The sequence below is a fragment of the Streptosporangium sp. NBC_01810 genome, assembly GCF_035917355.1.
Classification (GTDB): domain Bacteria; phylum Actinomycetota; class Actinomycetes; order Streptosporangiales; family Streptosporangiaceae; genus Streptosporangium.
Map to the genome: position 1 here is coordinate 4,232,145 of NZ_CP109070.1, position 56,458 is coordinate 4,288,602.

Genomic DNA, 56,458 nt, shown 5'->3' on the forward strand with positions numbered 1-56,458 from the left:
TTTGACTACAAATAGCTATTGGCGGGGTGGAGCTTGGGAACGCGGAGCCGCACCGTCGTGCCCGCGTTCGGGGCACTCTCCACGACCAGACCGTAGTCCTCACCGTAGATCCGGCGGAACCGCACGTCGACGCCCGCCAGCCCGATCCCGCCCTCCTCTCCCGACCGCGGCGCGGAGCCGTCGAGGAGCCCTCGGACCCGCTCGGGGGGCATGCCCGGGCCGTCGTCCTCAACGCTGATGTGGGCCTCGGACCCGGCGTCACCGACCACCACCCGCACCTCTCCATGACGTCCGGCGGCGGCCACGCCGTGCTTGACCGCGTTCTCCACCAGCGGCTGCAGGCAGAGGAACGGGACGGAGACCGACAGCACCTCCGGTGCGACCCTGAGGGTGAAACGGAGCCGGTCGCCGAACCTGGCACGTTCCAGCAGCAGGTAGCGGTCCACACAGTGCAGTTCCTCGGCGAGGGTGGTGAAGTCGCGCTCCCGGCGCAGCGCGTACCGGTTGAAGTCGGCGAACTCCACCAGCAGCTCCCGCGCCCGCTCGGGGTCGGTGCGAACGAACGAGGCGATGGTGGTCAGCGCGTTGTAGACGAAGTGAGGAGACATCTGGGCGCGCAGCACCCGCATCTCCTCCTCCATCGTCCGCCGCCGTGAGGAGTCGACCTCTGCCAGTTCCAGCTGCCCCGAGACCCACCTGGCGACCTCGGTGACGGTCCGCACCAGCGCCGGGCTCACCACGGGGTCGTACGCGGCGAGCGCCCCGACCACCCGGCCGTCGACGGTGAGCGGTACGACGATCCCGCCCCTGGTGGCACAGCCCGGCGTGTCACAGATCGGCTCGTCCCCGGTCAGCACGTGCGGGCGCGCCGAGGCGAGGACGGTCCTGGCGTGTTCGTGTGCGTGTTCGGGCGCGTGGTCGCGGTGGCAGCCCGCCGCGCCGTCCCAGGCGAGCAGGCCGCCGGTGTCGGCGACCGCGACGGCGCCGGTGCCCAGCAGGGCACGCAGGTGGCGGACCGCCTTGCGGGCGGACTCGTGGGTGAGCCCGGCCCGCAGCGAGGGGGCCGCCATCGCCGCGATGTGAAGTGTCAGAAAGGTGGCCTCGTCCGTCGGGCCGCCCTGCCGGTCCGGGTGTCGCCGGCGCGGGCGGGGAAGGACGAGTCCGAGAAGGGCGCTGAAGGCGCAGAGCAGCACCCAGCCGGTGGTCGACATGTGGAAAACCGTAGTCAACCCGCCCCGGTGATCAGGGGTGAACGCCGATCACGAGCCGATCAGGGCGGGCCTTCGCCCGCTTCCTCCTGATAGGAGTAGCGCTGCTCGCGCCAGGGGTCGGCGATGTTGTGGTAGCCACGTTCCTCCCAGAAGCCGCGCCTGTCCTCCAGCAGGTACTCCACGGCGCGCACCCACTTGACGCTCTTCCACGCGTACAGGTGCGGGACGATCATCCGCACCGGGAACCCGCGCTCCATGGCGATGGGCTTCTCGTCGAATTCCAGCGCGAACATCGTCTGGGAGCGGTCGAAGTCGCCGATGCGCACGTTGGCGCTGTAGCCGTACTCGCCCCAGATCATCACGTGCTTCACACCGGGCGCGGGCGGAGCGACCGCCATCAGCGTCGCCGCGGACACCCCGCCCCACTCGTTACCCATGATCGAGAACTTGGTGACGCAGTGGAAGTCGGCCACGATCGTGGTACGTGGCAGCGCGGAGAACTCGGGCCAGGTGAAACGGTGCTGCTCGCCCGAGGCCGTCGCCCCCATGACGTGCAGCTGCCACGTCTCCGGACGGAACCTGGGCACCCGACCGTAGTGGATCACCGGTCGGCCCCGGGGGACGTACTGGCCCGGAGGCAGGCGAGGCTCCTCCCCCGAAGGTTCGGACTGTTCCATCATCACTCCCTCCGCCGTTTCCCCTATGGCACGTGGTAATCCTGCCATCGCGGGCTTCCCGACGCCTCGGCGGCCACCGAATAGCGTTCTCCCGGCCTGCGGGACGGAGGTGTTCTCGCCGTGCGCTATCATTTCCGACTATGCGTACTGCGTTCTGGTTTTTTTATGGCGACGGACCCGTGAGTCGGACCGTTCGCCACCAGATGCTGCGCTGACAGCCTGGCGAACAGAAGGCCCCGGGTCCGGTTTCGGACTCGGGGCCTTCTGCTTTTCCCGGCCTTTCATCGAAAACACCCAGGACCCCGGAGCCGGTCGGAACCGGCCGGAGCCATCGGAGAGGGAGAGACATGGTCATCGTCATGGGACCCGGTGCCACGGAGAACGACGTCGAGGCGATCGTGGAGGTCATCGGCACGGCGGGCGGCGAGGCGTTCGTCAGCCGGGGCGTGAGCCGCACGATCATCGGCCTGGTCGGCGATGTCGCCCAGTTCACCGCTCTCGACCTGCGGGGCATGGCCGGGGTGGCCGACGTGATGCGGGTGAGCGCGCCGTACAAGCTGGTGAGCCGCGACAACCACCCCGAGCGGTCCACGGTCCGCGTCGGCGGCGTGCCGATCGGTCCCGGCACGGTCACCCTGATCGCCGGCCCGTGCGCGGTGGAGACCCCCGAGCAGACCCTTCAGGCCGCCCGGATGGCCGCGGCCGCCGGGGCCACCCTGCTGCGCGGCGGCGCCTACAAGCCCCGCACCTCCCCGTACGCCTTCCAGGGGCTCGGCGAGGCGGGCCTGCGCATCCTCGCCGAGGTGCGCGAGCAGACCGGGCTTCCCGTCGTCACCGAGGTCGTCGACGCCGCCGACGTGGAGCTGGTGGCCTCCTACGCCGACATGCTCCAGGTCGGCACCCGCAACGCGCAGAACTTCGCGCTGCTGCAGGCCGTCGGCGCCGCGGGCAAGCCGGTGATGCTCAAGCGCGGGATGAGCGCCACCATCGAGGAGTGGCTGATGGCCTCCGAGTACATCGCCCAGCGCGGCAACCTCGACATCGTGCTGTGCGAGCGCGGCATCCGCACCTTCGAGACCGCCACCCGCAACACCCTGGACGTCTCCGCGGTGCCGCTCGCCCAGCGGCTGTCGCACCTGCCGGTCATCGTCGACCCGTCCCACTCCGGCGGCCACCGCGACCTGGTCCTGCCGCTCACCCGCGCCGCCATCGCGGCCGGCGCCGACGGCGTGATCATCGATGTCCACCCGCGCCCGGAGCAGGCCCTCTGCGACGGCCCCCAGGCGCTGGTCGACAGCGATCTGGACGAGCTGGCCCGGGTGCTGGAGCGGTTCCCGCCGCTGCTGGGCAAGGTCGCGGCCGTCGACGCCCTGGCCCCGGCCTGACCCACCCGCTCGCCACGGATACCCGGCCCCGGTACGTCCCCGGGACCGGGTGATCCGATCTCAGGCGTCGAGCCGGTACTCCTGCAGGGACCCGGCGAGCTGGACGGCGAGCTCCTCGGCGTCCAGGCGACGCTCGATCTTCTTCAGGTCGGCGACCTTCGCGGCGATCTCGGCGCGGCGGGGGGCCAGCAGCGAGCAGCAGTCCTCGTCGGGGAGTTCGGAGATCGCCAGGGTGCCGATGCGGCGGGCCTCGGCCATGATCTCGGTCTTGTCCAGGCCGATGAGGGGACGCAGGATCGGCATGTCGACCGCGTCGTCCTGGGCGGTGATGTTCTGCAGAGTCTGCGAGGAGACCTGGCCCAGGGAGTCGCCGGTGACCAGGGCGCCGGCGCGCAGGCGGCGGGCGACCTCCTCGCCGGTCTTCAGCATCAGCCGGCGCTGGGTGATCACCGCCAGACGGTCCTGGCCGGAGGCCTTGATGGACTGCTGGGCCTTGCCGAAGGGGACGACCCACATCCGGGACCCGCCCTGGAACCTGTCGAGTGCCCTGACCAGCGCGTACGCCTTGTAGATGGACTCGGAGGTGGTGAAGGGGATGCCGGAGAAGTGCAGGAAGTCGACACGCAGGCCGCGGCGCATCATCCGGTAGGCGGCCACCGGGGAGTCGATGCCGCCGGACATCAGGACCAGGCCCCGGCCGCTGCTGCCGACCGGCAGCCCGCCCTGGCCGGACAGCCCGCCGGTGAAGACGAAAGCCTCGTCGCGGTCGACCTCGATGGAGACCACCAGCTCGGGACGCTTCAGGTCGACCGGCAGGCCGTAGACGTCGTTGAGCTCGCCGCCGACCGAGCGGTCCAGCTGCATCGAGGTGAGCGGGAAGCGCTTGTCGCGGCGGCGGGAGCGGACCGCGAAGGAGACACCGCGTTTGACGTCGTCGCGGTCGGCCAGCAGCTCGACGGCGGCCTTGGTGATCGCCGAGGGGTCCTTGGCCACCCGCCAGGCGCGGTGGATCCAGACCAGCCCCGGGACGTACGAGACGCGCTCGGCGACCGCGTCCGCGACCTCGACCCCGGTGCCCTCCGGCAGGAAGAGCGCGATGACGCCGTGGCGCTGCCGCACGTCGACCTTGACGACGACGTCCTTCAGAGCGGCCTTGATGTTGGCCTGCAACCTCCGCTCGAAGAGCTCACGGTTGTTGCCCTTGAGGACGACCTCGCCCAGTTTGAGCAGAACGCAGGGCTCGCCCAAGGCGGACATGGTCATGGCGCAACCTCCGGTGGAGCTTCGAGGGGGTATGAGAGCTTCGTCGTGGAGTTTCGTCAAGTCTCTCGCGCGTTCGCACAAAGACAACGTCTCGACCTTGCTACTTTAGTCGGGACTACGACTCGTCGAGGCCCTGCTCGATCACGTAGCGGACCAGTTCCACCCGATTGTGGAGCTGGAGCTTGTTCAGCGTGTTCTGGACGTGGTTCTGCACGGTCCGGTGGGAGAGCACGAGACGCTCGGCGATCTGCTTGTAGGACAACCCTTTGGCGACCAGGCGGAGCACCTCGGTCTCCCGCTCGGTCAGGCGGGGCGTCGCCTCGGGCGCGGGCCGGGCCGCCAGCCTCCGATACTCCCCCAGCACGAGCCCGGCCAGCCCCGGGGTGAACACCGCGTCGCCCCCGGCGGTGCGCCGGACCGCGTCGAGGAACTCCTCTTTGCTCGCGGATTTCAGGAGATATCCGGAGGCTCCCGCCTTGATGGCCTCCAGCACGTCCTCCTGCTCACCGCTGGCCGACAGCACCAGCACCCTGGGCGGCGGCTCCGAGGTGGCCAGCCTCCTGGCCACCTCCACCCCCGGCAGGTCGGGCAGCTGCAGATCCAGCACGACCAGCTCGGGCCGGACCGCCGCGGCCACTCGGACCGCCTGCCGCCCCTCCCCGACCGCGGCCACCACCTCGTATCCGGCCTCGGCCAGGTCCCTGGCCACCCCGTCCCTCCACATCGGGTGGTCGTCCACCACCATCACGCGCATTGGCCTACCTTAGGCCCGCACCTCCGGGCCGGTAGGCCCACCTCCGGGCCGGTAGGCCCGCACCGCCCACCACGGCGGCCGCGAAACGCCCTCTAGCCGATCGGCACCGACATCTCGATCTCGGTGCCCCGGCCGGGATGGGAGATCACCGTGACCGTGCCGCCAAGCTCCGCGACACGGCCCCGGATGGACTGCGCGACGCCGAGCCGCCCGGCGGCGGCGGCCTCCTCCAGGCGTCCGGGTGCCATACCCGGCCCCTCGTCCCTGACGGTCACGGTGATCAGTCCGTCGTCGCTCTCGGCGAAAACCCACGCGGGTGCCCGCGCCCCACAGTGGCGGGCGACGTTGTCCAGGGCGGCCCCGACCGCGGCGGCCATCTCCGCCGCGGTGGCCGCGGGCAGGATCAGCGGGGTCGCCGGGGCCGAGACGGTGACCGTGGCCGAGCCGTACCTGTGCAGCAGGGCACACAGGTCCGCGGCGCCGGCGGCGGGTGCCTCGGGTGAGATCCTGACCAGCTCGCGCAGGGCGGCCTCCTGCTCGCCCGCGAGCCTGCCCAGTTCGGCCGCCTCACCGCCGATCTCCTGCCCGCGCCGCTGAACCAGCGCGAGCACCTGGAGCACCGAGTCGTGGATTCCCCGGGCGAGCCGCTCTCGCTCCCGACCGGCGGCCTCCAGCTCGATCGCCTGCTGCATGCGCTCCTCGGCCTTCCTGGCCAGCCGGGCCACGTGCCCGACGACGGTCCCGGCGAGGAAGAGCAGGACGGTGCCGTTGATCGGCAGCGTCTCGAAGTCGCCCCCGGGAACACCGTGCAGCCGCAGGTCGGCCAGCGAGACGATCAGCGCGGCCACGGCCCCCAGCCGCCGCCCGCCGTACACGCCCCAGGCGAGCACCGCGCCGCCCATCCAGGTGCCGGTGATCGGCAGGCTGCCCTCCTGGTAGGCGCCCTGCACCGCCGGGGTGGCGAGCAGGCAGCCCACGGTCACGAGCATGTCGGCGGCGAGCAGCGGCCGGCCGCGGAGCTCCTCGACGGAGTAGGCGAAGATCGTCCCCGCGGTCCACAGCGCCATGACGCCGATCACCAGCCAGCCGATCGCCGGGTGGGCGTACCCCCCGGCACGGATGAGCAGAACCGCCGCGTACGCGAGGGATGCGACGCGAAACACCGCGACCGCCCGCCAGAACGGACCCTCGATTCCCGTCACGCGCCGACCCTACCGCCCGGTAAGAGAGGGGCTATCTGCAATAATCCACCGATTTCTCTCTAACGAAAAACGGGAACATGTCCCACGTAGATCACTTTTCCTATGGCCTTCTCACTCCCGTGCTGGCCTACGTCATGTCGAGCATCGGATGCATGCTCGGTCTCCTGCTCACCGCCAAAGCCCAGGCGACGGTGGGCGCGGCACGGGCCCGCTGGCTGGCGGGCGGGGCACTGTCCATCGGTGGCACCGGCATCTGGGTCATGCACTTCGTCGCCATGATGGGCTTCTCCATCGGCGGCGGCCAGATCCGCTATGACGTACCGCTGACGGTCGGCTCGGCGATCCTGGCGGTCGTCGTCGTGGGCGCGGGACTGCTCCTGGTCTCCTACCGGGGCGAAAGATTCCTGCCGCTCGTGTTCGGCGGCGTGCTCACCGGTCTCGGCGTGGCGGGCATGCACTACATCGGCATGTTCGCGATGAACATGCCGGCCCACCTCTCCTACGATCCGGCGCTGGTCGGGCTCTCGGTCCTGATCGCCATCGCCGCCTCCATCGTGGCGCTCTGGTTCAGCCTGCGGGTCAGTGGCGTGCTCGCCACCGGCGGCGCCGCGATGATCATGGCCCTGGCGGTCTGCGGCATGCACTACGTCGGCATGTTCGCGCTCGAGGTACGGCCTCGGCTCTCGCCGGCGCCGCTCGGAGGGGCCAGGGGCGTCGACTTCATGCTGCCCACGCTGGCCGTGCTGGGCCTGCTGACCCTCACCCTGCTGCTGACCGTCATCCTGTCTCCGTCGCAGCCGGAGCTGGACAACGACGCCGCCATGCTGGCCAGGCTGGAGAAGCGCCGCACCGAGGCCCGGCTCCACGAGCCGCCCACTCCGCCCAGCGGTCCGGCGCCGAGGGGCCCGTCCCTGTTCGACTCCCACGAGCGATGATGTACGGCCTGCGCCCGCTGGGCCGCTCGTTCAGGGCGCAGGCCGTACATGGAGGGGAATCGCGGGCGGCCGGCCGCCCGATCGGGAGGCTAGGGCCGGCCGCTTGCAGAACGCTTGCAGAAGGTGACTCCCCGCAGGCGCCCGCGGGGACATCTCAGCCGAAGAAGACCTCGGCCTCCTCGTAGCGGCCGGCCGGCACGGTCTTCAGCTCCTCGGTGGCCTCGTCAAGGCCCACCCTCACGATGTCGGTGCCCCGGAGTGCGACCATCTTGCCGAAGTCGCCGTCCTGCACCGCGTCGATGGCCTGCAGGCCGAACCGGGTGGCCAGCACCCGGTCGAAGGCCGTGGGAGTGCCGCCGCGCTGGATGTGGCCGAGCACCGTGGTGCGGGCCTCCTTGCCGGTGCGCTTCTCGATCTCGCTGGCGAGGTTCTCGCCGATGCCGCCGAGCCTCACGTGGCCGAAGGCGTCGAGTTCGCCCGCCTGCAGCGCCATCTGGCCCTCGATCGGGTGCGCGCCCTCCGCGACCACGATTATCGGCGCGTACTTCGTCTTGAAGCGGGACTCGACATAGGCGCAGACCCGGTCGATGTCGAAGGGCTTCTCCGGGATGAGGATGACGTTGGCGCCGCCCGCCATGCCGGCGTGCAGGGCGATCCAGCCCGCGTGGCGGCCCATGACCTCGCAGATCAGCGCGCGGTGGTGGGACTCGGCGGTGGTGTGCAGGCGGTCGATCGCCTCGACGGCGATGTTGACCGCCGTGTCGAAGCCGAAGGTGTAGTCGGTGGCGTTGAGGTCGTTGTCGATCGTCTTGGGCACGCCGACGACCTTCACCCCCTTGTCGAAGAGCTGCTTGGCCACGCCAAGGGTGTCCTCGCCGCCGATCGCGATCAGCGCGTCGATCCCGCCCTTCGCCAGGTTCTCCTTGATCTTCTCAACGCCACCGTCGATCTTGATCGGGTTGGTCCGCGACGAGCCCAGGATCGTCCCGCCGCGCGGCAGGATGCCGCGCACGGCCTCGATGTCCAACGGCATGGTGTCGCCCTCAAGAGGACCCCGCCAGCCGTCGCGGAACCCGACGAACTCATGCCCGTGGACGCCCACTCCCTTACGCACGACAGCGCGGATAACGGCGTTCAGGCCGGGGCAGTCGCCGCCCCCGGTGAGCACTCCGATACGCATGGCATCCTCCGATTTGAGTCTGAGACAAGATGATCAGACTAAATGGCACGGTCGGTCGGCGACGGAATTTCCACCACCTATGGAACGCATTCTGCCGTCAGTTGCCCCAGTGGTCTAGACCAAATGGAATTAGTCCTCACATGCCGCTTCCCGCGATCAACGGAGAGGTGGCATGTGAGCGCCCCCACCGGGCCCGAAGCCTGGCCCGGGGTCCGCACCCGAGCGGGTCGCGCACGTCGCGGGCACCTCGGGTGCGCCTCGGGGATCCCGGAGGGGAGACCACGGTCCGGCATCTCATGAGTCATACCCAGCCGGAAGCGCCGGCCCCACCTCCGGCGGGCACCTCAGGGCACCGGCGGGCACCTCAGCGCACCGGCGGACGCCTCAGGGCAGAGGCGGACGCCTCAGGGCAGAGGCGGACGCCTCAGGGCAGAGGCAGCACGCAGGACGGGGTACCGACGGCGAAGACCTCCCCCGCGGGCCGCGGGACGCCGTCCTTCAGCGGGAGCACGGCGACGGTGCCCGAGTGCTGGTTGGCCACGTACATGCGGCCGTCGGCGATGGCGAAGTGCCTCGGCCAGACGCCGCCGCAGGCGACCTCCGCGACCGGCTTCAGCTGGGGACCGGCGAAGACCGAGATCGTGTCGGGGCCTCGGTTGGCGACGTAGACGAGCCCGCCGCTGACCTCCAGGTGTGAGGGCTGGTTCCGCCCCCCGCCCCCGCCGGCCGGGGCGACCTGGATCTCGCGCCATTCGTCGTCGTAGGCGCGCACGGTGCCGTCCAGCTCTCCCGCCACGTACCAGTGGCCGCCCGCCCTGGCCATGTGCCGGGGGCCCATGCCGGGCGCGAGCCGTACCGGCCCCTCCGGGTGTGGGACCACCTCGTCCCCGACCAGGTAGCGACGGACCTCGTCGGCGCCCAGGTCGCTCACGTACAGCACGCCGTCGGGGCCGAAGACCGCCTGGTGGGCGTGGGCCCCCGCACGGTAGGGGAAGATCCACACGTCGGTCAGCAGGCCGGATCCGTCGATGCCGTGCACGCTGAGGGTGCCGTCGCCGTAGTTGGCCACCGCCAGGCGCGTACCGGTGGGATCCACCGCCAGGTGGCAGGGGGCCGATCCCTCGCTGGGCCGCTGCGCGAGCGGGCTCAGCGTGCCGTCGCCGGCACGGGCGAAGACGCCTACCGTGCCGCGCTCGGCCTCCCCCACCGCGTACAGGACCGGGAGGGCGGGGTGGACGGCGAGGAACGACGGCCCGGAGGCGGGCGTCTCCCCGAGCCGTGCGAGACTCCCCAGCTCCACCAGGGTGATTCCCGGCCCGGACCCTTCGGTGTCCGGGGTGTATCCACCGATGTACGCGACCTCAGCCATCATGCTCCCGCCACGGGCGCGGCACGCGCCGCCCCAGCCCATTGTCCGTTCCAAGGCAAAATGCGAAGTTAGCGCAGTTAACCGGTGATCTCACAGCCGCCCGCCTCGAAAAACCTCTCTCCACTTCGTTGACTCAGTCTGGGCGGAGCGCGCACTGGGAGGCCAGGCTCACCGGCGACGTCATCCGGATGCCCACGGCCGACCTGATCAACCAGGTGGTGGACGAGATCGTGGCCTACAAGGCCTCCCGCCCCGCCTACTGGGCCCTGCTGCACGGCTCCGCCACCGGCGACCGGCCGGCGGAGGGGGCCGAGCGGCTCCACCGGGGCCTCTCCCGGCGCGTCGCCGAGGTCCTCGCCGTACGCGCCCCCCCACCTCGACGAGAACCGGCGCCTGCTGATCGCCACCATGATGCTGGCCGTCATCAAGGCGGTGCTCCCGCTGGTCGCGGCGGGACCCCCGGAACGCGCGGCAGAACTGACCGCCGAGCTCAAGTCCCTGCTCACGGACTACCTGTCGACCGCCACGGAGCCGGCCCACTCCCCCGGCGACTCGCCGAGTTACACGAGGAGTCGACCGAGGTGGTCAAACAGGTCGCGTCGCTCAGCGGCGGAAGGGGCCGGTGACCTCGTAGGTGACGCCGTCGGTGCCGGCGGCGTCGCCGCGGGCGCCGCGCTGTGAGGAGAAGTAGAGGCGGTCGCCGCCCGGTGAGAAGGCGGGTCCGGTGATCTCCGACCTGGGGTGGCCCGCGATCCGCAGGACAGGGGTGACGACCCGCCCGGGGGTGATCAGGTTGATCTCCATGTCACCGCCGTCCTCGGCGACGTAGAGGTCGCCGGACGAGGTGCCGGTGATGTTGTCGACACCGGCCGACGGGGCGTCGGTGTCGTAGACGACGCCCAGGTGCTCGTTCTCCGTGTCGTACGCCCACACCCGGTTGTCGCCCTTGGTGGTGAAGAAGCACACGCCGTCCGCGTAGTGGCAGCCCTCCCCGCCCGAGAAGCGCCGGGCGCCGGCGACCTGCTCCCGGGTGGCCTTCAGCAGCGCGCCGGGGTCGGGCACCCGCCGCCAGGTCACCGCACCCGAGCCGGACTCGGTGCAGAGCACCTCCAGGGTGCCTGTCGTCAGGTCGCCCCAGTAGGTCGGCCGGAACCGGTAGAAGCAGCCGTCGGGCTCGTCCTCGGTCAGGTAGACCACCCGCCGATCCGGGTCACAGGCCGCGGCCTCGTGTTTGAAGCGGCCCATGGCAAGGCGCGGCATCGCGGCCCGCGCGCCGTAGGGGTCGCACTCGAAGACCCGGCCGCGGAAGATCTCCTCGCACGACAGCCAGGAGTTCCACGGGGTGCGGCCACCCGCGCAGTTGAGGTCGGTGCCCGACAGGATGCGGTAGGCGCCGACGACGGCTCCCTGCGGCCCGAACCTGATGGCCGACGCCCCGCCGAGCAGCGGGATCTCCGAGTTGGACACGTAGATCCAGCCGTCACGGTCGGGAAAGCACGCGCCGCCGTCCGGTGCCGGGTGCCAGAGCGTCCCGCCGACCCTGCGGCCGGTGCGGGCGACGATCCGGCTGGTGAACCCCTCGGGCAACGCCACCCCGTTGGAGTCGGGCTCGCCGAGCGGTCCGTAGGGGCCCGCGAAACGCGACGTGACGGCGCCGGCGGCCCCCTGCCAGAGCGAGCCCGCGAGAACCGCGCCGGCGGCCAGACCTCCGGTGCGTACGAACGTACGGCGAAGCATGTCCCCTCCTCCTCGTCCCTCACGGTATGCCGCAAGCCGATCAAGCTCACATGAACGCCGAGACTCCACGGACGCAAACATTGCGCAAATCCGAGAACAAACATCCGTCAAACCAGGTCGGCCTATCACCAAGATCGCCATCTGTCCCACCGGACGCGTTCACAGTGGAATCCTCACCGCCGTCGGATCAGGAGGACCGTTGAGCGAGGGACTCGCGTTCGCGAATCCAGTCTTCGAGACCGCGCCCCGGGTGGGCACCCGCCGAGCTCTCGTCTTCCTTGACTCCCCCGCGACCGCGACCGCGCCCCCGCCGCTGCCCTCCGGCCCGCTTCAGGTCCCCGTCCGGCACCCCTATCCGCCGCACGACCGGGGTCGGGCCGGGCCGCCGCCTCGGCAGGCCCCCTCTTCGGGCCCCCCTGCCGCCGGGCCGCACACCGAGCGGCCGGACGCGCGCCTGGCGAGCGCGCTGCGCGCCGAGGGGTTCACGGTCGACGCCGAGACCAGCGGCGGAGCGGGCGCGGACGGCGAGCGCGTGTGGCACCTGCTGAGCTCGGCGCGGGAGGGCGACCTGCTGCTGATCCGGCTGCCCGCCGACGGCGGCTGGACCTCGGGACAGCTGGGATCGATGATCGGCACGTTCGGACGGCAGGTCGGCGAGTCGCTGGCGGCCGCCGTCCTGCTGATCGTGGACTTCGGCTGGAGCACACTGGACGGCTCCGCCGAACCGGTCAGGCAGCTCGCGGTGGCCGGGGAGCCGAGGGTGGCGGCGGCGGCCCTGACCCTCACGCTGAGGCTCGACGAGACGGTACCGGGCCCGGTGCGCACGCTGACCGACGTCATCGCGGAGGGCCTGATGACGCGAGCCGCCGATCTCGACGGGGACGGGACGATCAGCGTCGGGGACCTGCATGCCTACGCGCTCGCCAGCTACACGGCGGCCTCGGCCGCCCGCACCCCCATCCTGATCGCCTACGGAGCCGTCGCCGGTGTCGCCCTGACCCCGGCCAGGGACGCCGCCGCCGGGCCGCACGCCGCCTTCACCCGCGTCCTGGCGCGGCTCGGCGATCACGCCCCGCCCAGCTGCGGGATCGAGATCGTACGGCGGGTCTACGAACTCCATCTGAGCGCCCCGGCCAGGGAGCTGCTGCGCAGGGCCGCCCTGCTCGACGAGGGCGAGCCGATCGACGAGATCCTCGGCGACGCCGCCGAGCTGCGGCAGTGGGGCCTGCTGGGCGAGACGACCACGTTCGTCCATCCGGACGTGCGGAGCTTCGGCCACTCGCGGCTCTCCGCGGCCGAGAGGGCGCAGACCTCGGCGCTGCTCCGCCGCCGCCGGGCCGGGCTCCGTACGGTACGGCCCCGGGCCAGGCTCACCGCCGACCGGTGGACCACGGAGGACCAGCTCGGGCACCGGGTCTACGCCGAGGCCATCGCCGCGTTCGTCCGCCACCCCGAGACCCGGCCCCCGCTGACGATCGGTGTCAAGGGGCCGTGGGGCACCGGCAAGACCTCCCTGATGCGGATGATCCAGGATCTGCTGGATCCCGGGGCCGCCGGGGACACCCCCGTCCCGATCCACCTGCCGGGCTCCCGCGCGGAGCGGGCGCTGACCAACGCCGAGGTACTGGCCAGGACGGGCCGGCGCCCCAGGGAGAGCGCCGGGCGGGCGGAGCCGGATCCGCTTCCGCTGCGGCAGGCGGACTGGCGGCCCACGGTCTGGTTCAACCCGTGGATGTACCAGAACGGCGAGCAGGTCTGGGCCGGGCTGGCCCACGAGATCATCAGTCAGGTCACCGGGCGGCTGCCCCGCACCGAACGGGAGCGGTTCTGGCTGGAGTTGAACCTGTCCAGGGTCGACCGGGAGGCGGTCCGCAGCCGCGCCTACCACCTGGCGATGACCCGCCTGGCACCGGTGGCCCTCGGCCTGGTCGCCACCCTCGTTCTCACCGGGGCGCTACTGGCCGCGGCCATGCTGCTGCCCGCCTTCGGCGCCCTCCTGGGGAACACCGCGGCGGCCGTCGGCACGGCCGGCTCGGCGGCGGTGGTGGGGGCGGGCGCGCTGCGGCTGGCACGGTTCTTCGGAGAGTCGGCGGCCAACGCGTTCCGCGGCCTGGTCACCCAGCCCGACCTGCTCGGCCCCGGCGCGGCCGGCGGGGCGGGCGGCGAGGGCGCGGCCACCCCCGGGTACCGGTCCAAGACCGGCTTCCTGCACCTGGTGCAGACCGACATGCGGCAGGTCCTCGACCTGGTCGCCACCGGGGAGCGCCCGCTGGTGGTGTTCGTGGACGACCTGGACCGCTGCTCGTCGGGAACGGTGGCGCAGGTCATCGAGGCGATCAACCTGTTCCTCGCCGGCGAGTTCCCCAACTGCGTGTTCGTGCTGGCCATGGAACCCGAGGTGGTCGTCGCGCACGTCGAGGCCGCCTACCCGGAGCTGGCCGGGACGCTGCCCGCGGGCGGGCGGTCCGGCCTGGGCTGGCGGTTCCTGGAGAAGATCGTGCAGCTACCGCTGAGCGTGCCGCTGCTTGACGACGCCGACCGGCTGCCCGCCTTCGTACGGGCGCTGCTCGGCGTCTCCGACACCACCCGGCCCGCAGACGTTCTCCCCGGCACGGAGACCGTACGACCGCGGGACCCCGACACCGCATGGACACCGAATCCGGCCGGACCGCGTCCGGCGGGTCCCCCAGCCGCCCTGGAACGGCTCGACCCGCCCCCGGATCCGGCCGGACCGCGTTCGCGCGGTCCCCTGCCTCCCGCACGGCCCTTCCCGTACGACGCGGCCACGCCGGGCCCGCCCGGCACCGCCACGCGGTCGGGAGCGGCCGTGCAGGGGCGGCGTACATCCGTGCCGCCGGTGGGCGCGCGGAGACTGGAACTGTGGGCGCCGGTGGAGGCGCTGGGACCGCACCCGCTGACGGACGTGCCGGGATCGCACGCACCACCGGGCGGCTCGCACGCCTCGGGCGCGTGGGCGGCCGAGCCGCCGGACCCGGTCCAGGTGAGCCGGTTGCAGGACGCCATCTGGGCGCTGCGCCCGACCACGACGACCCTCGACGAGGCGGCGCGGCTGGCCCAGGACGCCCTGGGCATCGAGTGCTCCGACGCCGTCGGCGGCCTCTGCGCGGCGACCCGCGAGGCCGCCGACCGGGTCTTCGACGACCTCTACAGCGACGAGAACGCCTACCTGGCGATCGAGTTCGTGCTTCCGGCCCTGACGTTCTTCAACCCGCGTGAGATCAAGCGGTACGTGAACGTCTTCCGCTTCTACTCGTTCCTGACCTACCGCCGCGCCCTCGCCGGGGCGCCCCCCGCCTCGGACAGCGAGGTCGCCAAGCTCGCCGCGCTGGCCGTCCAGTGGCCGCACCTGCTGTCACCACTGGCCAGGGAGTACGACGGGGTGAGCGCGCTGCGGCGCCTGGAGCAGGCCGCGAGCGACGATCCGAGCTGGGAGCGTGCCGTCCACGAGACCGGCCTGACCGACCCCGACACCCCCGACGGCACCCACCTGGACTCCCTGCGCGACCTGCTCACCCGCCCCCACCCCATCGCCGACCTCGCCCGCTACCTCCTGTGAGCCGGCTGGCCCCGTTTTCCGACGGTGGCGGCGCGCCGCCCGCGCGCCCGGGCCCCGGCGACCTTCCGAGCGAGCGAGCGGCCGTGCGGCCGTGCGGCCGTGCGGCCGATGAGTCTCACGTGTCGTTTGAGTCTCACGTCTGTGGTCTCATTTACGAACTCGACAGGAAGGACGAGTTCGTGCATCGGCGCGCTGCGCGATCCATGCCTGAGTGGCGTCTTCCAGTGGCTGTGCCAACCGTGTACCACGTCCAGCGTTCGCCCGGTGGCCGGGCGTTTTCGCTGACCTTCAAGTGAGGCACAAGTACGTTCTGCGACTTTGGTCACCGATGTCGAGATCGCAGGAGATTTTCTATGGGGGTTCGCAACTTCTTCCCGGCCGGCCGGATGCGCAGGTGGACGACGCCGTTCCTGCCGTACGCGTCCGGACCGGGAGGGGGCCCGGAGACCGCGTGGCTCGATTCGCAGGCCATCGGGGACACGAAGGAGATCTCGCTGGGAGAAAGGGTGCGACCGCGCTACCCCACCTACTGGTGTTGACATCCTCCCTCGCCTGAAGGCGTGGGATTCCAACAGCGACTACCCCACGAGGAGAAGGTCGCGTTGAGGTTCACGGTTCGCAGGCTCCGGCAACCCGGCGCCTCTCCGCGCAGCCACCGTCTGCCCAACGGCGGTATCTCGGATGTTCTTCGCGGCGTTGACGTCGGCGTTGTCCCGCCACCCGCAGGCCACGCACAGGAAGAGAGCTTGACTCTCGCGGCTCTCCCTGGCGATGTGCTTGCAGACGTTGCAGGTCTGCGACGTGTACCGCGGGTTGATCTTCCGCACCCGGCCAGGAGCCTTCTGCTCCAAGCGGGTCACGAGTCGGCCCCACCCGGCTGCGAGGATGCCCCGGTTCAGGCCCGCTTTCTGACAGACATTCCTGCCGGGCGCCTCGATGGTGCCGCGAACCGACCGGGTCATGTTGCCGATCTTCAGGTCTTCGACCGCGATGACGTCGAACCGCAGGGCCAGATCGGTCGAGGTCTTCTCCACCCAGTCTTTGCGGCGGTCGCTCTCACGCGCCTTCAGGCGGGCGATCGCGGCCTTGACCGTGCCGCGCCGGTTCGACCCCCGCTTGGCGCGGGCGAGTTTGCGCTGAAGCCGCAGCAGACGCCTCTTCTCCCCATCGTGCAGGGCAGGGGTGTTCAGCAGATCGCCCGTCGACAGGGCGGCCGACACGCTCACGCCCCGGTCCACTCCGACGACCTCTCCCCTCCCCGGTGCGGGGAGCGGTTCGGGAATCGTCGCGAACGCGATATGCCAGCGTCCGGCCGCATCGCGGGTCACCCGGTAGGACTTCGCCTCGGCGACGGTACGAGACCAGCGCAACCGCACCCAGCCGACCTTGGGGATCCTCACCTCGCCGACGTTGCGCGACAGGCGGCGCACATCACCGGGCTTGACCGCGACGATCCGAAACCCTTCGCCCTGCCCACGCTTGCGGAAGGTCGGCCTGCGGTGGGTTTTGCCGAAGAAGTTGCTCATGGCGTGAGCGAAGTCCTTGAGCGCCTGCTGCTGAACGATGATCGACCCGGCGCGCAGCCAGTCGAACGCGGCGCGGGCTTCGGTGAGCTGTCGGCACTGCTCGGCGAAACCGGGCGCGGACTTGATGCCGGGCCGCCAGTGGGCGTGCTGCTCCACCGCGAGGTTCCACACGTATCGGGCGTGCCCGCAGTGCTCAGCCAGTACCTGCTCTTGGGCAGGCGAAGGCTGAAGCCGGAAGCGGGACATGCCGATCAATCTACCGAACCCCACCGACAAAACCGGGAGACCACCGTGCCCGACCGTTCCGCGTTTCCTCCCCGCGCTGAAGGACGGGGCATCCACACTGGAGATGGTTGGTGACGACCACCGGCTCCGCCGTTTCGCCCAGGAGGCCACGGTGACCGGTTGCCATGCCCGGCTCGCATTCACTCCGTCGGTACGCGACAGACAGCAGCATGCGCCTCTCGGACCACCTACCTCACCAATGAAGGGCGGAACTATTCCAGGTCGTGGTCAGCCGCGAGTTCGCGCCCAGGAGCGAGGAAATCCACGGCGTACTCGGTCACGTCACCGTACTGATCCCAATAGAAGTTGGTCATGGTGAGCACCGGCAGGCCGTTCTGCACGCCGAACACCGAGGCGATGTCCTCTGGGACCGGTTTGATGGCGACGATGTCACGGCGCCGGACGGCCCTTCGGCCGGTCCGGTCCTCGACCAGCCCGAAGGTCATCTGAGGGAGCGGCTCCGCGACCAGTAGTTCGGATGCCGCCTCGCCCAGCTCGCCGGGAAGCCACGAGGTGGACACCACGACGGCACCCCTGTCGTCATGGTACGCACGGCGCCGCCGAACGACGGAGGTCCCTGTCTCGACTCCCAGCGCATCCGCGATCTCCTCGGATGCCGGGACAATTCCGGCGCTCAGGATCTCGGCCCGCTCGCCTGAGCGATATCCGTTCCCGGTCGCCCTCAGCATTCGCAGGCGACCGGCACAGATCACGGCGTCCAGGCCGGATCCCGGCCGATGACGCCGAGCAGGCGGTCGAACCGCGGGGCGTCGTCCGGCACTGCCACCGGCGGCCCGAAGGCACCGCGCTGCCTGCCCATCTCCGCCATCTGGTCGGTGAAGTGCAGCGCCCGCGAGACGGCCTCGGGGTCCGGCTCGTACTCCTGGCCGGTGGCCCTGGCCAGGTCCCAGCCGTGCACGACCATGTCGACGAGGTACATGTGGGCCAGCATGGTCATCGGCAGGCCCATGGCGGGGCTGGTCCCCTCCCAGGCCTCGGGCCGCGACCAGGCGGCCAGCATGCGCTCCGCCCGCTCGGGGAAGTCGCCCGCGTAAGGCCCCTGCTCGACGTTCGGCCCCTTGCGACCCAGCGACTCGAACATCTCCGCCACCCACTCGAGGTGGTTGATCAGGTCCTTGACGTCGAACTTCGCGCATGGCGTCGAGGACCCGAGCTGCTCCTGCCGTACCGCGCGCACCAATCCCGCGGTCCGTTCGGTGGCGTGCGTCATCAGCGGCATCATGTCGTCCATGGCAGCCATCTTGCCCCGCCTACCTGAGGCGCGGCTTGTAGAAACGCGACAGCGCGGCTGGGTCGACCCGTACGCAGGGCTCAACGCCTTCAATTTCGCCCGTCAGGCGCCATCGCCCGAAATTTCGGCGTATGTGGATCACTTCTGGGTCGTCACCTGGACCGACCTCGCCGAGCCGTACGAACAGCGCATCGTCTCGCACCCCACCGTGAACATGACGATCACCCCGAACTTCCACCGGATCGCGGGAGTGATCAAGGGCGGGTTCTCCTACACGATGCGGGGCAGCGGCCGCGTGCTCGGCACACGCTTCCGCCCCGGCGGCTTCCGGCCGTTCCTCGGCGGCCCGGTGTCCCAGCTGACCGGCCGCTTCGTGGAGATCGACGAGATGTACGGCGCGGCGGGCGCGACCCTGGTCGAGCAGGTCCTGGCCGAGCCCGACACCCGGGCCGCCATCGCACTCACCGAGACGTTCCTGCTGAGTCTGAGGCCGGATCAGGATCCGCCGGCGGAAGAGGTCGCGGCGCTGGTGGCGATGGCGGAGAGCGACGTGTCCGTGACCAGGGTCGACGAGCTGGCCGCCAGGTCGGGGCGGTCGGTGCGCTCGCTGCAGCGGCTGTTCCGGGACCACGTCGGCATCGGCCCCAAGTGGGTGATCCGCCGCTTCCGGCTGCACGAGGCCGCGGAGCGGGTCTACCGGGGCCTCGACCTCGCCACGCTGGCCGCCGAGCTCGGCTACACCGACCAGGCCCACCTGACCCGCGACTTCACCGCCGCGGTCGGCATGCCACCCGCCGCCTACGCCCGGCTCAGAAGCCAGGCCTGATCCTCCCGCACCGGCAAACGCCCCCCTTCAGCGGGGCCACCTCATCGCCAAGGAACCCGAAGCACACCAAAGGCGCCCCGGCCGGTGAGCCGGAGCGCCCCGGCGAGACGATCTAGCGCTGGGCCTCGATCATCCAGTGATGCTTCTCCAGGTCCTGAGTGATCTCGATCAGGAGATCCTGGGTCACCAGGTCGGGCTTCTCGGTGGCGACGATCCGCTCGCGCATCCGGCGGATGATGGATCCGAGGATGTCCGTCATGGCGGCGACGACCTTGCCGTCGTTGATGTAGCCCGCCTCCAGCTGCGGCACCTCGGTGTGGCTCGCGATCGTGGAGGACCGGCCGTCGGGGTTGCACCCCATGGCGACCGCGCGCTCGGCGACGGTGTCCGAGTGCTTCCTGGCCGACGAGACGATCTTGTCGAGCTGCAGGTGCAGTGTGCGGAAGTTATGACCGATCACATTCCAGTGGGCCTGCTTGGTCAGGAGCGACAGGTCGAGCAGGTCGACGAGCGCACCCTGGAGCGCCTGGCCGACGACCTTCTTGTCTTCTGGCTTGAGTGGACTGGTGATCGAGGACATGGAATTTTCCCCCTGTTTCGAGCTCGATTTCCTATTTGCTACGGAATGTCCGTACCCATCTATCCGCATCCCTATCCAGGCTTTTATGTTGACAGTGTCATGATGACAGTGTCACTATCGACATATGGAATGGACCATCGGTGAACTGGCCGAGCGGGCGTCCGCGGCGCTGGCCCCCACCGCCCGGCTCAACGGGCGGGTCAGGGACGTGCCCAACGAGCGGCTCATCCGGTGGTACGCCACGATCGGCCTACTCGATCCCCCCTTGGCCCGACGCGGCCGGGTGGCCCTGTACGGCAGGCGCCACCTGCTCCAGCTCATCGCGGTCAAGCGGCGCCAGGCCGACGGCCGGACCATCGCCGAGATCCAGGCCGAGCTGACCGGAGCCACCGACCAGACCCTGGAGTCGATCGCCCGCATCCCCGAGCGGTCGCCCGAGCACACAGCCGAGACGGTCTCCCCCAGGACGGCACGCCCGCGCTTCTGGGCCGAGCCGTCCTCGGCCCCGGTGGAGACCGGCCTCACACCACCGCAGAAACCCGCGCCACCACCGAAACCGGCCCCCCATCCGGCCGCGCGGTTCCCGCCTCCCGCGCCGGCCACGGAAACCCGGCCACCCGCCCCACCCGCCCCGCCTGCCGTGCTTGCCGTGATCGTGCACGGCGTACGCCTGGCGGACGGCGTGACGCTGCTGCTCGACGGCGGCGCCGACGGCGGACGCGCCCCCTCACCCGACGACCTCGCCGAGATCACCGCCGCGGCACAGGGGCTCCTGTCGCTCCTGCGCGAACGCGGCCTCACACCTCCGGAAGGAACGCACTCATGACCATCTCGATCACAACACTGCCGCCGGAGGAGTGCTCGCCCGTCCCGGACGCCGGACTGGGGGCGCTCAGCACCGAGCGCGGCAACCTGCCGCTGGAGAGCGTGGACGTGACCGCCTCCGTGTCCGGCCTGATGGCCGGGGTCGAGGTGGTCCAGGGCTTCCGCAACCCGCACGACGTGGCGCTGGAGGCGACGTACGTCTTCCCGCTGCCCGACCGCGCCGCCGTGACCGCCTTCAGGATGGAGGCCGGCGGGCGGGTCATCGAGGGCGTGCTCAAGGAGCGCGGCCAGGCCAGGGCCGACTACGACCAGGCGATCGCCCAGGGCAGGCGGGCCGCGATCGCCGAGGAGGACCGCCCCGACGTCTTCACCATCAGGGTCGGCAACATCGTGCCCGGCGAGCGGGTCACCGTCCGTCTCACGCTGAACCAGCCGCTCCCGTACGAGGACGGCGCGGCCACCTTCCGCTTCCCGCTGGTCGTCGCCCCCCGCTACGTCCCCGGCGCCCCGCTGGACGGCGAGCGGGCGGGCGACGGGTGGGCCCCGGACACCGACGCGGTCCCCGACGCCTCCAGGATCACCCCTCCGGTGCTGCTGCCCGGCTTCCCCAACCCGGTCCGGCTCTCGCTGGCCGTCACCGTCGACCCGGCCGGCCTGGAGCTGCGCGAGATCCGCTCCAGCCTGCACGTGGTCCTCCAGGAGGAGGACACCACGATCCGCCTCCAGCCGGGCGAGCGGCTTGACCGCGACTTCATCCTGCGCCTGGCCACGGGCGCCTCCACCTCTCTGGCGCTGGCCCCCGACGACGAGAACGGCGAGGGCACGTTCACGCTGACCGTCGTCCCCGACCCGGCGCCCGCCGGAGCGAGGGCCAAGGACGTGGTGCTGGTGCTCGACCGTTCGGGCAGCATGACCGGCTGGAAGATGGTGGCCGCCCGGCGCGCCGCCGCCCGCATCGTCGACACGCTCACCTCCCGCGACCGATTCGCGGTGCTCTCCTTCGACACCGTCGTGGAGCAGCCGGACGGGCTCGACGAAGGACTGTCGGAGGCGTCCGACCGCAACCGCTACCGGGCCGTGGAGCATCTGGCCAGGCTGGAGGCGCGCGGCGGCACCGAGATGCTGGCCCCGCTTGAGCAGGCCGCCGCGCTGCTCGCCGACTCCGGCAGGGACCGGGTGCTGGTGCTCGTCACCGACGGGCAGGTGGGCAACGAGGACCAGATCCTGAAACGGACCGGATCCCGGCTGGCCGGAGTCCGGGTGCACACGGTCGGCATCGACCGAGCGGTCAACGCCGGTTTCCTGGGCAGGCTCGCCGGGCTGGGCGGGGGCCGGTGCGAGCTGGTCGAGTCCGAGGACCGGCTGGACGAGGCGATGGAGCACATCCACCGCAGGATCGGCGCCCCCCTGGTCACCGACCTGGCCCTGCACGCCGAAGGGCTCGACCTGGTCACCGAGACGATCGGCCACGTCGGCTCGATCTACCCGGGCGTCCCGCTCACCGTCCTCGGCCGCTACCGAGGCACGGCCTCGGGGGCGCTGACCGTCCGGGGCCTGGACGCCGCCGGCCTGCCGTGGGAGCGCCGGGTCACCTCCGCGACGGTGGACAACCCGGCGGTACGGGCGATCTGGGCGCGGGGGCGGCTGCGGACCCTGGAGGACCGCTACGCGACCGGCGACCGGTCACTGGAGGCCGAGATCGTGGAGACCTCGCTCAGGTACGGGGTGCTCTGCCGGTTCACCGCCTTCGTCGCGGTCGACACGGAGGTGGTCGCCGAGGGCGGTCCCGGGCACCGGGTGATCCAGCCGGTGGAGCTGCCCAGCGGCTGGGAGAGCCCCGTCGCCGCCGCACCGATGATGCTGACCTCGCCGGCAAGCGCGAGCGCGGCCCCGAGCCCGCCGATGGGACCGCCCGGGATGGCCGCACCCGGTTCCGCGCCGAAGTTCGCGGCGAGCGCGATCGGCGGCGGCCTGCCGCAGGAGGCGGCGGCCGGCGGCTTCGACGACCGCGCCCGGATGCTGCCACGCCCGATGCCGGCCCCCAGGTCGCAGAGCAGGCCGCAGGAGCCGCCGAGGGAGCAGCTCGCCGAGGAGCTGAGGCGGCTGCGCGCCGCCGCGTCCCTGCCCGCCACCGAACGGCTGCTCATCCTGGAGGACCTGGGCAGCCGCCTCGCGGCCCTGGCCGTCTACCTCGGCGGCCACGCCGAGCTGGCGGCCCTGGCCGAGGAACTGCAGGCCGGCGGGGACGTGGACGCCCTGTGGCAGCGGGCCGTGGAGGGGCTGGAAGCCCTGGTGGGCTCCGGCGGGCGCCGACCGTTCTGGAAGCGGTGACCTCCTCCGGGCCCGACCGGAGCGGATCGGCGGCCGGGCTCGGAGGTGGGACGGGTGGCCGGTGCAAGGCGGCGAGACCGGTGCCGGACAAGAGTGCCGCCCAGCCTCGCGACTCCACATAAAGTAGCGGGATGGTGATTCTGGACGGCGGCCTGGCCACCCATTTGGAGGAGCTGGGCGCGGACCTGCGAGACGACCTGTGGTCGGCGAAGCTCCTGCTGGAGAACCCCTCCGTGATCCGGCAGGCGCATCTCGACTACTTCACCGCCGGTGCCGAGGTGGCGATAACGGCGAGTTATCAGGCGAGCATCCCGGCGTTCCTGAGGCGGGGTCTGAGCGCCGCCGAGGCCGAGGACCTGATCCTGCTCTCCGTGCACCTCGCCGCCCAGGCCAGGGACGCCCACGGCTCGGGGACCGTGGCCGCCAGCGTCGGACCCTACGGCGCCTACCTGGCCAACGGCGCCGAGTACACCGGAAAGTACGACCTCGACGAGGACGGTCTGACCGACTGGCACCGCGACCGCTGGCACATCCTGGCCGACAGCGAGGCCGACCTGCTGGCCTGCGAGACCATCCCCTCCTACCTTGAGGCGAGGGCGCTCCGGCGGCTGCTGGCCGAGACGCCGGGGATGCGGGCCTGGGTGAGCTTCTCCTGCCGCGACGGCCTGCACATCAACGACGGCACCCCGCTGCGGACCGCAGCCGGCCTGTTCGCCGGCAACCCCCAGGTGATCGCGATCGGCGTCAACTGCACGGCACCGCGCCACGTGCTCAACCTGATCTCCCAGATCAAGGGCAAGCCCACCATGGTCTACCCCAACTCCGGCGAGGTCTGGGACTCGGCGAACCGCCGCTGGCTCGGGCTGGCCGACCCGGTGGAGTTCGGCGAGGCCGCGGCCGGGTGGACCGCGGCGGGTTCCGCCTTCGTCGGCGGCTGCTGCCGCACCACCCCGGAGCACATCCGCCAGATCCGCGCCCACCTGACCTGAACGGTCACCTCACCGGCCGGCCGAACGTCCCCGCCGACGGGACCTCGGCGGCCGGGTCGGGGTTGTAGCGCTCCAGGTGCTGGGTGCGCCGGATCAGGCCGCGCAGGTCGGCCAGGGGGCCGGAGACGACGCCGTCGGCCCTGGCCTGAACCAGGACGTTGCCGATCGAGGTGGCCTCGACCGGGCCCGCGACCACGGGAAGACCGCAGGCGTCGGCGGTGAGCCGGCAGAGCAGGGCGTTGCGCGAGCCTCCGCCGACGATGTGGATCGTGTCCACCGCCCGCCCGGTGAGCCGCACGGCGTCCTGGAGCGCGGCCCGGTGTGCCGGCGCGAGGGAGTCGATCACGCAGCGGACGGTCCTCGCGCGGGTCTCCGGGACGGGCCGGCCGCTGCGGCGGCAGAAGTCGGCGATGCGTCCGGGCATGTCGCCGGGCGCGTGGAAGATCGGGTTGTCGGCGTCCACCACCGACCGGAACGGCGCCTCCCGCGCGGCCTGCTCAAGCAGCGCCTCCAGGTCGACACGTCCGCCCGGCGCCGCGGCGGGCGACGCCACACCCGGCGGAACCGCACCGGGTAAGGGCTCCGTGGACGGAACCGCAGCGGACGGAACCGCGGTGGACGGCCCTCCGTCCGGAGCGACACCCGACTCCCAGGTGCGGATGCACTCCTGCAGGAGCCACAGGCCGGTCCGGCAGCCGACCCACCGGCTCGGCAGGGCGGCCACCGAACTGCTGCTGGACGAGTGCGACAACCCGGAATCCCACGCCCACCAGCAGGTCATGTTCCAGCCCGAGCTGATCGTCCGCGAGTCGACCCGCTGATCTTCGCCTTCCGGCCGCCCCTCCGAAGGCCCGGGCCGTCCGGAGGGGACACCTCGCTCAGGGGCGCTTGCGCGCCTGAGCGGTGGCCTCCTTGGCTGCGCGGGCGGCCTCGGCCTTGGCGCTCGCGGCGTACCTGTCGACGTACTCCTGACCCGAGAGCTCCATCAGCGCGTACATGATCTCGTCGGTGACGGCGCGCAGGACGAGTCGGTCCTCCTCCATCCCGTAGTAGCGGGTGAAGTCCAGCGGCTTGCCGAACTTCACGCCCGGGCGGATGCCCAGCTTGGGCAGGACGCGGCCGGGAGGCATCATCTCAAAGGTGTTGACCATCGCCCACGGGATGACCGGCACGCGCGACTCCAGCGCCAGCCGGGCCACCCCGGTCTTGCCCTTGTAGAGACGGCCGTCGTGGGAGCGGGTGCCCTCGGGGTAGATGGCGAGCACATGGCCCTCGTTGAGGATGCGTTTGCCGGTACGGAGCGCCGCCTCGCTGGCCTTGCCCCCTGAGCGGTCGATGGGGACGGTGCCGACACCGCTGAAGAAGGCCCTGCTCACCATGCCCTTGAGGCCGCGGCCGGTGAAGTAGTCGGACTTGCCGAGAGAGATCACCTTGCGCCGCAGGAAGAGCGCGCCGAAGAAGTGGTCGGCGAACGACAGGTGGTTTCCGGCCAGAATCACCGGTCCCTGCCTCGGTACGTTGTCCACGCCCTCCACCCACGGGCGGAAAATCACGTGGAGCAGGGGTCCGAGGATCGCCTTCACCACCCAGTAGAACACTCCATGCTCCTTCAGTTGACAGGCGAGGACCTGGAGTTATCCTCCCACTTCCGGCCTCAGTCACCTACCCCGCCGAACCACCCAAATCGACCTCTCGCAAAACACGCCCCAGTCGTGCGACGATCGGGCGAACCTTACAAGGAGCCGCGATGCCAGTCATGCCCGGTGCGGAGGCGTACCACCATGCGGGAGGACAGATCGGCGTCCTGCTCTGTCATGGATTCACCGGATCGCCGCAGTCCCTGCGCCCGTGGGGCGAATACCTGGCGGCGGCGGGCATGACCGTGTCGCTACCGCGGCTGCCCGGCCACGGCACCACCTGGCAGGAGATGAACCACACCCGCTGGGAGGACTGGTACGCCGAGCTGGACAAGTCCCTGGCGGACCTGCGCGGCAGCTGCGCCGAGGTCTTCGTCATGGGCCTGTCGCTCGGCGGCTGCATGGCACTGCGGCTGGCCGAGGTGCACGGCGACGGGATCAGGGGGCTGGTGATCGTCAACCCGTCGGTGACCAACGACGTGCCGCTGCTCAGGCTGGCACCCCTGATCAGGCTCGTGATCGCGTCGGTGCCCGGCGTGGCGGGAGACATCAAGAAGGAGGGGGCGACCGAGCTCGGTTACTCGCGCACGCCGATCAAGGCCGCGGCCACCCTCCCCCGGCTCTGGTCTCTGACCCAGTCGGAACTGGGCAAGGTCACCCAACCTGTCTTGGTTTTCCATAGTCCGCAGGATCATGTTGTGAAACCGGCGAGTGTGCGTATTCTGCGTGAGAAGGTGACCGGGGGGAATCTGAATGTGGTGGAGCTCGCCGACAGCTACCACGTCGCGACTCTTGACAACGATGCGGATCGGATCTTTGCGGGGAGCCTGGAGTTCGTCAAGACGAACGCGTCTGTACCCTTGCAGAGAGACTGATCCCGAGCGGAGGATGCGCGGTCTCCGGGAGAAAGTGATCGGCCGATGAACAATGGGCCCAGCTAAGTGACACCTCAAAGTGACGAGGACGAGGTCTGGCGTCAGATCGTCGCGTCCTTCAACGATCCCGCCGAGCATGACTTGGCACATCAGCCGTGGCCGGACAGCGAGAACCTCCCGGCCGAACCTCCGCGACGGGTGATCAAGCAGTCGGACGAGGAAGACCTCCTGCGGGAGGACGACCCGGCCGACGACTCCGACACCGAACGGGGCGACGGCGAGGAAGAGGAGGGGCACTACGTGCCTCCGCCGCCACCCCCGCTGCCCAAGACCGACGCCACCACCAAGATCGCATGGCTGGCCCTGTTCGGCGGGCCCGCCTACCTGCTGCTCAGCGCCGCGCTCAGCTGGAACCTGCAGGGCTGGATGCTGTTCACCGCGGTCGCCGCGTTCATCGGCGGTTTCGTGGCGCTGGTGGTCCGCATGGGCGACGGTCCGCCCAACGACTCCGGCTGGGACGACGGCGCGGTCATCTGAGCCCTGGGCTCGGCCTACGACTTGACGCCTACGACTTGGCGCGCGCCGGGGTGCCGAAGCGCTCGATCACGTCCGTGTACTTGCCGGAGGCGTCGACCACGTGGCCGACCGACCACACGGTGCCGGTGCCCGGCAGATAGGTCACGGATTGGAGCCTCACCGTCCGGGAGTCGGTGGCCTCGGGACCGCGCAACGCCCTGACCTTGTGCCCGTCGTAGCGGAGCAGGAATGCCTCGCCAGGCCGGTCCAGATCGACCCCGGAGATCCAGAAGTGCCCCTTGCGATCGCCGGTCACCCCGTACAGGCGGATGTCACCTGCGGGCAGGGACACCCGGGACCACTTCTTGCCGTTCCACGACAGGATCAACGGGACGGTCTCGCCGGCCTCCCGGTAGAGACCGCCGACGGCGAGTGCCCGCTTCGGCCCGTCGAGGTAGACGTCGCGCAGATAGCCGCCGGGAATCTCGGGGGTCTTGAAAAGCTTCCAGCGCCCGCCGGACTGCCTCATGATCAACGGCCTGCCGGCGGCGTCGCCCACCGCCCACCCGTCGCTCTTGCCCGACAACGCCACGCCGTACAGCATTCCCCTGCCGGAAAACCGGGTGAGCTTCCACTTCGAACCGGTGCCGGTCACGATCAGGGGCGACTTGTCACGGCGGCCGACGGCGACCATCCGGCCGGGGACGGCCGCCACCCCGCCCAGCCAGTCGCCCGCGTGCAGTTTGTCGACAACGACCCTGTCGAAGGACGCCCCGTCCCCCTTCGCCAGATAGGGGAGGCCATCGTGCCCCTCACCGACGGCCCACAGCTCCGACGCCGAGGCCGCCGCGACGGAACGCAGGGGCCCCGCACCTGTCGGGTCGTTGCGGATGCCGACCTCGTTCCAGGAGGAACCGTCCCAGTGGATGATCGCGCCGCGGCTCTGCCAGACGTCCCAGACGCTCTGCTGGCCCACCGCCCACACGCTCGCGGCCGAGACGCCCACCACGTCGGAGAGCGATCCGTCACTGCTCAGGCCCGCGCTGACCGGAGCCTGCCAGGCCTCGGCCACGGGCGGGCTGACGGGATCGGCGTGTGCTGGAAATGTGTGCGAGGACAGCAGGAGCAGGCCTCCCGCGCAGAGAGCCAGCGCACGCCGCGGAAGGCGACGGGTCATGTTTCAAATGGTACGGGGCTCCTCCCCTCCCCGTGTCCAGGTCTCCCCAGTTAATAGGTGCGATCCGGAAAGACGCCCTACCGCTCGTCACGAAAACCCTGATCCCACCGGTTTTCTCAGCTCCCGGAACCGGCCTCTACCGAAGTGGGGTCCGGACGGTCGCCGCCGCCGGGGCGCGGATGATCCAGCTCGGCGACCACCGGCAGGTGGTCGGTGGCGGCCACCAGGTCCGCCGGGTCGGCCTCGGCACCGCCACAGGAGACCACGGAGAGACCGGCCACCGCGAAGATCGCGTCAATCCGCTTGTGCGGACCCCTGGCCGGGAAGGTGAAGCCGTCACCGCGCGGTGAGACCGGGTAGCAGTCGGTCAGTCTCTCGGCGAGGTGCTGCCAGCTCGGCTGCCCGGACTGCTCGTTGATGTCTCCGGCCAGCACCGGCAGCGCGCCGAACCGGTCGGCCGCCTCTCCCAGGAGCCTCACCGCCTCGCCCGCGTGACGGCGCCTGGCGGTCTCGTCGAGGTCCAGGTGGATGGAGCCGACGGCGAACCGCCGCCCCTCCGCCTCCACCACGGCGATCGCGACGGCGCGCCGCTCCAGGGGAAAGAAGGACTCAAGCAGGTGCCCCTCCCCGTGCAGCAGCCGCACGCCGGGGCCGGTCAGCACCGCGACACCGCCCCTGCGGGGGCCGGCCGCCACGGCCAGTCTCCCGAAGGCGGCCAGCCGTCGGCGCCTGCGGCGCCAGCAGAGGAACCGGGGCGCCTCCTGCACGCAGAGCACGTCGGCGCGGAGCGCGGCGACCACCCGCCCCAGCGCCGGGATGTCGTCCCGCATGGAACGCACGTTGTAGCTGGCGATCCTGAGCACCACGGCTGCCTCACTTCGCGACGCGTGACGCGAGGGTAACCGCGCGCCGCCGGACATGCCAGCTATCCACCCCTAATCGGTATACGGGCCGTCGGCATGCGTGCGGCGGTGCGGGCCCGGCGCCTGCCCGAGGTTCCGGTCAGCGCCTGCGGGCGAGATCCGCGGCGCCCACCAGGCCCGCCGAGGCACCGAGTTCGGCCAGCCGGATGTCGGCCGGCGGGCGGTGCCCCCGGCCGCTCAGGTGCGTGGCGAAGAACTCTCGGGTCTCGTCGATCCACAGATCCGCGGCGCGCGAGACACCGCCGCCGAGAACGAAGCAGCCGGGGTCGAGGACGGCGGCGAGATCGGCCAGGCCCTGACCGATCCAGCGGGCCATCGAGGAGAACGCGGCCAGCGCGGCCGGGTCCCCCTGCCTGGCGGCCTCGGTGATCTCGTGGCCCTCGATCTGGTCCGGCGTACCACCGGCGATCTTCAGGAGCCTGACGGCCCTGTCCGGCTCGGCCTCGGCGATCTCCCTGGCATCCTTGACCAGGGCGTTGCCGCTGGCGTACTGCTCCCAGCAGCCGAGGTTGCCGCACCCGCACCGGCGCCCCCCGGGGACCGCCTGCATGTGGCCGAACTCGGCGCCCATCCCCCAGCGTCCCCGGTAGAGGGAGCCGTCGAACACGATGCCGCCGCCGATGCCGGTGCCGACGGTCACGCACACCAGATGGCTCTCCCCGCGACCGGCACCGAACCTGGCCTCGCCCCACGCCATCGCGTTGGCGTCGTTCTCCACCACGACGGGCAGGCCGACCAGGTCGGAGACCTTCTTCCGCAGGGGCTCCTCGCGCCAGGCGAGGTTGGGAGCGAACCGGACAATGGACCGGGTCTCGTCGACGAACCCGGCGGCGCCGAGACCGACGGCCTCGATCTCGCGATCCCTGGCGAGCTCCAGGATCACGTCACCGATGGTGTGGGCGACCTGCTCAGGGTTCCCGGCCGGGGTGGGCCGCAGCAGGTGCGTGACGATCTGGCCGTCCTCGTCGACGACTCCCGCCGCGACCTTGGTACCGCCGATGTCCACGCCGATGGTCAGCGCCATTGTCCGTTTCTTCCTCTCCGCCTGGGCTCATCCCAGGTCGATGTGCTCCACGGGGGTGTCCTTGCGCTCGCGCTCCCGTGTCCGCTGACCGGGCGCGGACTTACCGAGCCCGTCGACCGCCGACTTGAAGGCGGCGAACAGTTCGGTGCCGGCCTGCATGAGGTGGTCGGTGACGGCGGTTCCCGACTCACGCTGCGCGGCCATCGCACGGCAGACGGGGCAGGCCCGGCAGATGTACTCCTCGTGCTCGGAGACCGCCTCCTCCCACACGTCCCGCTCTCTTCCCCGACCGCCACCGGAGAACGCGCTGCCGAAACCGGTCATCGTGCCCTTGATCAGATTCTTGCGCAGTTCCCTGGTCGCCTTCTGCTGCAGCGTGTCGAAAAGTTTGAACGCCTCCTCGGCGGCGGTGCCCAGCGGGTCCTTACCGCCCTCGGCCCGCTCTTCCCGCACCCGCTCTTCCCGCACCTGCTCCTCGCGCACCCGCTCGTCTCGCCCGGCGCGCTCCTCGCGCTCGCCGGGCCGGGCCCACGGGGTCCAGCCGGTCCGCTCCTCGCGCCGGACCCGCTCGGCGCGCTCGAACCACGCGGCGCGCGCATCGCGCTCTGCCTGCTCCGAGGACGGGGGCCGCCCGGAATCCGGAGCCTCGGCCACAACCTCGACGGGCTCGCCCTTCGCCTTGGCCGACTTAACGGACTCGACCGGCCCGGTGGACTCGGCCGATCCGGTACGCCGGGCACGCCCGGGTTTCGAGGCTTCCTCGGCCGGCTTCGCGCGTCGGCTCCTCCGGGCCTTCTCGGCGCCTTTGGCGTCGGCAGCACCAGCGGCCTCGGCGGCGACCTTCGGTGTCACGGCATCGGCGGTCTTGCCCGGCTTTCTGGGCGTACGCGGCTTCGGGGTCTTCTCTGCATCATTCGTGTTATCAGTCATCAGGCCCTCCCGCTTCGAACCGTACCCGGAGAAACCCATCTCGGAGCGCGGCCTCCCGCACCGGCCGGCGGGCCAGAGCGGCAGGCAGGGCCAGGACCCGGCGGTAGGAACCGGCATTGACGATCAGCTCGTCGCCCTTGCGCGCCAGATCCACCTCGTTCTTGTCCGCGAGCGGCAGGGCCAGGATCAGCTCCCCCGCGGCGGTGATCCGCAGCGGCGGGTCGACGGAGGGCGGGGCGAAGGGGTCGCCCTCGCCGTACATGGCCTCGGCGACCCCGGCGAGAGCGTCGAGGCCGACGGGCTCGGCCTCAAGGTAGGGCACGGTGTGCACGGGCAGCGGCGCGAAGGACTCCTCGACCTCGGCCAGGTGCAGGGCCTGGGCCCGCACCCACCTCTGCCGCCACGGGTCGGCCCCCTCGGCGGGGAAGACCCGGTTGGCGATCACCGCGTCGACGCGGTAGCCGTACAGGCTGAGGGAGGTGAGCGTGCGACGGGCCTCGGCCAGCACGACGGCCTCGGGGGTGAGTACCAGCCGGACGCTCGCGCCGGGCCCGGTGAGCAGCTCGCGCACCTCCATCAGCCCCCGGTGGAGCCGTTCCCCAGCACCCACCACGTGGTCTTCCGGCACGCTGACCTGCGCCAGGCGGCGGATCAGCGGGGAGAGGGTGCGCAGCAGCCGCCTGCCGACGGGCAGCAGCCGGTTCACGTGCCAGTCGAGGGCCTCGGGCAGGGCCAGCAGCCTGAGCGTCTCGGCGGTCGGGGCGCAGTCGATGACGATGACGTCCCACAGCCCGGCGCGCGCCTGCTCACGTAGCTCCAGCAGCGCGACGACCTCCTCGGCGCCGGGCAGCACCGTGATCTCCTCGGCGGTCACCTCGTCGAGGCCGAGCTCAGCGAAGACGCCCTTGGCATAGTCGCGCAGCTCGCCCCACTGGCGCTCCAGCGCCCGTTGAGTGTCGACCTGCTGCAGGGAGAGGCCTGGCGCGATCTCGGTGGGCCCCTCCCCCGCGTGCACGCCGAGGGCGTCGGCCAGCGAGTGGGCGGTGTCCGTGGAGACCACCAGGGTTTTAAGGCCGGACCGGGCGGCGAGGGTGGCGGTGGCCGCGGCTGCGGTCGTCTTGCCGACACCGCCCTTGCCGGTGAAGAGCAGGACCCGGCTCACGTCATCCTCCCTGGGGACGGCTCCGTGATCACGCCCCGCTCCCTCATGGGGTCTCGACGCGCTTCTTCAGCCCCTTCAGGGCGGTGTCGACGATGACCTTCTCCGCCTTCCGCTTGATCATGCCGATCATCGGCACCTTGAGGTCGACGGCGAGCTCGTACGTCACCTCGGTGCCACCGCCCACGTCGGTGAGACGGTAACTCCCGGTGAGCCTGGAGACCATCTTCCCCGCCTCGGCGATGTTCCAGTCGACGGACTCGTCTCCGTTCCAGGTGTAACGGAGGGTGTACTCGTCGCTGATCACGCCCGCGTCGAGGACGAATCCGACCGTGGCCGGCCGGCCGTCCTCCCCGGTGGAGAGGATCCGCGCGGATTTCACCTGACCCGCCCACTGCGGGTAGGAGGGGAAGTCGGCGATGACCGTCATGACGGTCGACCGGTCCGCGCCGATCGTGATGCTGGAGGTGGTGCGATCAGCCATGGGCCAACCGTACTGCTTCACGATCGTCCGTGTACGCCGGCGGGGCCGGTGGCGGCTACCACTCCAGCGCGAAGGGGACGCCCCTGTTTCTGAAGTGCCCCACGTTGAGGCACTCGGTCCTGCCGACCCGGGTGCGGGCGGCGAGGGGCTGGTGCACGTGGCCGAAGAGGGCGTAGCGCGGCTGGGTCCGTCTGATCGCCTCCAGGGTGGCCTCGCTGCCCCGCTCGAAGCGCCGGGCCACCACGTCGTAGAGCAGTTCGGGGATCGCGGGAGGGATGTGGCAGCAGAGCACATCGACCTCGCCGACGGCCGCCACCTTGCGGTCGAACTCCTCTTCGTCGATCTCGTACGGGGTCCGGTAGGGGGTGCGCAGCCCGCCCCCGACGAAGCCGAAGCGCAGGCCGCCTATCTCCACGGTCTCGCCGTCGAGCACGTGGTGGCCCTCGCGCACGTACTCTGGCCAGTAGATCGGCAGGTCCACGTTGCCGTAGGTGAGGTAGGCGGGGGTCGGCATCGCGGCGAAGATCTCACCGTACTGCCGCCTGACGGAGCGCTCGATGTGCTCGCGCGGGCCGCCCTCCAGCGAAGCCCACAGCGCCGAGGACATCGCCCGCGCCTCGTCGAACCGCTTGGCGGTCCTGAGCGCGATGAACTCCGCAGCCCGCTCCGCCCCGAAGAGCTCGGCGAAGATTCCCTGGGAGTGGTCGTCGTAGTCGACGAACAGGATCAGGTCGCCCAGGCAGATCAGGGCGTCGGCGCCGTCTCCCGCGCGGGCCAGTGCGTCGGCTCTCCCGTGTACGTCGCTGACGACATGAACCCGCATGCCGGACATCCTAATCACCTGCAAATACCGGCATAAGTAACAAACTTCACACGACGGCGCGGTCAGCGGCTCCAGGCGAGGGCAGTTGATACGGTGAAATCGCCCTTGATAACGCCTGGGTGACGAATTTACTCAGGCGTAACTTATCGCGATAGCTTCCAGGCAGTTCATCGATCCGTGCGTCTCCAGGAGTGATCCGTGCGCGAGTACAGCGTCCCCGTGCTGGTGGATGTCCCCACCTCCGCCAACCTGACCGACACGGTGTTCCGGCGTGCCGAAGAGGAGCCGGGCGCCGTCGCCCTGCGCCGCAAGGTCGGCGACGACTGGGCCGCCGTCACCGCCCGTGAGTTCCGCGACCAGGTCGCCGGAGTGGCCAAGGGCCTGATCGCGGCCGGCGTCGAACCCGGTGACCGGGTGGCGCTGATGTCGCGCACCCGCTACGAGTGGACCGTGATCGACTACGCGATCTGGGCCGCCGGCGCGGTCGGCGTACCGATCTACGAGTCCTCCTCGGCCGACCAGTCGACCTGGATCATCTCCGACAGCGGCGCGAAGGCCGTGTTCGTCGAGCTGGACTCGCACGAGGAGACGGTCCGCGAGGGTATCGCCGAGCTGCCCGGCCTCAAGGACGTCTGGCACATCGAGGGCGGCGCCCTGGACGAGCTGACCATGCTCGGCGCCGAGGTCACCGACGACACGCTCGCCGAGCGCAGGTCCAGCCGCGGCATCGCCGACCTGGCCACCATCGTCTACACCTCGGGCACCACCGGCAGGCCCAAGGGCTGCCGCCTGACCCATGACAACCTGCTGTTCACCGCCAGGAACGTCGCGCAGGGTCCACTGGAGCGCCTCTTCACGGTGAACGACAGGGCGGCGCTGCTCTTCCTGCCGCTCGCGCACGTCTTCGCCCGCATCATCGAGATCGTGCTGATCGAGACGGGCACGATCCTCGCGCACACCCCCAACATGAAGAACGTCGGCCCCGACCTGCAGGTTTTCAAGCCCACGTTCCTGCTGGGCGTGCCCCGCGTGTTCGAGAAGGTCTACAACGCCGCAGAGCAGAAGGCCACCGCCGACGGCAAGGGGAAGATCTTCCACGCCGCGGCGGAGACCGCCGTAGCCTGGAGCAGGGCGGAGTCCACGGGTGGCGCGGGACTGGGGCTGAAGCTCAAGCACGCCCTGTTCGACAAGCTCGTCTACGGCAAGCTGCGCGCCGCGACCGGCGGCAGGCTGACGGCGGCCGTGTCCGGTGGCTCCGCCCTGGGCGAGCGGCTCGGCCACTTCTTCCGCGGCGTGGGCATCGAGGTGCTTGAGGGCTGGGGCCTCACCGAGACCTCGGCGCCCTCCTCGGTCAACCTGCCGGGGGCCAACAAGATCGGCACCGTCGGCAAGCCGTTCCCCGGCGTCACCATCGGCATCGGCGAGCACGGCGAGGTGCTCGTCAAGGGCCGCCACGTCTTCGAGGGCTACTGGAACAACGACGAGGCCACCGCCGTGGCGATCGACAAGGACGGCTGGTTCCACACCGGCGACGTCGGCGAGCTGGACGGGGACGGCTACCTGCGCATCACCGGCCGCCAGAAGGAGATCATCGTCACCGCCGCGGGCAAGAACGTCGCCCCGGCCCCGATGGAGGACCACATCCGCGCCCACCCGCTGATCAGCCAGGCGATGGTGGTCGGCGACGACAGGCCGTTCGTCGCGGCGCTCATCACGCTCGACGCCGAGGCCCTGGAGCAGTGGAAGGCCGCCAACGGCAGGACGGACGCGGACCTCACCGCCCTCAGTTCCGACCCGGCCATCGTCGCCGAGGTGCAGAAGGCCGTGGACAACGCCAACAAGTTCGTCTCCAAGGCCGAGCAGATCAAGAAGTTCACGGTGCTCGACATCGACATCAGCGAGGAGAGCGGGCACCTCACCCCGACCCTGAAGGTCAAGCGCGCCATCGTGATGCGTGACTTCGCCAAGCAGGTCGAGTCCCTCTACGGCTAGACCACGCCTCGCGGATCCCGCCGCGGCGAGGAGCGGAGGAGGGAGCCGCCGCGCGCCGCGGTGGCCGTCCGCGACAGGCCAGAGGATCCAAGGGGAGGTGCCCGGTCAGACGGTCTCCGCGGACTCCAGAACACGGGCGAAGCGGGATGCGGCGAGTTCCCAGCTCCACTCGCGCGCGACCCACTCGCGCCCGCGTTCACCCATGGCACGCGCTCCGGCCGGGTCCTTGAGCAGGTCGACCAGGGTCGCCGTGACCTCGTCCGGGCGGGTGCCGTCGACGACCAGGCCGGTCTGCCCGTGCAGCACGGCGTCGGGGGCGCCGCCCGAGGAGCCTGCCACCACGGGCAGCCCGCTGGCGGAGGCCTCCAGGTAGACGATGCCGAGCCCCTCCACGTCCAGACCGCCCAGGCGGGTGCGGCACGGCATGGCGAACACGTCGCCCGCCGCCAGGTAGCCGGGCAGCGCCGCCTCCGGCACGGGGCCGGTGATCTGAACCGAGCCGCCCATCGGCCTGGCCAGTCGCTCCAGGGTCCTGCGGTACGGGCCACCACCGACGATCAGGAGGATCCCGTCGGGAACGTCCCGCAGCACGCCTGGCCAGGCTCGCAGGAGCGCGTCCTGGCCCTTGCGCGGCACCAGCCTGGACAGGCAGACCACCACCGGCCGATTCCCCAGTCCGAGCGCCGCGCGCACCGGCCCTCTCCCCGTCTCGGGCGCGAACACCTCGGTGTCGACGCCGGGTGTGAGCCGCACCAGCTTGCCCTCGGGTATCACCCTGGCCAGCCGCTGCCGGGTGTACTCCCCCAGGTAGGTGACCACGTCGGCGTTCGCGCCGATCCTGGCGAGCACCCGGCGGCCGATCGGGAGCGCCGTCCAGCCCGCCTCGTGGCCGTGGGTGACCATGACGACGCGGCGGGCCCCGGCCTCGCGCACCCTGGGCGCGAGCAGCCCGAGCGGCGCCGCCGCCCCGAAGACCACCGTCTCGCATCCGAACTCGGTGACCAGTCCGGCCGCCCGGCGGGCGACGGCGGGGGTGGGCAGCATCAGCGAGGTGGGATGCCGCACCACGGGGTACGGCTGCCGCAGATCGAAGTCCTCGCTACCGGGCCACCGGGAGGCGTAGACGACGATCGAGCCGGGCGGGCGTCGGGCGATGAGACCGTACACGAACGACTGGATCCCCCCGGCACGGGGCGGGAAGTCGTTCGTGACCACCAGCGTGCGCCTCACGGCTCGGAGAGACCGTTCAGCCGGGCCCAGGAGCGCGCCAGGGCGATGCGCTGCGGCGCGGTGGGATGCGAGGCATAGAGCACGTATTCCATAAGATCAGGCGATAAATCCGAAATGTTGGTGACCGCCAGCCGTTTCTGCATGGCGACGAACGTCGCCGGATCCCTGGTCAGGTCCAGCGCGTGGACGTCCGCACGAGCCTCGATGTGCCTGCTCACCAGGTTCTGGGCCGGCCCTGACAGCACCGTGGCCAGGCTGAGCAACCCCATGACCAGGCCCACCGCCCTCGGGTCGCCCACGGAGGAGATCCCCGCGCGGCGCCGCACGGCCCCCGCCGAGGTCACCACGTAGAGCAGGCACGCCCCGAACGCCGCGCCCAGACCGCCGACGAGCGTACCGGAGAGCACGTCACCCGCCTTGGCGTGACCAAGCTCGTGCGCGACCACCAGCTCGACCTCGTCGGCGGGCGCCCGGAGCAGCGTGTCGTAGACGACGATCCTGCGGGTCGCGCCAAATCCGGAGACGTAGGCGTTGAGCGCGGTGGTCCGCCGGGAGGCGTCGGCGACGAGCACGTTCTCGACCGGCACGCCGTCCCTGGCGGCCATGGCGAGCAGGTCGTCGCGGAGCCGTCCGGCCTCCATCGGCCTGAAGTCGTTGAAGATCGGCTCGATGAGCACCGGGTAGGCGAAGGAGGCCGCCACTGTCAGCGCGAACGCGCCGGCCGCCGCGGGGATCCACCAGCGCCGGTAGCGCCGCGCCAGCGCGACCACCGCCAGAACCATGATCGCTGTCAGCGCGGTGCCGACGCCCAGGCTCTTGATCCGGTCGACGGTCCAGGTCGGCCAGGTCTGGGTGGACAGCCCGAAGTCGCGCAGATAGGTCTCCGACCACATCCCCAGCGGCCAGCGCAGCATCGCGACGGCCACCGACAGCGCCAGCACGCCGAGCAGCGCCCGCAACCACCACGGTCCCCGCAGCCGGCCGACGAGCCGCGCGCCCAGCGGGGTGCCCACCAGCACCCCCGCCACCACCAGCGTCAGGCCGAGGGAGAGGTAACCCGGTACGCTGACCAGCTTGTCGAACGCCTCGGACCTGGCGATCTGCTCGGCGGTGAAGTCGCGTGCCGGATCGGGGACGACGACCGGGGCCCGCTTGCTCAGCGCCCGCCAGGGCGTGGTGAACGCCACGACCGCCAGCGTGACCACCCCCAGCACGGCCAGCGCCCACCCCGCCGGCCGCACATCCGAGGGCGCGTCCTTCGTGCTCAGCGTCATCAAACACCTCCAGCGTGGAGCCCCGCCCCCTGATCACGGGGAGGGCACAAGAATGTCAGGCGAGTTCCTTTCCGAGGTAGTCGCGCCACGCCTCGGTGAGTTCGGCCGGCGACAGGCCGAGCGTGCCGGCGACATCGCCACCGTAGAGCCTCACCAGGGCCTTCTCGCCGAAGCGCTCCGCGATGAACCGGCAGGCGAGCCAGGCCTCCTCGTATGCCTGCGCGAGCCGCGGGGCACCGGGGGCGAAGTCCGCGGGACCGGGAAGACGGGCGGGCAGGACTCCGGCCCGTACCTCGGCGGCCAGCTCGGCGGCGGCCTTCCGTACGGAGATCCCGGCGTCGCGGTAACCCACGTAGTCGGCGAAGCCCTCCGACAGCCACGTCGGCACCCGGCCGCCACGGGTCGCGCCGGTGGCCACGTGAACGAGCTCGTGCGTGATCACCACGTCCCTTCCGGCCGTGGTGAGCCTCGCGTAGCCGGAGGGCAGGACGATCACCCGATCCGCGGTCGCCAGCGCGGCCAGGCCGTGTGTGCTCCCGGCCCCGGCGAGCACCGCGGCCTCGGCATCGGTGGCGGGAAAAAGGATCACCGCCCGGACCGGCCCCCAGATCGCCGCGACCGCGCGGCGGGCCCGGTCGGCCCTGGCGGCCAGGTCCCGCAGGACGGCGGGCGCGACGCCGTGACCGATCACGAGGGAGTGCTCGCTCCGGACGACGACGGCGGCGCCGGGCCACAGGTCACGAAGGTCGCCGGGGAGTTCTCCGACGTCGCGGGGAGGATCGTGGGGGGCGGAAAGGTGCCGAGGGTCCCGGGAGTCGCGCGGGAGCGGCCCGGCTCCGGCCAGGAGAGGTCCCGTCCCGGCGAACGGGCCGACGCTCATCAGCGCCAGCATCCCGGCGAGCACGGCGCGGCGCCCCTTCGGGACGGACATAGCGAGTCGATGTTACTCGACCGGTATCGCACCGCACCTTGCCGGAAGCACAGAACCAGGAAGCACGGAACCAGGAAGCACGGAACCGGGCTGCCCCGCATCGCGGCCACGCGCTCGCGACCTTCGCCGGGAAACGGAGCGGCCCCGTCCCTGTTGACATGGACGGGGCCGCTGCGCCCTGCTCAGGCTCCGGGCCGGACCGCTCCGGCGAAGGAGGACCTGTAGTACCCCTTCAGCTTCACGATCCGGACCGTCTTGCCGCTGCTCGGCGAGTGGACCATCCTGCCCTCGCCGACGTACATGCCGACGTGGCCCTTTCCACTGAAGAACATCAGGTCACCGGGGCGCAGTCGGCTCCACGAGACCTTCTTCCTGATCGCCCGGTACTGGCTGTGCGTGATCCGGGGGATGGACACGCCCGCCTTGCGCCAGGCGTATTTGACGAGCCCTGAGCAGTCGAACGCGCCCGGACCGGAGGCGCCCCACCGGTACGGATCACCGACCTGCTTCTTGGCCGCCGAGACGGCCTTGCGGGCCCGAGTCTTCTGCAGGGCCGCCCTGCTCATCTTGGTCTTCACATTGGCGTCGGCCTTGGTCTTGTTCACGGCCCGGGTGTCGGTACTCTTCGTGCTCTCGACCTGCTCGGAGACGCCGGCCGCGGTGTTGACCAGGATCTCAGGGGTGCTGTCCGTCATCGCCCCGGCCGCCGTGGATCCCAGGGTGACCGCTCCGGCTGAGGCGGTCAGGGTGAGGGCGATGCCGCCGAGGGAAAGGCGGAAAAGGCGCGACAGACGGGTGTTAAACGGGGTGGTAGACAGGATTTCTCCTTGGTGCTTCCACTGATGCCTACCGGGTTAGCTGACGGGTTCGGGCTTGGAAGATGCCCTACGGCACAAATGCGCCGATTCACCCCCTGGCCACGATGTGTCGGGCCTTTTGGGTCCCCGGTTCCATACCTCCTGGCTGTATGGATTCGGCGGGCCGCCGTAATGAGGTCCGCCCCCGGCAGGGGCACGGCGGCCGGTTGGATTTCTATCGAGAAACCGGCCCGAAGACCGACATTCACCGCGACGACCTGGCTTGAACGTCGCAATGCCAGAAGTTACCCCGATTCTTCAATTTTTGGCAAAGCATTCACCGAGCAGGAAGATCGATAAGTCTTCTTGATCTTACCGTTATCCCTGCTTAATAGCCATTTATGCTATCGAGATATGACTCTCGTCACACTTCTGACATCACACCTGATAAATCGTGATTTCTGTAATATTCATCACACTTGCCGGATTATCGGGTGATCTAGTGAGAGGCCCCGCAGCTGCGGTCGCCGGCAGGCGGGTCGGCGCCGGACGCACGTGCGGGCGCCGTGATCGACTCTCCGAAGTCCGCCTCGACGAATCTCGAACCCGGCGGCGTCGAGCATCGCTTCGAGGAGCCGGCGGAAGGTGCCGTACCCGGTGCGAGGCACCGGGTACACGGGAGGCGTCGGGTACACGGCCGGCGGGGCAGGACCCCGCACCGTGCGTCAGGGGCGGACGGCTCCGGCGAGACGACGGCCGTAGGCCGACAGCGGGACGACCTTGACGACGTCGCCGGTCTGCGGGGCGTGCACGATCCGGCCGTTGCCCGCGTACATGCTGACGTGCCCCAGGCCCTCGCTGAAGATGAGGTCGCCCGGCTGGAGGTCGTTCAGTGAGACCTTGCGGCTCGCGCCCCAGCTCCACTGCTCCCAGGTGGTCCGCGGCAGGCTGACTCCCCCGCTGCGCCAGGCGGCCTGGAGGAGGCCGGAGCAGTCCCAGCCGCCGGGGCCCGTGCCACCGTACTGGTAGGGCTTGCCGACCTGCGCGAAGGCGAACTGCAGCGCGGCGCGGGCGTTGCCCGAGGCGGGGCCGGTGTACTGGATTCCGGTGCTGTCCGGGTCGCCCGCCTTGAAGACGTTGAGTTCGCGCAGGAGCTTCGTCTGGACCCTGACCATCTTGTCGGCCTTGGCCTTCTCCCTGGCCAGCTCGTCGCGCGTCTCGTCGGCCTCGCTCAGCGCACCCTTGGCCAGGTTCCTGTTGATCCGCAGCGTCTTGGTGGCCGTGTCGAAGGCGCCCAGCGACTGGGCGCGGGAAGCCGACATCTGGTCGACCGCGGCCAGGCCGCTCAGCAGCGCGCCGGGGTCGGACTGGTAGATCATGCCTTCCCAGCCGTTGATCGCACCGACCTGGTAGGTGCTGACCGCCATCGTGACGAGCTCCTTGCGCAGCCCGGCGACCTGCTCGCTCTGGCGGGCGAGTTCGCCGGTCAGCGTCATGTACTTCTTCCTGGCCCGCTTCCACTTCTCCGAGGCCTGGTTGTACTTCTCGACGACCTGATCGGCCTGCTCGTTGAGCTTCTCCAGCTTCTTCTTGGCCTGCGCGAGTGTCGGCTTCGGCTCCGCGGACGCTCCGCCCACCGGCAGCATCAGCAGTGCGAGGGCGAGCCCGGCCGCCACCGGTATCCGAATCAGTCCAACCGGCACACCAGCCACGGCCACGTCAACGCCTCCAGACTGCACAGACCTGCGGCGAATAGTACAGAACAAGTAAGGTTTAGATCACCTTTTCGCATGCTTTGCTCTACAGCCGCAGGTGGCAGCTCCGGTATCCCGGGCGAGCGCCGGGATCACCCGGTCAGCAGCCGGCGACGTCTCAGCAACCGGCGATGCCGCAGATCTTGCCGGTCATCTTTCTGGCGTCGCGCAACTGGGTGGCCCAGTCGCTCTGCGCGGGCTTGGAGTACTCTCCGGCCCAGAGGTAGACCAGGACCGCGTTGCCCTTCCTGACCAGCACGCTCCGCTCACCGCCGACCCCGGCCTTCCCTCCGTAGTAGACCTGCCCGGAGACCTTCAGCGCCTCGTCTCCGAGCCCGGTCAGGCGCGAGGAGGCGTAGCGGTAGGCGGAGCCCGCGTCGGTGTTGGAGCGGCAGGCGGTCAGGGCGGAGCGCACCTGGGCGACGGCTCCGGCGGCAGCCGCCTTCGAGCGGTACAGAATCACCTGCTCGACCTTCATGAAGTCCGGGACACCGGTGAAGGTCACCGTCCGCGCGACCACCCTGCCGGCCCTGGCCAGCGTGGCCTTGCCGCACGGGTTGACGGCCAGCCCGGCCTTCGCCGAGTTGCCGACCTTCCAGTTGGTCTCGGGGTCGTCGTCCTTCTTCGCGGCGTCCTTCTCGTACAGCAGGAAGCCCTTGGGAATGGCGGCCGTCGCGGCCGCCGCGGGTGTGGTGACGGTCGCACCCACGGCGAGGACGGTGAGGGCGAGCACTATGATCTTCTTCATCGAATCAAACCTCCCGGATGATCCGATGCGCCACGGGCAGGAAAGGTTTACGCCCGGCCCAGACGTTTCAGAAGAAGCAGCGAGGGGACCGGCCGGGCGCCCATCCTGCGGACCGACTCGGCCACCTCTCGATCCGAGGAGACCACCGCCACCGCGCGTCCCGTGGGCTCGGCGCGGACCAGCTGGCGGATCAGGTCGTCGGCGATCTGCCCCGGGGCGCTGAACATCACGCGCACCCCCCTGGGCGCCGACACGGGAACCGGACCGTTCAACTCGGCTCCGTCGAAAACGCAGGTCAGCTCGGTACGGGTCTGCGCATAGAGCGCGCCGAGGCCGGTGAGAAGGCGATTGCGCTGGTCGGCGAGGGTGAACGTGCCGTAACCGGTCTTGGTCACGTTGTAGCCGTCGACGATCAGGTGGATCTGCGGCAGCGCGAGCAACTGGTCGAGCAGTGCGGGGTCGTCGTCGGCGAGCGCCCGCGCGGGAACCGCCTGGACACCTTGCCTGCCCGGCGCCACCGAGGCCACCGAGTCGGCGGGACGGTGGATGCCGGAGGGCAGGGCGAGCTCCCTGCGAAGCCCCGCGGCGGCGTCCTGCAGGGCGTCGAGCAGCATGCGGACCTTGGTGTCCTCCACGCTGCGGCCCTCACGGGCCGCCCTGCGTGTCGACTCCAGCTGACGCTCGGCGTCGGCCAGCCGCTCACGCAGGCGGCGCAGCTCGCTCTCCACGGTGCCCCCCGCCGAGAGCGCGGCGGCCTTCGCCTCCTCGGCCGCCTCCCAGGCGTCGGCGGCACGCGCCTCGGCCGCCCTGGCCCGCTCCCGGGCTTCGTGCAGCCTTCGGCGCAGGTCGGAGACCTCCGAGCGCGAGGTCTTGAGCTGCTCGCGCAGTCGCTCGGACTCCTCCTTGGCCGCGCTCTTCTGACCGGCCAGCTGCTCGCGCAGCCGGGAGAGCGTCTGCTCCTGCGCGGAACCCTCGGCGGCGACGGCCGACCGCTCCAGGTCCGCGCGAGCCGCCTCCACCATGTCCACCCAGCCGGGCGGCCGGGTCAGGTAGGCGGCCGCGGCCACCATGACGGGCTCCGCGGCCGGCGGGACCGCGCCCTCGGCGAGGCTCGCGACCAGTTCCGGCCAGCCGGTGGTCAGGGTCTCCGCGACCAGTTCGCGGAACTTCTTGTCGGTCTCCAGCTGCGCGGCGATGGGCGCGCCACCCAGCTTGGCGCGCTTGCGGGGGTCGAATTTGGCGATCCCCTTCAGCGGCGGCGGCACCGAGGCGGCGGGCATGGAGCCGAGGATCTGGGATGCCAGCTCCACGACATGTAAGCGAACCTGCTCGGGTAACGGACGAGACAGGCCCTCTCCGGCTGAACTCATCACGGCCCCTACTCGGATCGGTCTTCACGTCAAGGGTACGGCTACCGCACCCTGACCCCGACCTGACCGCAAGACGGCCTGCCGCCGACCCTGCCGTGAACTGTTTATGGACAAGCGCTTGCTCTTAGGTTACGACTGTGCGGATCGCCTTGTGACGCACGCCACCCGGGAGAGCGCGATGGACCGACAGCGCCGGCAGGCCGAGGACATGCGGACATCCACCTGCGACCTCGAAGAGTTACCCGAACGAATGCCGGACGGGAGCCACTGGAGTTGACGCCTTCCCCGCGCGAGGACCACGGGTGTCCGGCGCGGCCGGCGCCGGGAAAGCCCGGTGCGGCGAATGTCGGTCGGGGCTTCTATGGTCGTGAATCGTGAACTACGCCGTACAGGGAACACTCGACGAGCTGGGCACACCGCTCAGCCAGGTCACCTTCGTCGTGTTCGACCTGGAGACCACCGGCGTCTCGGCGGGCGAGCACGCGATCACCGAGATCGGTGCGGTCAAGGTCAGGGGCGGTGAGGTGCTCGGCGAGTTCGGCACCCTGGTCGACCCCGGTTCACCGATCCCGCCCTTCATCTCGGTGCTGACCGGCATCACCGACAGCATGGTCGTGGCCGCGCCGAGGATCGAGTCGGTGCTGCCGTCCTTCCTGGAGTTCGCCGCGGGCTCCACCCTGGTGGCGCACAACGCCGGATTCGACCTGGGGTTCATCAGGGCGGCCTGCGCCGCGCACGGGTATCCACCGCCCGCCCATCAGGTGGTCGACACCGTCGACCTGGCCCGCAAGCTGCTGACCCGTGACGAGGCGCCGAACTGCAAGCTGTCCACGCTGGCCGCGATCTTCAGTCACACCGAGCCCTGCCACCGGGCGCTCGCCGACGCGCGGGCCACGGTCGACGTGCTGCACGCCCTGCTGGAGCGGGCGGGCTCCTTCGGGGTGCAGACGCTGGAGGAGCTCAAGGGCTTCGTCCGCGCGCCCACCCCCGAGCAGCGCCGCAAGCGACACCTGGCCGACTCGGTGCCGACGGGACCCGGCGTCTACGTCTTCGAGGACTCCGGCGGCGACCCGCTCTACGTCGGTAAGAGCACCAACCTGCGCAACCGCGTGCGCGGTTACTTCACCGCGAGCGAGACCCGGCCCCGCGTCCGCGAGATGATCGGCATCGCCGCGCGGGTCAGGTCCATCGCCTGCGCGACCCCGCTGGAGGCGGAGGTCAGGGAACTCAGGCTGATCGGCTCGGCCAAGCCCCGCTACAACCGCAGGTCGCGCCATCCGGAGAAGATGTTCTGGCTCAAGCTGACCGACGAACTCTTCCCCCGCCTGTCGGTGGTCCGCGAGGTCAAGGACGACGAGGCCTCCTACCTGGGCCCGTTCACCAGCACCCGCGCCGCCGAGGACGCCCGCACCGCGCTGCACGAGACGATCCCGCTGCGGCAGTGCACCGAGCGGATCACTCCGCGTACCAGGCGCTCCGCCTGCGCGCTCGCCGAGATCGGCAGGTGCGGCGCGCCGTGCGAGGGGCGTGAGACCCCCGGCGAGTACGCGGTGCACGTCGTGGCTGCGCGCCGGGCACTGGAGCTGGACGCGGCCGGCGTCTTCTCCGCCATGGAGGCCAGGATGGAGCGCCTGGCCCTCGACCAGCGCTACGAGGAGGCCGCGGCCGACCGCGACCGGCTCGCCGCCTACGTCCGCACCTCGGCCCGCATGCAGCGGCTGCGGTCGCTGACCTCCATCTCCCAGATGGTCGCGGCCGCCCCCGTGGCGAGCGGCGACTGGGAGATCCACGTCATCCGGTACGGGCGGCTCGCCTCGGCCGGGGTGATGCCGAAGGGCGCCCACCCCACCCCGTTCGTCGAGGCGCTGACGGCCACCGCCGAGACGGTGCCGCCCGGCCCCGGGCCGGTCCACGCCGCCAGCGCCGAGGAGACCGAGTGCGTCCTGCGCTGGCTGGAGTCCCCCGGGGTGCGGCTGGTGCAGGTGGAGGGGACCTGGAGCCTGCCCGCCTCGGGTGCCGGCCGGCTCAAGGCCCGCATCGACCGCGCCTACCAGGCTGCCGAGCCGCGCCGGGCGCGCGAGGGCCGTCCGCTGCGCTGATAGCGTCAAAGGCGGCAGGCAATACTCAACGAGGAGGAAGCTCGTGGTCACCGCGATCGTTCACATCAACGCCGAGGTGGACCGGATCCCCGAGGTCGCCCAGACGATCGCCGAGATCGACGGGGTGAGCGAGGTCTACTCCATAACCGGGGAGTACGACCTGATGGCCATGGTCCGCGTCACCGCCTACGAGGAGATCGCCGAGGTCGTCCCCGGCCGGATCAACAAGGTGGCGGGGGTGCTGCACACCGAGACCAACATCGCCTTCCGCGCCTACTCCCGCCACGATCTGGACGCCGCCTTCTCGATCGGCCTCGGCGAGTCCGACTGACCCGCGCCGGCGGGGCGGGGGCGAGGGCGGGTCGGTTCGAGGTCGGTGACGTCCCCCTTGGCCGCGCGGGCGACGTCCGGGCCCACCTCGCCCGTGGTGGGCAGCCTCGCCCGCACCTCGAACCCCCCTCCGGGCAGGGTCCCGGCCGCCAGCGTCCCGCCGAACAGGGCGGCCCGCTCACGCATGCCGAGCAGGCCGTGTCCCGCGGTCGCCGAGGGATCGGCCCGGCCGTCGTCCCGTACGAGCACGTCGAGGATGCCCGGCCGCCAGCGCAGCGTGACGCGGGCCGAGCGGGCGCCGGCGTGTCGCAGGGTGTTGGCGAGCGCCTCCTGGACGATGCGGTAGGCCACCAGCTCAAGGGTGAGCCCGATCTCGATGGGCCTGCCGTCCTCGACCATGTCCACGGGCAGGCCCTCCGCGTCTACCCGGGCGAACAGGTCCCGAAGGTCGGACAGCCTGGGCTGGGGCGTCCTGCCCGCGGAGGAGCCGTCGAGGTCGAGCAGTGACAGGGTGCGCTGGAGCTCGACGAGCGTCTGGCGCCCCGACTCCTCGGCCACCCGCAGGGTCTTCCTGGCCCGCTCGGGGTCCTTGTCCATGATCATCCGTCCGGCGCCCACGCCGAGGGTCATCATGCTGATCCCGTGGGCGACCACGTCGTTCAGTTCGCGGGCGATGCGCGCCCGCCTCTCCGCGAACTGGGCGCGGACCAGTGCCTCCTGCTGACCGACGAACCTGGCCTCTACGGACCGGAGCCTCAGCAGCAGGAGCCTGCGCTCCCACACCAGGCTCGCGACGGCCACGCACAGTCCGAGCACCACACAGGCCAGCAGGACGGGAAACATCTGCTCGCTCAGGGGGTCAGCACGCCACATGAACGCAATCTAGAACGGCGCCTCCGGGTGTCACATCCGCTCCCGGGCGGATCTTCCATCCCCCCGGGAGCGGAGAGACGTCCAGTGCGGGGACGGCCCGGACGTCGCCCGCCGCTCCTTGGAGCGGTGGGCGGGTGCCCACGCCCAAGGAGGTTCGACGACGCTCCCGGGAGGACTCACTCCCGGGAGGACTCACGACGACGGCCGGGTGGCTCGTCCCGCGAGGCGAGGGCGGCTCAGGACTGCTTCGACGACCGGCTGACCGCGATCCAGCGGTCGAGGGTCTCGGCGGCGGCACCGGAGTCGACGGCCCGCATCGCACGCTCGTAGCCCGCGGCCATCCCGGCGTTCAGGTCGCCGGCGGCACCGTCGCCGGCGGCACCGTCGAGGGCGACCAGCGCGGCCGCGGCGTTCAGCAGCACCGCGTCGCGGACCGGGCCGGCTTTCCCGCCGACCAGATCGTGCACGGCCCTGGCGTTGAAGGCCACGTCCCCGCCGCGCAACGCGTCGGGTGCCGCCCGGGGGATGTCAAGGACCGCCGGATCGAAGACGGTCTGCTCCGCGCCGCCCTCGCGCACCACCCAGACCGAGGAGGTCGTGGCGGTGGTGAGCTCGTCCAGCCCGTCGTCGCCCCGGAAGACCAGGGCGGAGACCCCGCGCTCGGCGAAGACTCCGGCGACGACGGGGAGCATGCCCGCGTCGAAGATGCCGATCGCCTGGGCGGCGGGCCTGGCCGGGTTGGTCAGCGGGCCCAGGAAGTTGAAGACCGTGGGGACGCCGAGCTCCTTGCGCGGCGGGCCCGCGAAGCGGAACGCCGGGTGGTAGACCGGCGCGAAGCAGAAGGCGATGCCGGCCTCCACCGCGACTCTGGCGGTGTCGGCCGGGGGCAGGTCGAGCACGATTCCCAGGTGTTCCAGGACGTCGGCGGCGCCGCACGAGGAGGAGGCGGCCCGGTTGCCGTGCTTGACGACCCTGGCCCCCGCCGCGGCGGCCACGATCGCGGCCATGGTGGAGACGTTGACGGTATGTGCCCGGTCACCGCCGGTGCCGACGATGTCGACCACGGGGCCCTCGACCGTCAGCGGGGTGGCCAGCTCCAGCATCGTCCGCGCCAGTCCGGTCACCTCCGCGACCGTCTCGCCCTTCGCCCGCAGCGCCACCGCGAAGCCCGCGAACTGGGCGGGCGTGGCGGAGCCGGACATGATCTGGTTCATCGCCCAGGCGGTCTCGTCCGCGGTCAGGTGCTCGCCCGCGAGCAGGGCGGACAACAGCGCCGGCCAGGTGGTGCGCGCGTCCATGCAGGTCTCCAGGAGGTTTTACCGGGCGGTCAGACGGGTGGACAGGCGGCGGCGCATCAGGTCGGCGACGGTCTCCGCGAGGACTACCGGGTCGATCGGCTGCGGCACGACGGCCTCGGCGCGTGACCACTCGGCCAGCCAGCGGTCGTCACGGCGGGCGATCAGCAGGCAGATCGGCGGGCAGTCGTGGACCTCGTCCTTGGCCTGGCGGGCCACCCCCATGCCGCCCGCCGGCTGGGCCTCGGCGTCGAGCACGGCGACGTCGATCTCACCGGAGTCGAAGTGCTGGACGACCTTGGCGTGGGTGGCGCACTCCACGATCTCCACGAGGGGCACGTCGTCGGCGGGGCGGCGGCCGAGTGCCTGCCGCACCTTCTCGCGGGTGCTCGCGTCGTCGCTGTAGACGAGGACCCTCATCTTGTCGTCGGTGCTCACGGTCGCGCTCACTATCCCTCGTCGATGTATGGTCACCTGGGATGCTACCGGTCAGCCGACCTGGAGACCCAGGCCGGAGCCACAGCTGAGCAAATTGCCCTATACGTCCACTTTTTAGTGGCGTGTACACCTCCTATCGGGGGGTCGTGCGGCGACCCGAGCAGCAGAGCCGCAATAATGCTGCCCGTGGCGACAGCATCCGCAATCTCAACGACGACGACAGCACACTCGTCCCGCAGACCCGATCTGGTCAGCGTCGGGACGATCGTCTGGCTGTCCTCCGAGCTCATGTTCTTCGCGGCGCTGTTCGCGATGTACTTCACCATCCGGTCGGTGAGCCTCAGCCAGGGAATGCCCTGGCCGGAGGCCCACCTGAACGTCCCCTTCGCCCTGGGCAACACGATCATCCTGGTCCTGTCGAGTGTGACCTGCCAGCTGGGCGTGTGGGCGGCAGAGAAGGGCCAGGTCGCCAAGCTGCGTTTCTGGTACATCGTCAGCTTCCTGATGGGCTCCGTGTTTGTGGCGGGCCAGCTGTACGAGTACAACGAGCTGGTCCACGAGGGACACACCCTGTCGCACACCGCGTACGACTCGGTGTTCTACCTGACCACGGGCTTCCACGGCCTCCACGTGACCGGTGGACTGATCGCGTTCCTCTTCATGCTGGGACGCACGTACGCCGCGAAGCGCTTCACCCGTGAGCAGGCGACCAGCGCGATCGTCGTGTCCTACTACTGGCACTTCGTCGACGTGGTCTGGATCGCCCTTTTCGTGACCATCTATGGAATTCAATAAGGAATCGGGGATCTCTGTGAATAGGATCACCGCTGGGCGGCGGCATCCCCTCGCGAGATACGCCGTCCTGCTCCTGGCCCTGGCCCTGATCGGCGGGGTCTACACCGTTGCCCTGACGGTCACCTCCAGCAGGCAGGCCGACGCCGCCATCGCGTCCGGCAGGGCCGACGACGTGGCCGAGGGCAAGAAGCTCTTCGAGCAGAGCTGCTCCAGCTGCCACGGGCTCAACGCCGAGGGCACCGCCCAGGGGCCGACCCTGATCGGCGTCGGCGCCGCCTCGGTGGACTTCCAGGTCAGCAGCGGCCGCATGCCCCTGGCCAACCCCGGCGCGCAGGCACCTCGCAAACCCCTGGCGCCGTGGGTCGCCAAGACCAAGCTTCCCGACGGCACCTATCTCGCCGTCAGGCAGCTCAGCGCCTACATCCAGTCACTCGGCGGCGGTCCGGCCGTGCCGAGCGCCGAGCAGGTCGACCCCGCCAAGGGCGACAAGGCCAGGGGCGGCGAGCTGTTCCGTGCGAACTGCATCCAGTGCCACAACTTCGTCGGCTCCGGCGGCGCCCTGACCCAGGGCAAGTACGCTCCGCCGCTCGACCAGTCCACTCCGACGCAGATCTACGAGGCCATGGCCACCGGCCCCCAGGCGATGCCGGTGTTCAACGACAGCATCATCACTCCCGAGCAGAAGCGGGACATGATCGCCTACATCGTGGGCGTGCGTGAGGAGCCCAACCCGGGCGGCGCCGGTCTGGGCCGTATCGGCCCGGTCACCGAGGGTCTGGTGGCCTGGGTCGTCGGACTCAGCCTCCTCTCCCTGGCCGCCATCTGGATCACCGCGAAGAGGCGACAGGCCAAATGACTGAGAACAATCACGGCATCGAACAGCCGGAGGAACGCGTGCCAAGGCGCGTCATCGGCACCCCCCCGCCCGCGGCGAGCACCTCCCTGCTCGGCGCCGAGGAGCCTGCGGCGACTGACGTCGTGCGGGTTCCCGGCGTGACCCCGCAGGACGAGACGACCGCGAAGAAGGGCGAGAAGTACGCCGCCCTCTGCTTCCTCGTCGCCTTCCTGGCCGGCATCGGCTTCGTGGTGTCGTACGTCGTCTTCCAGGTCGGCGACATCGAGAAGACGCAGGTCTCCAACCTCGCGCTGGGGGGCACGCTCACGCTGGCCCTGCTCGGGCTGGCCGCGGGCATGGTGACCTGGGTCCGCATGGTCATGCCCAAGTACAACCTGGTCCAGGAGCGCCACCCGATGGCCTCCGACGCCGAGACCCGGTCCTACGTCGGCGAGACCTTCCTGCAGGGCGCGGCCGAGAGCGGCATCACCAAGCGCCCGCTGCTGCGCCGCACCCTGCTGGCGGCGGCCGCCCCGCTCGGCCTGGCCCCGCTGGTCCTGCTGCGCGACCTCGGCCCGAGCTACAAGGACTTCCCCGCCAAGCTGCGGCACACCGTCTGGGGGGAGAAGACCAAGGACGGCAAGTTCCGCAAGCTCCTCGTCGAGGGCAGCGGCTCGCCCATCCGGGCTGCCGACTTCAACTCCCCCGGCGGCATCCTCTCCGTGGTGCCCGAGGGATACGAGCACGACCTGAACGCGCTGGCCAAGGCCACCCTGATCCTGATCAAGTTCCGCCCCGAAGAGCTCAAGTCCGGGACGAACCTGAACTGGACCCACGACGGGATCGTGGCGTACTCCAAGATCTGCACGCACGTCGGCTGCCCCGCGGCCCTGTACGAGCAGACCACGCACCACATCCTGTGCCCGTGTCATCAGTCGACCTTCGACGCCGCCGACGGAGCCAAGGTCATCTTCGGTCCGGCGGCCCGGCCGCTGCCCCAGCTGCCGATCGCCGTGGACGACGAGGGGTACCTCGTGGCGACGGCGGACTTCCCCGTCCCCGTCGGTCCCAGTTTCTGGGAACGTGGCGACGCCGAGGCCGAGGCCCGTGAGAAGGGAGCCCAATCATGAGCACCCAGGACGTTCCGAAGCCCATCGCGGGCGCGGGCAACTTCGTCGACGACCGCATCGGGGCGGGGAACTTCCTGCGGCGGAACCTGCGGAAGATCTTCCCCGACCACTGGTCGTTCCTGCTCGGTGAGATCGCGCTCTACTCGTTCATCATCCTGCTGCTGACCGGCACGTTCCTGACGTTCTTCTTCAAGCCCAGCATGGGCCACGTGGAGTACACCGGCTCGTACGGCCCGCTGCAGGGCGTCATGATGTCCGAGGCGTACGCGTCGTCGCTGGCGATCAGCTTCGACGTGCGCGGCGGTCTGCTGATGCGGCAGATGCACCATTGGGCCGCGCTGCTGTTCATCGGCGGCATGATGGTGCACGCGCTGCGGGTGTTCTTCACCGGCGCCTACCGCAAGCCGCGCGAGCTGAACTGGCTGATCGGCGTGCTGCTGCTGACGCTGGCGCTGGCCGCGGGGCTGACCGGCTACTCCCTCCCCGACGACCTGCTCTCCGGCGCCGGTCTGCGGATCACCGAGGGTGTGGCGATCTCGCTGCCGCTGGTCGGCACCTGGATCACGTTCTTCCTCTTCGGCGGCGAGTACCCCGGCGTGGACATCGTCTCCCGGTTCTACTCGCTGCACATCCTGCTCATCCCGGGCATCCTGCTGGCGCTCATCTCGGCTCACATGATCCTGATGTGGGTCCAGAAGCACACGCAGATGCCGGGCAAGGGCCGCACGAACGAGAACGTGGTGGGCGCGCCGTTCTACCCGGCCTTCATGATCAAGGCCGGCGCCTACTTCATGTTCACGTTCGGGGTCATCGCGCTGCTGGGCACCTTCGCCCAGATCAACCCGATCTGGCTGTACGGCCCCTACACCCCGGCCGACATCTCGGCGGGCTCACAGCCCGACTTCTACATGGGCTTCCTCGAAGGCGCGCTCCGTCTGATGCCCGCCTGGGAGATCAACGTCCTGGGCTTCACGCTGCCGATGAGCGTGCTGATCCCGGCGCTGGTGCCGATGGGCATCATCATGACGGGCCTGGCGCTGTACCCGTTCATCGAGCAGTGGGTCACCGGAGACCGCCGCGAGCACCACGTCGTGGACCGTCCCCGCAACAACCCGCACCGCACCTCGATCGGCATTTCCGCGATGACCTTCTACGGGGTCCTGTGGCTGCTCGGCGCCAACGACGAGATCGCCGCGTTCTTCCAGGTGTCGCTGAACTGGACGACCTACGTCGGCCGGGTCCTGATCTTCGTCGGTCCGGCGATCGCCTACTACGTCACCTACCGGGTCTGCCTGGGCCTGCAGCGCGCCGACGCGGCCATCATCGGCCACGGCGTGGAGTCCGGCGTGATCAAGCGACTGCCGCACGGCGAGTACATCGAGGTCCACGTCCCGCCCAACGAGGCCATCGAGGCCCACATGCGGGGCAAGGAGCCGATCCCGGTCATCACCGCCGGCGGCGGCGGAGACGACGGCATCCCGTCCAAGGCGATGCGCGGCCCGCTTGGCAAGCTTCGCGCCAAGATGAGCACGGCCTACGGCGGCGAGAAGATCCCGCTCGACGACGGCCACGGCCACGGTGAGGGCCACGATGAGCACGCGGCGGTCGGCCAGGGCGGAGACGACAAGTCCCTGACCCACTGACCCACCCGCGGCTGACGCCACACGAGGGGCCCGGACACCGCACGGTGTCCGGGCCCCTACGTCTTTTCGCGCCCTTTCCGGGAAAAGGCACCGACCCCGGCCTCAGAAGGCCCTCCCGAGGCCCTCAGGGGTCCTCGGGGGTCGGGGGTCCTCGGGGGTCCTCAGGAGGGCCTTGGCCTCCCGGCCCCGCGCGTTCCCTTTGGCCGGCACCACGTCGCCCTCTGCCCTCAGTGGGACCGGGCGGGCACCTCCGCGCCTCGCCACAGCACCGCGGACTCAGACGTCGTCGGTGGTGAAGTGCTTGAGGCTGCTCCACTTGAGCCATTCCCGCCAGCTCTCCTGCCAGTGACCCCAGCCGTTGGTGGGCTCCAGGGCGCGGGGCGAGCCGGTGATGATGATCGGGTCCCCGATCAGGGTGTTGTCGAGGAACCACTTGGCGTTGCTCGGGCTGACGTTGACGCAGCCGTGGCTGACGTTGGAGTAGCCCTGGGACCCGACCGACCACGGGGCGCTGTGGATGTACTCGCCGCTGTTGGAGATGCGGACCGTGTTGTAGACGGTCAGCTGGTAGTAGCCGGGCGAGCCGGGCCCGATGCCCGGAGAGGTCATCACCGTGACGTTCTCCCGGGACATGGCCAGGTGCACGCCGCTGGTCGTGTGGTACTTCCAGACACCGCCCTGGCCCGCGCTCATCGGCATCTCCCTGACGACCCTGCCGTTGCGCCGCACGGTGAGGTGGTGGGAGGGGATGGTGCCCCGGGTGATCTGCGAGCGGCCGACCTTGAAGTTGACCGTCCGGTTCGCCGCTCCGTACAGGCCGGCGCCACCGCGCACCCCTGCCAGCCGGGCCTCGACCCTGACCTTGGTGCCCGAGGGCCAGAAGTTCTTCGGGCGGAAGTGAACGTTGCGGTCGTCGAACCAGTGCCACGCCCCCAGGACCGGCCTGGAGGTACGGACGAACAGGTTGCGCTCGACGGAGACGCGGTCGGTGACGGCACGGTCGAAAGTGATCATCACCGGCATGCCCACGCCGACGGTCAGACCGGTCATGTCCCGGTCCGGCATGAGGCTCTCGATCGCGAAGGTCTCGCGGCTCTTCACCGTGGAGAAGGACGAGGTCGTCTCGGTGACGGCGCCCGCCGGATTGACCGCCGTCACCGAGACCTCGTAGGAGGCTCCTGGAGCCGCCGTACCGCGGCTGCGCCACTGTGTACCGTCGGCGCTGAGAACGCCCGGCAGAGAGCCTTTGGCGCCCTTCACGGCCCTGACGGTGACCGACTTCAGGGTGCCGCCCTCCACCGCGACCAGGACGGGGGTGTCCGTGGGCACTCCCCTGGCCCCCTTGAGCGGTGCCACGGTGACCACGGCGGCGGCGGACTCCGCCTGCTGGGACGCCTGCGGCGTCCGGTCCTGGCGTACGGCTGTGCTTGTCGAGCAGGAGGTCGTCACCAGCACGAGGGCCAGCAGTCCCGCTCCCTGGCTCGAACCACGGATCGCGTGCCCCACATGAACTCCCCTGTCCCGGACTGAACCACTGATTCAGTTATTACCCGGAGTAAGCGGTCCACCACATAAGACATCCACCCTGAGCCCCAAATAAACGCCAAAAAGCGGGCCACGGAAGTTTTTCCGTGGCCCGCTTTTCGCGGTGATACGCGGGGTCAGTGCGAGAAGTTGCCCCGGTAGTACTCGAAAACGAAACCGATCATGCTCATGATGATCGCGAACACGCCGATCAGGAACAGCCACCAGCCGATGACCAGGCCGACCCCGGCGAGCGAGACGGCCAGGCAGACGAAGAGCGGCCACCAGCTGTGCGGGCTGAAGAAGCCGAGCTCTCCGGCACCCTCGCTGATCTCGCCCTGCTTGTCGTCCTCCGGCTGATCGCCGATCCGGCGGGCCGTGTACATCAGGTAGTAGCCGATCATGAGCGCGAAGCCCACCGAGATGGCCATCGCCGTCGTGCCTACCGGCTCCTTCGACCAGTACCAGTAGACGACGTCCACGGCGGCGAAGAAGACGCCGCAGAGGATGAACAACCAGCCCTGGACCTTCATTCGTTCTCCTCCAGCTCACGGGGGGCCGGTGCGTGCGGGTACTTGAGGTCGAACGCCGGGCGCTCGGACCGGATGCGAGGCAGCGAGGTGAAGTTGTGCCTCGGCGGCGGGCAGGACGTCGCCCATTCCAGGGAGTTGCCGTAGCCCCACGGGTCGTCCACGGTGACCTGGGGTGCGGTCTTGTGGGTCTTCCACACGTTGTAGAGGAACGGCAGCGTGGAGGCGCCCAGCAGGAACGCGCCCACCGAGGAGACCATGTTGAGGTCGGTGAACCCGTCGATCGGGCTGTAGTCGGCGTAGCGGCGCGGGAAGCCCTGCGCGCCCAGCCAGTGCTGGACCAGGAAGGTCGCGTGGAAGCCGACGAACAGCGTCCAGAAGTGGATCTTGCCCAGCCTGTCGTTCAGCATCTTGCCGGTGAACTTGGGCCACCAGAAGTAGAAGCCGGCGAACATCGCGAACACCACGGTGCCGAACACCACGTAGTGGAAGTGCGCGACCACGAAGTAGGAGTCGGACACCTGGAAGTCCAACGGCGGGGAGGCCAGAATGACCCCGGTCAGACCACCGAACAGGAAGGTCACCAGGAAGCCGATCGAGAACAGCATCGGCGACTCGAACGACAGGTGGCCGCGCCACATGGTGCCGATCCAGTTGAAGAACTTCACCCCGGTGGGCACCGCGATGAGGAACGTCATGAAGGAGAAGAACGGCAGCAGCACCTGGCCGGTGGCGAACATGTGGTGCGCCCACACCGTGATCGACAGACCCGCGATGGCGATGGTCGCGGCCACCAGGCCGATGTAGCCGAACAGCGGCTTGCGGCTGAAGACGGGCAGGATCTCGGTCACGATGCCGAAGAACGGCAGCGCGATGATGTAGACCTCGGGATGGCCGAAGAACCAGAACAGGTGCTGCCAGAGCAGTGCCCCGCCGGTGGCGGGGTCGAAGATGTGCGTACCGAGCTTGCGGTCGGACTCCAGCGCCAGCAGCGCGGCGGCCAGCACCGGGAAGGCCATCAGCACCAGGATCGAGGTGAGCAGCACGTTCCAGGTGAACATCGGCAGGCGGAACATCGTCATGCCGGGCGCGCGCATGCACACGATCGTGGTGATGAAGTTCACCGAGCCGAGGATCGTGCCCAGACCGCTGATGGTCAGGCCGACGATCCACAGGTCGCCGCCGATTCCCGGGGAGCTGATCGCGTTCGACAGCGGGGTGTAGGCGAACCAGCCGAAGCTGGCCGCGCCGCCCGGGGTGAGGAAGCCCGACAGGGCGATGGTGCTGCCGAAGGTGAAGAGCCAGTAGCTGACCATGTTCAGCCGCGGGAAGGCGACATCGGGCGCGCCGATCTGCAGCGGCATCAGCTCGTTGGCGAACCCGGCGAACAGCGGGGTCGCGAACATCAGCAGCATGAC

53 protein-coding genes, 1 pseudogene and 1 riboswitch (1 of these 55 running past the window's edge) are annotated in these 56,458 nt (G+C 70.4%); of the genes and pseudogenes, 20 read left to right on the top strand and 34 right to left on the bottom strand.

Annotation, left to right across the window (positions count from 1 at the left end):
* Positions 1-5 precede the first annotated feature (5 nt).
* Positions 6-1,211, bottom strand: a complete 1,206-nt coding sequence (locus OIE13_RS18245) for a histidine kinase (RefSeq protein WP_326638188.1) — start codon at positions 1,209-1,211, stop codon at positions 6-8.
* 59 nt (positions 1,212-1,270) lie between these two features.
* A complete protein-coding gene (locus OIE13_RS18250; RefSeq protein WP_326638186.1) occupies positions 1,271-1,891 on the bottom strand; it encodes a molybdopterin-dependent oxidoreductase in 621 nt (206 codons plus the stop codon).
* Positions 1,892-2,235: 344 nt separating this feature from the next.
* Between OIE13_RS18250 and aroF the strand changes: the two genes are divergently transcribed.
* Entirely contained in the window at positions 2,236-3,273 is a 1,038-nt protein-coding gene (gene aroF, locus OIE13_RS18255; protein WP_326828445.1) for a 3-deoxy-7-phosphoheptulonate synthase, read from the top strand.
* A gap of 60 nt (positions 3,274-3,333) precedes the next feature.
* Here aroF and thiI read toward each other — a convergent pair whose 3' ends face one another.
* The 3 genes from thiI to macS all read right to left on the bottom strand — a co-directional run bounded on the left by thiI (position 3,334) and on the right by macS (position 6,492).
* Complete coding sequence (gene thiI / locus OIE13_RS18260) at positions 3,334-4,536, bottom strand: tRNA uracil 4-sulfurtransferase ThiI (protein ID WP_326638182.1); 1,203 nt, start codon at positions 4,534-4,536, stop codon at positions 3,334-3,336.
* 115 nt (positions 4,537-4,651) lie between these two features.
* On the bottom strand, positions 4,652-5,281 hold the full coding sequence (locus tag OIE13_RS18265) for a response regulator transcription factor (protein ID WP_326647024.1): 630 nt from the start codon (positions 5,279-5,281) through the stop codon (positions 4,652-4,654).
* 101 nt (positions 5,282-5,382) lie between these two features.
* On the bottom strand, positions 5,383-6,492 hold the full coding sequence (gene macS, locus OIE13_RS18270) for a MacS family sensor histidine kinase (RefSeq protein WP_326638180.1): 1,110 nt from the start codon (positions 6,490-6,492) through the stop codon (positions 5,383-5,385).
* Positions 6,493-6,569: 77 nt separating this feature from the next.
* Here macS and OIE13_RS18275 point away from each other — a divergent pair, with 77 nt between their 5' ends.
* A complete protein-coding gene (locus OIE13_RS18275) occupies positions 6,570-7,427 on the top strand; it encodes an MHYT domain-containing protein (protein ID WP_326828446.1) in 858 nt (285 codons plus the stop codon).
* 154 nt (positions 7,428-7,581) lie between these two features.
* Here OIE13_RS18275 and OIE13_RS18280 read toward each other — a convergent pair whose 3' ends face one another.
* Positions 7,582-8,607 carry a 6-phosphofructokinase gene (locus OIE13_RS18280; protein ID WP_326638177.1) on the bottom strand — a complete coding sequence of 342 codons (1,026 nt, stop codon included), beginning with the start codon at positions 8,605-8,607 and terminating at the stop codon, positions 7,582-7,584.
* 424 nt (positions 8,608-9,031) lie between these two features.
* Entirely contained in the window at positions 9,032-9,979 is a 948-nt protein-coding gene (locus OIE13_RS18285; RefSeq protein WP_326638175.1) for a lactonase family protein, read from the bottom strand.
* Between the two features lie 185 nt (positions 9,980-10,164).
* On the opposite strand from OIE13_RS18285, the pseudogene OIE13_RS36735 reads away from it, so the two are divergent.
* A pseudogene (locus OIE13_RS36735) lies at positions 10,165-10,326 on the top strand (TetR/AcrR family transcriptional regulator); the annotation flags it as partial.
* A gap of 61 nt (positions 10,327-10,387) precedes the next feature.
* Positions 10,388-10,657 carry a hypothetical protein gene (locus tag OIE13_RS36740; RefSeq protein ID WP_442816070.1) on the top strand — a complete coding sequence of 90 codons (270 nt, stop codon included), beginning with the start codon at positions 10,388-10,390 and terminating at the stop codon, positions 10,655-10,657.
* Here the strand turns inward: OIE13_RS36740 and OIE13_RS18295 are convergent.
* Positions 10,580-11,713, bottom strand: coding sequence for an alkaline phosphatase PhoX (locus OIE13_RS18295; RefSeq protein WP_326638171.1), 1,134 nt, complete (start codon positions 11,711-11,713; stop codon positions 10,580-10,582). The genes OIE13_RS36740 and OIE13_RS18295 overlap by 78 nt on opposite strands.
* Before the next feature lie 199 nt (positions 11,714-11,912).
* On the opposite strand from OIE13_RS18295, the gene OIE13_RS18300 reads away from it, so the two are divergent.
* Positions 11,913-15,290, top strand: coding sequence for a P-loop NTPase fold protein (locus tag OIE13_RS18300; RefSeq protein WP_326828447.1), 3,378 nt, complete (start codon positions 11,913-11,915; stop codon positions 15,288-15,290).
* A gap of 353 nt (positions 15,291-15,643) precedes the next feature.
* A complete protein-coding gene (locus tag OIE13_RS18305; RefSeq protein ID WP_326638168.1) occupies positions 15,644-15,829 on the top strand; it encodes a hypothetical protein in 186 nt (61 codons plus the stop codon).
* Between the two features lie 39 nt (positions 15,830-15,868).
* On the opposite strand, the gene OIE13_RS18310 is transcribed toward OIE13_RS18305, so the two are convergent.
* The 3 genes from OIE13_RS18310 to OIE13_RS18320 form a co-directional block, all read right to left on the bottom strand.
* Positions 15,869-17,062 carry an RNA-guided endonuclease InsQ/TnpB family protein gene (locus OIE13_RS18310; protein WP_326638166.1) on the bottom strand — a complete coding sequence of 398 codons (1,194 nt, stop codon included), beginning with the start codon at positions 17,060-17,062 and terminating at the stop codon, positions 15,869-15,871.
* Positions 17,063-17,313: 251 nt separating this feature from the next.
* Positions 17,314-17,790, bottom strand: a complete 477-nt coding sequence (locus OIE13_RS18315; protein WP_326638164.1) for a UTRA domain-containing protein — start codon at positions 17,788-17,790, stop codon at positions 17,314-17,316.
* Positions 17,791-17,810: 20 nt separating this feature from the next.
* Positions 17,811-18,353 carry a TIGR03086 family metal-binding protein gene (locus OIE13_RS18320; RefSeq protein ID WP_326638162.1) on the bottom strand — a complete coding sequence of 181 codons (543 nt, stop codon included), beginning with the start codon at positions 18,351-18,353 and terminating at the stop codon, positions 17,811-17,813.
* On the opposite strand from OIE13_RS18320, the gene OIE13_RS18325 reads away from it, so the two are divergent.
* Positions 18,352-19,179, top strand: a complete 828-nt coding sequence (locus OIE13_RS18325) for a helix-turn-helix domain-containing protein (protein WP_326638160.1) — start codon at positions 18,352-18,354, stop codon at positions 19,177-19,179. The genes OIE13_RS18320 and OIE13_RS18325 overlap by 2 nt on opposite strands.
* Positions 19,180-19,291: 112 nt before the next feature.
* Here the strand turns inward: OIE13_RS18325 and OIE13_RS18330 are convergent, their stop codons facing one another.
* Positions 19,292-19,759 carry a Dps family protein gene (locus tag OIE13_RS18330; RefSeq protein ID WP_326638158.1) on the bottom strand — a complete coding sequence of 156 codons (468 nt, stop codon included), beginning with the start codon at positions 19,757-19,759 and terminating at the stop codon, positions 19,292-19,294.
* 124 nt (positions 19,760-19,883) lie between these two features.
* On the opposite strand from OIE13_RS18330, the gene OIE13_RS18335 reads away from it, so the two are divergent.
* The 3 genes from OIE13_RS18335 to mmuM all read left to right on the top strand — a co-directional run bounded on the left by OIE13_RS18335 (position 19,884) and on the right by mmuM (position 23,904).
* A complete protein-coding gene (locus OIE13_RS18335; RefSeq protein WP_326828448.1) occupies positions 19,884-20,585 on the top strand; it encodes a MerR family transcriptional regulator in 702 nt (233 codons plus the stop codon).
* The gene (locus OIE13_RS18340) at positions 20,582-22,915 is read left to right on the top strand and encodes a VIT domain-containing protein (RefSeq protein WP_326828449.1); all 2,334 of its coding nucleotides are present in this window, start codon (positions 20,582-20,584) and stop codon (positions 22,913-22,915) included. The genes OIE13_RS18335 and OIE13_RS18340 overlap by 4 nt, the downstream gene beginning before the upstream one ends.
* Before the next feature lie 131 nt (positions 22,916-23,046).
* On the top strand, positions 23,047-23,904 hold the full coding sequence (mmuM, locus tag OIE13_RS18345; RefSeq protein WP_326638153.1) for a homocysteine S-methyltransferase: 858 nt from the start codon (positions 23,047-23,049) through the stop codon (positions 23,902-23,904).
* A 4-nt stretch (positions 23,905-23,908) separates the two neighbouring features.
* On the opposite strand, the gene OIE13_RS18350 is transcribed toward mmuM, so the two are convergent.
* Positions 23,909-24,457 carry an FGGY-family carbohydrate kinase gene (locus OIE13_RS18350; RefSeq protein WP_326638151.1) on the bottom strand — a complete coding sequence of 183 codons (549 nt, stop codon included), beginning with the start codon at positions 24,455-24,457 and terminating at the stop codon, positions 23,909-23,911.
* A gap of 31 nt (positions 24,458-24,488) precedes the next feature.
* Between OIE13_RS18350 and OIE13_RS18355 the strand changes: the two genes are divergently transcribed.
* Positions 24,489-24,725, top strand: a complete 237-nt coding sequence (locus OIE13_RS18355) for a substrate-binding domain-containing protein (protein WP_326638149.1) — start codon at positions 24,489-24,491, stop codon at positions 24,723-24,725.
* Between the two features lie 57 nt (positions 24,726-24,782).
* Here OIE13_RS18355 and OIE13_RS18360 read toward each other — a convergent pair whose 3' ends face one another.
* Positions 24,783-25,502 (bottom strand): lysophospholipid acyltransferase family protein, encoded by a 720-nt coding sequence (locus OIE13_RS18360; RefSeq protein ID WP_326638147.1) that lies wholly within the window; start codon positions 25,500-25,502, stop codon positions 24,783-24,785.
* 149 nt (positions 25,503-25,651) lie between these two features.
* On the opposite strand from OIE13_RS18360, the gene OIE13_RS18365 reads away from it, so the two are divergent.
* Together OIE13_RS18365 and OIE13_RS18370 are read left to right on the top strand one after the other, a co-directional pair.
* Positions 25,652-26,416 (top strand): alpha/beta hydrolase, encoded by a 765-nt coding sequence (locus OIE13_RS18365; protein ID WP_326638145.1) that lies wholly within the window; start codon positions 25,652-25,654, stop codon positions 26,414-26,416.
* Positions 26,417-26,482: 66 nt separating this feature from the next.
* A complete protein-coding gene (locus tag OIE13_RS18370; protein ID WP_326638144.1) occupies positions 26,483-26,953 on the top strand; it encodes a hypothetical protein in 471 nt (156 codons plus the stop codon).
* 28 nt (positions 26,954-26,981) lie between these two features.
* On the opposite strand, the gene OIE13_RS18375 is transcribed toward OIE13_RS18370, so the two are convergent.
* The 7 genes from OIE13_RS18375 to OIE13_RS18405 form a co-directional block, all read right to left on the bottom strand.
* Positions 26,982-28,109, bottom strand: a complete 1,128-nt coding sequence (locus tag OIE13_RS18375) for a hypothetical protein (RefSeq protein WP_326638142.1) — start codon at positions 28,107-28,109, stop codon at positions 26,982-26,984.
* A gap of 116 nt (positions 28,110-28,225) precedes the next feature.
* Positions 28,226-28,975, bottom strand: coding sequence for an endonuclease/exonuclease/phosphatase family protein (locus OIE13_RS18380; protein WP_326638141.1), 750 nt, complete (start codon positions 28,973-28,975; stop codon positions 28,226-28,228).
* A 136-nt stretch (positions 28,976-29,111) separates the two neighbouring features.
* Entirely contained in the window at positions 29,112-30,056 is a 945-nt protein-coding gene (locus tag OIE13_RS18385; protein ID WP_326638139.1) for an ROK family glucokinase, read from the bottom strand.
* Between the two features lie 27 nt (positions 30,057-30,083).
* Positions 30,084-30,986 (bottom strand): hypothetical protein, encoded by a 903-nt coding sequence (locus tag OIE13_RS18390; RefSeq protein WP_326828451.1) that lies wholly within the window; start codon positions 30,984-30,986, stop codon positions 30,084-30,086.
* Positions 30,979-32,148 (bottom strand): ArsA family ATPase, encoded by a 1,170-nt coding sequence (locus OIE13_RS18395; protein ID WP_326638135.1) that lies wholly within the window; start codon positions 32,146-32,148, stop codon positions 30,979-30,981. Before OIE13_RS18395 ends, OIE13_RS18390 begins: the two co-directional genes overlap by 8 nt.
* Positions 32,149-32,191: 43 nt before the next feature.
* Complete coding sequence (locus tag OIE13_RS18400) at positions 32,192-32,629, bottom strand: SRPBCC family protein (RefSeq protein ID WP_326638134.1); 438 nt, start codon at positions 32,627-32,629, stop codon at positions 32,192-32,194.
* A 55-nt stretch (positions 32,630-32,684) separates the two neighbouring features.
* A complete protein-coding gene (locus OIE13_RS18405; RefSeq protein WP_326638133.1) occupies positions 32,685-33,452 on the bottom strand; it encodes a metallophosphoesterase family protein in 768 nt (255 codons plus the stop codon).
* Between the two features lie 198 nt (positions 33,453-33,650).
* On the opposite strand from OIE13_RS18405, the gene OIE13_RS18410 reads away from it, so the two are divergent.
* The gene (locus OIE13_RS18410) at positions 33,651-35,444 is read left to right on the top strand and encodes an AMP-dependent synthetase/ligase (RefSeq protein ID WP_326638132.1); all 1,794 of its coding nucleotides are present in this window, start codon (positions 33,651-33,653) and stop codon (positions 35,442-35,444) included.
* A 105-nt stretch (positions 35,445-35,549) separates the two neighbouring features.
* Here the strand turns inward: OIE13_RS18410 and OIE13_RS18415 are convergent, their stop codons facing one another.
* The 7 genes from OIE13_RS18415 to OIE13_RS18445 all read right to left on the bottom strand — a co-directional run bounded on the left by OIE13_RS18415 (position 35,550) and on the right by OIE13_RS18445 (position 43,488).
* The gene (locus OIE13_RS18415) at positions 35,550-36,674 is read right to left on the bottom strand and encodes a glycosyltransferase family 4 protein (RefSeq protein ID WP_326638131.1); all 1,125 of its coding nucleotides are present in this window, start codon (positions 36,672-36,674) and stop codon (positions 35,550-35,552) included.
* Positions 36,671-37,948, bottom strand: coding sequence for a M48 family metallopeptidase (locus OIE13_RS18420; RefSeq protein ID WP_326638129.1), 1,278 nt, complete (start codon positions 37,946-37,948; stop codon positions 36,671-36,673). Before OIE13_RS18420 ends, OIE13_RS18415 begins: the two co-directional genes overlap by 4 nt.
* Positions 37,949-38,003: 55 nt before the next feature.
* Positions 38,004-38,879: a hypothetical protein gene (locus OIE13_RS18425; protein WP_326638127.1), complete on the bottom strand. Its 876-nt coding sequence runs from the start codon at positions 38,877-38,879 to the stop codon at positions 38,004-38,006.
* Between the two features lie 182 nt (positions 38,880-39,061).
* Complete coding sequence (locus OIE13_RS18430; RefSeq protein ID WP_326638125.1) at positions 39,062-39,574, bottom strand: C40 family peptidase; 513 nt, start codon at positions 39,572-39,574, stop codon at positions 39,062-39,064.
* 133 nt (positions 39,575-39,707) lie between these two features.
* Positions 39,708-39,868: riboswitch (cyclic di-AMP (ydaO/yuaA leader) on the bottom strand.
* A 533-nt stretch (positions 39,869-40,401) separates the two neighbouring features.
* Positions 40,402-41,379 (bottom strand): C40 family peptidase, encoded by a 978-nt coding sequence (locus tag OIE13_RS18435; protein ID WP_326638123.1) that lies wholly within the window; start codon positions 41,377-41,379, stop codon positions 40,402-40,404.
* Positions 41,380-41,548: 169 nt separating this feature from the next.
* Complete coding sequence (locus OIE13_RS18440) at positions 41,549-42,178, bottom strand: hypothetical protein (RefSeq protein WP_326638121.1); 630 nt, start codon at positions 42,176-42,178, stop codon at positions 41,549-41,551.
* A 47-nt stretch (positions 42,179-42,225) separates the two neighbouring features.
* On the bottom strand, positions 42,226-43,488 hold the full coding sequence (locus OIE13_RS18445; protein WP_326638119.1) for an NYN domain-containing protein: 1,263 nt from the start codon (positions 43,486-43,488) through the stop codon (positions 42,226-42,228).
* Between the two features lie 434 nt (positions 43,489-43,922).
* Here OIE13_RS18445 and OIE13_RS18450 point away from each other — a divergent pair, with 434 nt between their 5' ends.
* Entirely contained in the window at positions 43,923-45,647 is a 1,725-nt protein-coding gene (locus tag OIE13_RS18450; protein WP_326638118.1) for a DEDD exonuclease domain-containing protein, read from the top strand.
* Positions 45,648-45,690: 43 nt separating this feature from the next.
* Positions 45,691-45,978, top strand: coding sequence for an Lrp/AsnC family transcriptional regulator (locus OIE13_RS18455; protein ID WP_326638116.1), 288 nt, complete (start codon positions 45,691-45,693; stop codon positions 45,976-45,978).
* On the opposite strand, the gene OIE13_RS18460 is transcribed toward OIE13_RS18455, so the two are convergent.
* The 3 genes from OIE13_RS18460 to OIE13_RS18470 form a co-directional block, all read right to left on the bottom strand.
* Positions 45,921-46,850, bottom strand: coding sequence for a sensor histidine kinase (locus OIE13_RS18460; RefSeq protein ID WP_326828452.1), 930 nt, complete (start codon positions 46,848-46,850; stop codon positions 45,921-45,923). The two genes, OIE13_RS18455 and OIE13_RS18460, sit on opposite strands and share 58 nt — an antisense overlap.
* A gap of 236 nt (positions 46,851-47,086) precedes the next feature.
* Positions 47,087-48,148, bottom strand: a complete 1,062-nt coding sequence (gene trpD, locus OIE13_RS18465) for an anthranilate phosphoribosyltransferase (RefSeq protein ID WP_326828453.1) — start codon at positions 48,146-48,148, stop codon at positions 47,087-47,089.
* Positions 48,149-48,166: 18 nt separating this feature from the next.
* Positions 48,167-48,565, bottom strand: a complete 399-nt coding sequence (locus OIE13_RS18470; RefSeq protein ID WP_326647023.1) for a hypothetical protein — start codon at positions 48,563-48,565, stop codon at positions 48,167-48,169.
* Between the two features lie 195 nt (positions 48,566-48,760).
* Between OIE13_RS18470 and ctaE the strand changes: the two genes are divergently transcribed.
* The 4 genes from ctaE to qcrB are packed head-to-tail and all read left to right on the top strand — an operon-like array spanning position 48,761 to position 52,986.
* Entirely contained in the window at positions 48,761-49,378 is a 618-nt protein-coding gene (ctaE, locus tag OIE13_RS18475) for an aa3-type cytochrome oxidase subunit III (RefSeq protein WP_326638113.1), read from the top strand.
* Between the two features lie 16 nt (positions 49,379-49,394).
* Positions 49,395-50,234, top strand: a complete 840-nt coding sequence (qcrC, locus tag OIE13_RS18480) for a cytochrome bc1 complex diheme cytochrome c subunit (RefSeq protein WP_326638112.1) — start codon at positions 49,395-49,397, stop codon at positions 50,232-50,234.
* Positions 50,231-51,343 carry a cytochrome bc1 complex Rieske iron-sulfur subunit gene (qcrA, locus tag OIE13_RS18485; RefSeq protein ID WP_326638110.1) on the top strand — a complete coding sequence of 371 codons (1,113 nt, stop codon included), beginning with the start codon at positions 50,231-50,233 and terminating at the stop codon, positions 51,341-51,343. The genes qcrC and qcrA overlap by 4 nt, the downstream gene beginning before the upstream one ends.
* The gene (gene qcrB / locus OIE13_RS18490) at positions 51,340-52,986 is read left to right on the top strand and encodes a cytochrome bc1 complex cytochrome b subunit (protein ID WP_326638108.1); all 1,647 of its coding nucleotides are present in this window, start codon (positions 51,340-51,342) and stop codon (positions 52,984-52,986) included. The genes qcrA and qcrB overlap by 4 nt, the downstream gene beginning before the upstream one ends.
* A 276-nt stretch (positions 52,987-53,262) precedes the next feature.
* On the opposite strand, the gene OIE13_RS18495 is transcribed toward qcrB, so the two are convergent.
* The 3 genes from OIE13_RS18495 to ctaD all read right to left on the bottom strand — a co-directional run.
* Positions 53,263-54,492: a L,D-transpeptidase gene (locus OIE13_RS18495; protein WP_326638106.1), complete on the bottom strand. Its 1,230-nt coding sequence runs from the start codon at positions 54,490-54,492 to the stop codon at positions 53,263-53,265.
* Positions 54,493-54,647: 155 nt separating this feature from the next.
* Positions 54,648-55,043, bottom strand: a complete 396-nt coding sequence (locus OIE13_RS18500) for a cytochrome c oxidase subunit 4 (RefSeq protein ID WP_326638105.1) — start codon at positions 55,041-55,043, stop codon at positions 54,648-54,650.
* Positions 55,040-56,458: the 3' portion of an aa3-type cytochrome oxidase subunit I gene (gene ctaD / locus OIE13_RS18505; protein ID WP_326638103.1), read on the bottom strand. Its footprint extends 243 nt past the window's final position; the window shows 1,419 of its 1,662 coding nt (coding positions 244-1,662); the start codon falls outside the window, past its right edge; its stop codon occupies positions 55,040-55,042. Before ctaD ends, OIE13_RS18500 begins: the two co-directional genes overlap by 4 nt.

Coding starts and splice junctions, on each gene's coding strand:
- OIE13_RS18275 (WP_326828446.1), top strand. CDS start 6,570: ATGTCCCACGTAGATCACTTTTCCTATGGCCTTCTCACTCCCGTGCTG.
- OIE13_RS18315 (WP_326638164.1), bottom strand. CDS start 17,790: ATGCTGAGGGCGACCGGGAACGGATATCGCTCAGGCGAGCGGGCCGAG.
- OIE13_RS18430 (WP_326638125.1), bottom strand. CDS start 39,574: ATGACGGACAGCACCCCTGAGATCCTGGTCAACACCGCGGCCGGCGTC.
- OIE13_RS18320 (WP_326638162.1), bottom strand. CDS start 18,353: ATGGACGACATGATGCCGCTGATGACGCACGCCACCGAACGGACCGCG.
- OIE13_RS18500 (WP_326638105.1), bottom strand. CDS start 55,043: ATGAAGGTCCAGGGCTGGTTGTTCATCCTCTGCGGCGTCTTCTTCGCC.
- OIE13_RS18375 (WP_326638142.1), bottom strand. CDS start 28,109: ATGACCCGTCGCCTTCCGCGGCGTGCGCTGGCTCTCTGCGCGGGAGGC.
- OIE13_RS18470 (WP_326647023.1), bottom strand. CDS start 48,565: ATGAGGGTCCTCGTCTACAGCGACGACGCGAGCACCCGCGAGAAGGTG.
- OIE13_RS18325 (WP_326638160.1), top strand. CDS start 18,352: ATGGCAGCCATCTTGCCCCGCCTACCTGAGGCGCGGCTTGTAGAAACG.
- OIE13_RS18390 (WP_326828451.1), bottom strand. CDS start 30,986: ATGACTGATAACACGAATGATGCAGAGAAGACCCCGAAGCCGCGTACG.
- OIE13_RS18365 (WP_326638145.1), top strand. CDS start 25,652: ATGCCAGTCATGCCCGGTGCGGAGGCGTACCACCATGCGGGAGGACAG.
- OIE13_RS18335 (WP_326828448.1), top strand. CDS start 19,884: ATGGAATGGACCATCGGTGAACTGGCCGAGCGGGCGTCCGCGGCGCTG.
- OIE13_RS18425 (WP_326638127.1), bottom strand. CDS start 38,879: ATGTCCGTCCCGAAGGGGCGCCGCGCCGTGCTCGCCGGGATGCTGGCG.
- OIE13_RS18265 (WP_326647024.1), bottom strand. CDS start 5,281: ATGGTGGTGGACGACCACCCGATGTGGAGGGACGGGGTGGCCAGGGAC.
- OIE13_RS18460 (WP_326828452.1), bottom strand. CDS start 46,850: ATGTGGCGTGCTGACCCCCTGAGCGAGCAGATGTTTCCCGTCCTGCTG.
- OIE13_RS18280 (WP_326638177.1), bottom strand. CDS start 8,607: ATGCGTATCGGAGTGCTCACCGGGGGCGGCGACTGCCCCGGCCTGAAC.
- qcrB (WP_326638108.1), top strand. CDS start 51,340: ATGAGCACCCAGGACGTTCCGAAGCCCATCGCGGGCGCGGGCAACTTC.
- OIE13_RS18385 (WP_326638139.1), bottom strand. CDS start 30,056: ATGGCGCTGACCATCGGCGTGGACATCGGCGGTACCAAGGTCGCGGCG.
- OIE13_RS18420 (WP_326638129.1), bottom strand. CDS start 37,948: ATGACGCTGAGCACGAAGGACGCGCCCTCGGATGTGCGGCCGGCGGGG.
- OIE13_RS18400 (WP_326638134.1), bottom strand. CDS start 32,629: ATGGCTGATCGCACCACCTCCAGCATCACGATCGGCGCGGACCGGTCG.
- OIE13_RS36740 (WP_442816070.1), top strand. CDS start 10,388: ATGCTGGCCGTCATCAAGGCGGTGCTCCCGCTGGTCGCGGCGGGACCC.
- OIE13_RS18285 (WP_326638175.1), bottom strand. CDS start 9,979: ATGATGGCTGAGGTCGCGTACATCGGTGGATACACCCCGGACACCGAA.
- OIE13_RS18245 (WP_326638188.1), bottom strand. CDS start 1,211: ATGTCGACCACCGGCTGGGTGCTGCTCTGCGCCTTCAGCGCCCTTCTC.
- OIE13_RS18295 (WP_326638171.1), bottom strand. CDS start 11,713: ATGCTTCGCCGTACGTTCGTACGCACCGGAGGTCTGGCCGCCGGCGCG.
- qcrA (WP_326638110.1), top strand. CDS start 50,231: ATGACTGAGAACAATCACGGCATCGAACAGCCGGAGGAACGCGTGCCA.
- aroF (WP_326828445.1), top strand. CDS start 2,236: ATGGTCATCGTCATGGGACCCGGTGCCACGGAGAACGACGTCGAGGCG.
- OIE13_RS18310 (WP_326638166.1), bottom strand. CDS start 17,062: ATGTCCCGCTTCCGGCTTCAGCCTTCGCCTGCCCAAGAGCAGGTACTG.
- OIE13_RS18305 (WP_326638168.1), top strand. CDS start 15,644: ATGGGGGTTCGCAACTTCTTCCCGGCCGGCCGGATGCGCAGGTGGACG.
- OIE13_RS18440 (WP_326638121.1), bottom strand. CDS start 42,178: ATGAAGAAGATCATAGTGCTCGCCCTCACCGTCCTCGCCGTGGGTGCG.
- OIE13_RS18340 (WP_326828449.1), top strand. CDS start 20,582: ATGACCATCTCGATCACAACACTGCCGCCGGAGGAGTGCTCGCCCGTC.
- ctaE (WP_326638113.1), top strand. CDS start 48,761: ATGCTGCCCGTGGCGACAGCATCCGCAATCTCAACGACGACGACAGCA.
- mmuM (WP_326638153.1), top strand. CDS start 23,047: ATGGTGATTCTGGACGGCGGCCTGGCCACCCATTTGGAGGAGCTGGGC.
- OIE13_RS18250 (WP_326638186.1), bottom strand. CDS start 1,891: ATGATGGAACAGTCCGAACCTTCGGGGGAGGAGCCTCGCCTGCCTCCG.
- OIE13_RS18330 (WP_326638158.1), bottom strand. CDS start 19,759: ATGTCCTCGATCACCAGTCCACTCAAGCCAGAAGACAAGAAGGTCGTC.
- thiI (WP_326638182.1), bottom strand. CDS start 4,536: ATGACCATGTCCGCCTTGGGCGAGCCCTGCGTTCTGCTCAAACTGGGC.
- OIE13_RS18405 (WP_326638133.1), bottom strand. CDS start 33,452: ATGCGGGTTCATGTCGTCAGCGACGTACACGGGAGAGCCGACGCACTG.
- trpD (WP_326828453.1), bottom strand. CDS start 48,148: ATGGACGCGCGCACCACCTGGCCGGCGCTGTTGTCCGCCCTGCTCGCG.